This window comes from Leisingera sp. ANG-M1 (assembly GCF_000813745.1).
Lineage (GTDB): Bacteria > Pseudomonadota > Alphaproteobacteria > Rhodobacterales > Rhodobacteraceae > Leisingera.
In genome coordinates this window covers 307,891-365,561 of record NZ_JWLC01000025.1, presented here as the reverse complement: position 1 = coordinate 365,561, position 57,671 = coordinate 307,891, and the positions used below count along the sequence as shown (strand labels likewise).

Sequence of the window (57,671 nt, the reverse complement as noted above, 5' to 3'; positions counted from 1 at the left end):
CGGATGTTCTGCCAGAAGGCTTCAGCAAAGCCTGGGTTTTGAGCGGCAATTCCTGTATGCGGTGTTCTGCTTCATCCGGACCATCGTTTCAGTAGATCCCGTCCACGGGCTGCCCAAGCGCCATTGCACCTGTGTACTCCGTTTGCGCCTCTTTCTGCAGGGGATGATAGCGGGCCGCCTGAATGTCCCGGAACCGGCGTTCAAGTTCGGCTTTGCGATAAAATCCCGCGCCGCCGGCCAGTTCCATGGCCAATTCGGCAACACGGATTGCATTTTCCTCAACCAGGTGTCGGCCAACCATGACGTCATTGACGGTTTCCGCCGATGGCGCATTGCGCTCAGACGCCGCGATCATTGTTTCGTGCGCCATGCGCGTGGCTGCAAGCGCAGTGTCCAGCCGCCCGGCAAGCGATTGCAGCCGCGGCGATGCGGGTTTCTTTCGCGCCATGCCTATGGCGATCTCCCGCGCGCCCTCCGCGACGCCAAGATAGACGGAATAGATCAGCGGCGTGGCAATGGAAGACACCAGCTGAAGCGCCGGATGCCATTCGCCGGCCTTCCGCTTGAGGAGAATGCTCTCCTCCGCGACAAACAGACCTTCAATCATGATGTCCTGCGACCCGGTCGCCCGCATACCCATCGTGCGCCATGTGTCCAGCACTGTGACTTCGGGAGCCTGCATCGGGACGGCGAAATGCAGGAAGGTTGCCTCGCCGCCTTCTTCGCAAATCGCTCCGGTCATCAGCAGGTCCGCCGCCGGCGCGCCTGAACAAAACATTTTGCGTGCCGTTACCCGGTAGCCGCCGTCGACCCTTTCAGCCTTGCCGGAGCCGCCAATCCAATCGGACCCGCCTGAACTGGAGAGAATGAGCCGCCCCGCAGCGACCCGGCGCAATAGCGGTGCCACCTGTGGCCGGGCGGCGTCTTGATGGCGCCAGCGCCAAGCCGGGATGGCGACCTGATGCGTATGCATGGAAAGCGTAAGCGCAGTGGAGCCGCAAGACTGGGCAATGGTCCGCAGCACAGTGCTCAGGGAGCGCACGTCAGCGCCGCCTCCACCCAGCTCAACCGGAACTGCGGCGTCGATCAGGCCGTTTTCCTTTAAGTCGCCAAAGTTGATTTCGGCAAAGCGGTCATTTTCGTCATGATCGGCGGCTCTTTCGGCAAAGAGCTTTCCAAGCCTCGCAGCGACCGCCGCAAAATCTGCAGATTGCGGTTCGGGATCAACACTTTTGTCCATGGTTTCAGCCCTCCAAAAATTTGGAATGAGCTCATCCTGCCGCTCTTTTAGGGGTGTCGCTACCCTATAAGTTGCAACTTCGGGAGGGCCGCGGTCTGAAGCGTAGACTTTTTCTTCTTCTTTTACGAGCCAGCTGCCATGCACGGCAGGCGGGTTGAAACGCAATAAAACCGCCTGTCAGGGCTGCTGGAAGAACTAAATGGTTCTGGAATCTGAGCTGACACGCCGCCCAAGGCTTTGTGCCTCCGCATAGGGCAATGCTTTTGGTGCAGCGGTCTCAGGGGGATAATGGCGGAGAGACAGGGATTCGAACCCTGGGTGGGCTTGCACCCACAACGGTTTTCGAGACCGCCCCGTTCGACCACTCCGGCACCTCTCCGCGGGGGTCTGGTGGGGCAGCGTTTAAGGTTGATTCCGGACAGGTGCAAGTGAGAAATGCGGCTTTGGCAAAAAAAGCCGGTTTCCCGTTGTCAGCCAAAGGTTTTTGCCTAGATTTGCCTTATGCGTAACACTCTTCAATTGCCCGCCGTTCTGACCCGCGTTCTCTTGTTGCTCAGCCTGGCATTTTTTTCTGCCGTTCAGCCGGCAGGCGCCGCTGACCGCGACCGGGTGGAAGCTTTCCTTGAAGTGACCGGCTTTGACGTTGCCTTGGACAGCATTGCATTGTCTGCTTCCAGCGCGCCGCTGATGCTGGGGGTTGATACCGGTTCCTTTGGAAGCCAGTGGACCAAACTGTCAGAAGATGTATTCGATACCTCGCAGATGCGCGTGCTCGCGGTGGACATCCTGGAAAAGACCTTGGATGACGAGGCACTGGACCATGCCGCTGATTTCTACGCCAGCGATTTGGGGCAGCGCCTGGTTCGGGCCGAGAATGCGTCACACATGATTGAGGACGATGAGGTGAAGCAGATTGCCGGCAATCGCATCATCTCGGATCTGGTGAGGTCCGGCAGCAAACGCGTTGCCATTTACCAGCGTATGGGCACAGCTATTGACGCTGCGGGCACCGGCGTGAAGGCGCTGCAGCAGATTCAGTTCCGGTTCCTGATGGCAGCTGCCGCTGCGGGGGTTATAGAGCTTGAACTGGACGCAGACGGGCTGCGTGCCTTGCTGAAGGAGCAGGAGGGGCAATTGCGGCTAAGCCTGCAGGCCTCCAGCATGGCGGCCTCGGCCTATACCTATCAGGAGTTCACAGACGCCGAGGTGCAGGCCTATGTCGAAGCGCTGGAAGAGGCGCCAATGCAGAGGGTGTACGAGCTGCTGAATGCGGTACAGTACGAGATCACTGCCAACCGTTTCGAAGAGCTGGCGCACCGCATGGCCGAGCTTACCCCGGGGCAGGATATCTGAACCTGAGGTTCTTTCGGCAGGACCTATGGAAAACAGGTTGACACAACAGCGTTTCCGAACCATAAGCCCGCATCCCGGCCCGGAATCCGTGCGCCGGGGTTTATTTGTAATACGCCTCCGCAAGGGGCGCGCTGTTCGAGGCGGCATCTGCCGAAACACCCGCAAGGGGGCCGTAGGACGCGGTTAGAAAAGGAAAAACGCACATGTTTGCGGTCCTCAAGACTGGCGGCAAGCAGTACAAAGTTCAGGCGGGCGACGTGCTCCGCGTTGAAAAACTGGCTGCTGATGCTGGCGAAACCATCCAATTCGACGAAGTTCTGATGCTGGGCGGCGACGCACCGGTTGTTGGCGCTCCGCTGATCGAAGGCGCTGCTGTAAAAGCAGAGGTCATCGACCAGATCAAAGGCGACAAGGTCATCAACTTCGTCAAGCGCCGCCGGAAGCACTCCTCCAAGCGCACCGTCGGCCACCGTCAGAAGCTGACCCTGGTCCGGATCACCGAGATCCTGGCGTCTGGCGCAACCAAAGCCGCTCCGAAAGCAGCCGCCAAAGCAGCACCCGCCGCTGAAGCAGCCGGTTCGGACGACCTGACCCAGCTGACCGGCGTCGGCCCAGCAGCTGCCAAGAAACTGGCAGAAGCAGGCCTCACCAGCTTTGCTCAGATTGCAGCCTTGTCCGAAGACGACATTGCTGGTATCGAAGCAATCAAAGTGAAGCCCGAGTGGGTTGAGCAGGCCAAAGAGCTGGCCAAAGGCTAAGGAGAGAGAGAATGGCACATAAGAAAGCTGGCGGTTCCTCACGTAACGGCCGCGACTCCGCGGGCCGCCGCCTTGGCGTGAAACTCTATGGTGGCCAGGCTGCCATCGCAGGCAACATCATCGTGCGTCAGCGCGGCACCAAGTTCTGGGCCGGCGAAGGCGTTGGCATGGGCAAAGACCACACTCTGTTTGCCACTGCTGACGGTGCTGTAAGCTTCCGCAAAGGCCTGAAAGGCCGCACCTTTGTATCGGTTCTCCCAGTGGCGGAGGCCGCTGAGTAAGCCGACCCGAACGGTAAAGAAATCTTTAGGGGGATCGGCTATACAGCCGGTCCCCTTTTCTGTTTTCCGCATGCGAGTTTGTGATGATTTCCCCAGCAACGACAAAGGCCCCGTCTGCTGCTTTGCACCGGCATGGTGCTCACGCTGCACGAACGGGAAGTTTTGTGAAATTTGAAGGCGGTATGCCTTGCCCTTGTGGCGAAGCGTACACATCTGAACGGAACCGCCGCAACAACAAGGGCAAATGCCACCGGAAGACTATTGGCAGAGGAGGAGCACACCCATGAATCTGGAACAGATCGTGAATCAGCAGGTCATCGAAACCGAGCGCTTCATTCTGCGCCCGCTGCGAAAATCCGATGCGGGGCTGATCTCCCACTATGCCGGTGAGGAACGTGTGGCCCGCATGACCCGTTCAGTGCCGCACCCGCTGCCGCCCGGCGCGGTTGAGGCTTATGTTGCGCGCGCAATGTCGGAAGACCGCGACGAGGATGTCTGGGTGATCGACGGAACCGTGGATGGCGATGCCGAGCTGAAGGGCGTTATTGGCCTCAAGCGGATGGACCGCAACCAATCGGAAGTCTCCTATTGGACAGCGCCGCCGTTTTGGAATACTGGGCTTGCCTCTGCCGCTTTGAAGGCGCTGGTGGATGCAAATCCGCAAAACAATGATGCGATGTTTGCCGTCGTGTTCCAGGACAACCCGGCCTCGGCCCGGGTGCTGATCCATTGCGGCTTTGATTACCTGGGCGACGCTGAAAGCTACTCTGTGGCCCGCGACACAACCGTCCCAACCTGGACCTACAGCCGAAAACTGTGATTGGCGCGGCGCGCGCTTTACGGTAAGGCAAACGAAACATCCCGCAAGTGTCCCAAGCGCTTGCGGGACACTTGTACTGCGCGGACAGGGCAGGGTGCCTGCCGCATTAAGGAGCTGTCATGAAATTCCTCGATCTGGCAAAGGTCTACATCCGCTCGGGCGCCGGCGGGAACGGCTGCGTCAGCTTCCGCCGCGAGAAATACATCGAATACGGCGGGCCGGACGGGGGCGATGGCGGCAAGGGCGGCTCGGTCTGGGCCGAAGTGACCGAAGGTCTGAACACCCTGATCGATTTCCGCTACCAGCAGCATTTCTTTGCCAAGAACGGCCAGTCCGGCATGGGGCGCCAGCGCACCGGCAAGGACGGAGACGACATAATTCTGCGTGTTCCCGTGGGGACAGAGATCCTGGATGAGGACGAAGAGACCGTTCTGGCCGACCTCACTGAGCCCGGCGCCCGCGTGCTGCTGGCGAAGGGCGGTAACGGCGGCTTCGGCAACCTGCACTTCAAATCCGCCACCAACCAGGCACCGCGCCGCGCCAATCCAGGTCAGGAAGGTGTCGAGCGCACCATTTGGCTGCGGCTCAAGCTGATTGCTGATGCAGGCCTTCTGGGCTTGCCTAACGCGGGCAAGTCCACCTTCCTGTCAGCAACTTCGAATGCCCGGCCGAAGATTGCGGATTACCCGTTCACCACTCTTCACCCGAACCTGGGCGTGGTCGGTATCGACAATACCGAGTTCGTTGTTGCTGACATCCCTGGCCTGATTGAGGGCGCTCACGAAGGGCGCGGCATTGGCGACCGCTTCCTTGGCCACGTCGAGCGCTGCGCGGTGTTGCTGCATCTGGTGGATGGTACGTCGGAAACCGTGGTCGAGGATTACGAGACCATCATTGGCGAGCTCGAGGCCTATGGCGGCGAACTGGCCACCAAAACCCGGATCACCGCGCTGAATAAGGTTGATGCAATTGATCCTGAAGAGCTGGCAGAGAAGCGAGCTGCGCTTGAAGAGGCCGTTGGCGGGCCGGTGCTGCTGATGTCCGGCGTCAGCCGGGAAGGGGTGAACGAAGTCCTGCGGGCCCTGCGCAACGAGATTGACGACGACCGCCTGCGCATGAAGCCTGCTGAGGAGGAAGCACCTTGGCAGCCCTGAGTTCCGCCAAGAGGATCGTTGTCAAGATCGGCTCAGCTCTGCTGGTGGACCGGGAAACCGGGGAGTTGCGCGCAGGCTGGCTGCACTCGCTGGCTAATGACGTCGCCTGGCTGAAGTCGCACGGTACGGATGTTGTACTGGTCTCCTCGGGGTCTATCGCTTTGGGCCGCGGTGTTCTTGGCCTGCCTCATGCAGATTTGCCGCTGGAACAGTCCCAGGCTGCCGCTGCAGTCGGGCAAATCCGCCTGGCCCGTGCTTATGAAGAAGCGCTGGCGCCGCACCGGATCACCACCGCACAGGTGCTGGTGACGCTGGAGGACAGCGAGAACCGCCGCCGCTACCTGAACTCGCGGGCGACGCTGGAGACGCTGTTGAGCATGGGCGCCGTGCCGATCGTCAACGAGAATGACACCATCGCCACGGATGAAATCCGATATGGCGACAATGACCGGCTCGCCGCGCAGGTTGCAGTGACGGTTGGCGCTGATTGCCTGATCCTGCTGTCCGATGTCGACGGTTTCTACAGCGCCAACCCCGCGCTGGATCCCGATGCCAAGCGCTATGACCGGATTGACGAGATCACGCCGGAGATCGAGGCGATGGCAGGAGATGGCGTCTCCGGCCTGTCCAAAGGCGGCATGATCACCAAACTGCTGGCCGCCAAGATGGCGACCGCAGCTGGCTGCGCCATGGCGATCACTGAAGGTTCTCCGTTGAACCCTTTGAAATCTCTTGAGGAAGGTGCAACCTGCACTTGGTTCACCGGGCAAGGCGATCCGCAGGGTGCCCGCAAGCGCTGGATCAGCGCGATGAAGACCCGCGGCGTGATCACAATCGACGACGGAGCCGCACGCGCGCTCAAGTCCGGCAAAAGCCTGCTGCCCGCAGGCGTCCGTCATGTGGAGGGTGACTTTGGCCGCGGCGATCCGCTGGCCATCCTAGGCCCAGACGGCCACAAGCTGGGCCAGGGGCTGTCACGCTATACCGCTGACGAGGCCCGTGCCATCCAAGGGCGCCAATCGCAAGAGATCGAGGCGACGCTGGGTTATCCCGGCCGCGCCGCGCTGATCCACCGCGATGACATGGCGCTTTGAGCGAATTAGAAGATAGATTATTCCAGCCGGGCATTATCAGGAACCGGCGAGGGTGCGAGACATATGAGCAATACTGAGAATATTCCCGCCGTGATGGCGGAGCTTGGCAAGCGTGCAAAGCAAGCTGCGCAGATTCTGGCCACAGCCAGTGCAGAACGCAAACACGCTGCGCTGATCGGCGCGGCCGAAGCGGTCTGGAACCGCCGGGCACAGATCATTGCAGAGAACGCCAAGGACCTGGAGTTCGGCCGGGGCAAGGGCCTGTCGGATGCAATGATGGACCGGCTGATGCTGGATGAGACCCGTATCCAGGGCATCGTCGACGGCCTGCGGGCGGTGGCTGAGCAGCGCGACCCGGTTGGCGAAGTGATGGAAGAGTGGGAACAGCCCACCGGCCTCAAGATCCAGCGCGTCCGCACCCCGCTGGGTGTGATCGGCGTGATCTATGAAAGCAGGCCGAATGTCACCGCGGATGCCGGTGCACTCTGCCTGAAATCGGGCAACGCGGTGATCCTGCGCGGCGGCTCCGAAAGCTTTCACTCTTCGCAAGCGATCCACGCTTGCCTCGCAGAGGGCCTGAGATCCGCAGGCCTGCCGGAAGACGCCGTGCAACTGGTGCCGACCCGTGACCGGGCGGCAGTGCAGGAACTGCTGACCATGACCGATTATGTCGACGTCATTGTGCCCCGCGGCGGCAAGGGCCTGGTCGGCCTGGTGCAGCGTGAGGCGCGGGTGCCGGTCTTTGCCCATCTCGAGGGCATCGTGCACATCTACCTCGACAAATCCGCCGACCCGCTAAAGGCGCTCGACGTGGTGCTGAACGCGAAAACCCGCCGCACTGGCATCTGCGGCGCCGCAGAATGCCTGCTGATCCATAGCGATATTGCGGACACACTGGGCAAAGCGGTTCTGCAGGCCCTGTCAGGCGCAGGAGTGGAGATCCGCGCGGAGGCGGGTTTGCCCGGCCCGGACGGCATGGCAGCCGCCAGCGAAGAGGACTGGGGCAAGGAATACCTGGACTCGATTATTGCCGCCAAGAAGGTGGCAAGCATTGATGAGGCGATCCAGCATATCCGCACCCATCACTCGCAGCATACCGATTGCATCATCACCGAGGATGAAGCAGCAGTTCAGAAATTCTTTGCTGAACTGGATAGTGCAATCCTGATGCACAATGCCTCCACCCAGTTTGCCGATGGCGGCGAGTTCGGCATGGGTGCGGAAATCGGGATTGCCACCGGCAAGATGCATGCGCGCGGGCCGGTTGGCGCAACCCAGCTCACCAGTTTCAAATACCTGGTGCGCGGCGACGGAACCACCCGCGCCTGAGCCCTTGGAACGCAAAACGCCGGGCAAGACGCCCGGCGTTTCTTTGCGCAGTTGCAGAAGATCAGAACTGCAGTGTGATCTTTTCCAGGTTTTGCTCCAACCACACCGTGCGGTTGGCTTCTTTGGCCGCCTCAGGCAGCAGAGCGAACTGGACAAGGGCCGGGGTTATTTCAGCGTTTGAGTTGCCGCCGCTGACCCGGGCCCACAGCTCATCATCGACGTTCAGCTTGCTGCCTTCACCCATGACAGTCCATTTGCCATCAGCACAGAAGATCTTGACCGTGCCGCCATAGGGCAGGGCCGACTCCAGGCAGAGCGCCGACAGCAGCGCCAGACGGGCTTCGCTTCGGGTGCAGCCTTCCAGCGGCGACCATTGGTACTTGATCCGGCCGGACTTGGAAATGTCTTCCAGCACCGAGACCACCTCGGCACGGCCCATCTGCTGGTCGCCGGCAGCGCCAAAGGCGATGCGGAAGAAGCGGATGCGGGCATTGGCATTGGCGACACTGTCGGAGATCAGTTCCAGCTCGGGCCCGGACATGCTTCCGGCCATGCCCAGCAGTTCCAGCCCATTGTTAATGGCGCCGACAGGGCTGATCAGATCGTGACAGATCCGCGACCCTACCAATGCGGCCAGATTGGCGTTATCTACACCCATAACTTCTACGTCCTCCGAACTGGGCCACCCGCCAATGAATGACCTCAATGCTATTTTCACCCCCGGCATGTTCGTCCGGCACCCGGATCACCCCGAGTGGGGCGTCGGCCAGGTGCAGTCGAACGCGGGCGGCAAGATCACCGTGAATTTCCCAGACCAGGGAAAGCTTGTGATCGATGGAGCGCGCGTCTCCCTTATCCCCGTCTTTGAGCCATAACGGTTTATGAAGGGTTAACGAACTCTCTCAAACTTGTCTGAAATCTTGCGCTTTCTTTGCCTTTTGGGCTAGTTGCGCGCAAGCCTGAACCATGCAGGGTAGCCGAATGCAAGACCGCGCCCCGGAATTTTCCGTGAAAATAGCAGAAACAGAGGCAGAGCTGCGCGCGGCACAGGCGCTGCGCTATGAAGTGTTTGTGCGCGAGTTGGGCGGCGGCGGCGAGATGGTGGATCACGAGGCGGGTTTGGAATGCGACCGGTTTGATCCATTCTTCGACCATATGCTGGTGACGGACGAAACTGCGGGGCAGGTTGCCGGCGTCTACCGGTTGCTGCGGGATGACCAGGCTGCAAGAGCCGGGCAGTTCTATTCCGAGGATGAGTACGACCTGAGCGTGCTGAAGGCCTCGGGACGGAAGCTGCTGGAACTGGGGCGGTCCTGCCTGCATGCGGACTATCGCGGCGGCATCGCGATGTTCCACCTTTGGTCCGGTCTAGCAGAATATGTCGAGACACATGGCATCGAAGTACTATTCGGGGTCGCTAGCTTTCACGGCACCAACCTGCAGGCGCTGGCCAATCCGCTGTCGATGTTGCATCACAGCCATTTGGCCCCACCCGAACTCCGTGTGATGTCAAAGTCCTTTGAAAATATGGACTTGATCCGCAAAGATGATTTGGATCGAAAACGTGCCATGGTCGATACCCCGGCCTTGATCAAGGCCTATCTGCGGCTTGGCGGTTTTGTCGGTGAAGGCGCTTATATCGACCATGGTTTCAACACCACGGATGTCTGCCTGATCCTGGACACGGCGCGGATGAACGAGCGCCAGCGCAGGATTTACACCGGAAGCCGCGGCCGCGCATGAGTGTCAGCTGGCATAGCGAAGAGGCGCCGGACCCGATCCGGATCACCGCTGTGGGCTGGGGGCTGGTGCTGCTGCGCGGGCTGCCGCTGGCACTGCTGGTTTTTGGCGGGCTGCTGGTTCTGCTGGCCATCCGGCTGATCGAGCGGCCGCTTTTTGGTGTTCAGCGGCCGGTCACGCCATTCATCACCCAGTTTGTCTGCCGTATTGCATTCCGGATACTTGGCATCAAATACCGGACCCGCGGAGCACTGATGCAGCAGCCGGGGCCGGTGGTGGCCAATCACTGCTCCTGGCTGGACATTTTTGCACTGAATGCGCGCAAGCGGATCTATTTCGTTTCCAAGGCCGAAGTTGCCAAATGGCCTGGTATCGGCTGGCTCGCGCGGGCGACTGGCACAGTGTTCATCGAGCGCAACCCCAAGAAGGCAAAGGAGCAGGCGGAGCTGTTTGAGCAGCGCTTGAAGGCAGGCCACAAGCTGCTTTTCTTCCCGGAGGGAACCTCGACTGACGGACGCCGGGTTTTGCGTTTTAAAACAACACTTTTCGCGGCGTTATTTAATGATCACCTGCGGGACGGCCTGCATGTTCAGCCGGTCTCGGTTGCTTATCACGCGCCAAAGGGGGCGCCGGTTCGGTTTTACGGCTGGTGGGGCGATATGGACTTTGGCCCGCATCTGCTCAGCGTTCTGGCAGCCCGCCGGCAGGGCTCTGTTGAACTGATCTATCATCCGCCGCTGAAAGTGTCCGGGTTTCCGGACCGCAAGAGACTGGCGGCCCGGGCCGAAGAGATCGTGCGTGCGGGCCACCAAAACGCACTGGAGGGTTGAAAACCAGGGCAGGGCAGCAATTTCCGCCAATCCGCTCTTGCCAGCCTTAGGGAAGTGATTTATAGGCGCGCCTACGAACCCGCAGGCGGGGTTTGGCCTGATCAGGGGAGACATCCCTGACGGACCCCCGGTTGGAGCATCTGCTCTGAACCCCCGCCGAGGATAGAAACCGGAAAGGAAAGAATAGCATGGCTCTTCCCGAGTTCACCATGCGTCAGCTGCTGGAAGCTGGCGTACACTTCGGCCACCAGACTCAGCGCTGGAACCCGCGCATGTCGCCGTTCATCTACGGCTCGCGCAACGGCATCCATATCATGGACCTCACCCAGACTGTTCCGATGCTGGACCAGGCGCTGCAGGTTGTCCGTGACACCGTTGCCAAAGGCGGCCGCGTTCTGTTCGTCGGCACCAAGCGCCAGGCAGCCGGCCCGATTGCTGAAGCAGCTGAGAAGTCCGCTCAGTACTACATGAACCACCGCTGGCTGGGCGGCACCCTGACCAACTGGAAAACCGTTTCCCAGTCGATCAACCGCCTGAAGGAAATCGACGAAAAGATGTCCGGCGGCGCCGAAGGCCTGACCAAGAAAGAGCGTCTGGGCATGGAACGCGACCAGGAGAAGCTGCAGGCCTCCCTGGGCGGCATCCGCGAAATGGGTGGCGTGCCGGATCTGCTGTTCGTCATCGACGTGAAAAAAGAAGCGCTGGCGATCGCCGAAGCCAAGAAACTGGGCATCCCGGTTGTGGCTGTTGTCGACACCAACTGCTCCCCCGATGGCGTTGACTTCATCATCCCGGGCAACGACGACGCATCGCGCGCCATCTCGCTGTACTGCGACCTGGTGGCCCGTGCGGCTCTGGACGGCATGTCGGCTCAGCTGGGCGCCGCTGGCGTTGACCTGGGCGCGCTGGAAGAAGCACCGGCAGAAGAAGCCGTTGCTGAAGAAGCAGCCGCAGACGCCTGAACCGTCCTGTCACGGAATTGACATGCGGGGCAGGGTACCACCTGCCCCAAATCTGTTTTTGAATTGAGGAGAGCCTAAGATGGCAATCACTGCAGCAATGGTGAAAGAACTGCGCGAATCCACCGGCGCAGGCATGATGGACGCGAAGAAAGCCCTGGTCGAAAACGACGGCAACATGGAAGCCGCTGTTGACTGGCTGCGCACCAAAGGCCTGGCGAAGGCTGCCAAGAAATCCGGCCGCACCGCCGCAGAAGGCCTGGTTGCTGTTGTCGTTGACGGCGGTAACGGCGTTGCTGTTGAAGTGAACTCCGAAACCGACTTCGTTGCGAAGAACGGTGAATTCCAGGAAATGGTTGGCGGCATCGCCAAAGCAGCTCTGGGCGCCGCAGACATCGACGCGCTGAACGCAGCGGACCTGGGCGGCAAATCCGTTGCCGACACCCTGACCGACAAGATCGCCACCATCGGCGAGAACATGTCGCTGCGCCGCATGGAGAAGCTGGAAGGCGACGCGGTTGTGTCCTACGTCCACAACGCGGCCACCCAAGGCATGGGCAAAATCGGCGTTCTGGTTGCCATGAACGGTGGCGATGAAGCTTTCGGCAAGCAGGTGGCAATGCACATCGCAGCTGTGAACCCGGCGGCTCTGTCCGAGGCCGACCTGGATGCAGCCGTGGTCGAGAAGGAAAAGCAGGTCCAGATGGACATCGCCCGTGAATCCGGCAAGCCGGAGCAGGTGATTGAGAAGATGATCGTGGGCCGCATGAAAAAATTCGTGGCGGAATCGACCCTGCTGAACCAGCAGTTCGTTGTGAACCCGGATCTCACCGTGGAAGCCGCAGCAAAAGAAGCCGGCGCCACCATCACCGGCTTTGTCCGCGTGGAAGTCGGCGAAGGCATCGAAGTCGAGAAAGAAGACTTTGCTGCTGAAGTGGCGAAGGCTGCTCAGGGCTGATAGGCGATCCGCCTTTAGACAAGAAGCCGGCGGGTCCTGCCCCGCCGGTTTTTTTGTGCGCTCTTGCCCCCAGTTTTGTCAGCCAAGCTCAGATCTTCTTGACGGTGTGAAGATCAGAAGCGAAGGCGGATGAGGAACCACTTCGCCTGGTTTTGTTGTCGGGGTCTGGTGGTTTGTGAGGGGCCCCACTGATGGGGATGGATGGGACCCCTCTGTTTCTGGAACAGGCGCGGAAGAATACGCGCCCATTCCTGAACAGGTAGGAGAGCCTTGAAATCGCAAGGATCGATACCCAAAGTTCCTTGGCTAAGCCACCACTCACGGAACATGTGCAAGATGCAGCGAATTACTGCCTTAAGGTAGTATAGAAAACCATACCTTTTTGACGCTAATTGACGTCTAGTGCATCCGGGATTTTGCGAACCGCTAAAATGAAAAAGTGCGCATTTCGCGCACTATGAAAAAGAGTATTTATTTCAGATGTTTAACTAAATTCTTGAAGGCACAATCTGACACTTAGCCGAGTGTCAGGCATCAAGGATGTACATCTGATTGTGCAGCGCGGCCTTCAAAACCGCTTGGGCGGTTGTCTCGACCGAAAGAGATTCCCGGGCCAGTCGCAAGTGCTTTTCAATCGTTGCGGGAGTAAGCCCCATCAGCAACGCAATATCTTGGGTCGTCTTGCCGTCACCAACCCACTGCAGCACTTCCCGCTGCCGTTTGGTCAGGCTGCGGTTCGGTGCCGTGTAGGGCAGGGTGAGGATCTTGAGATGGGCGACATTGTTCATCAGCACAATATCGCTGCCTTTCTCCTCCCAAAGCGCGTCAACTTCATCCTGAGACACCCCGGGCTTGGCCGCCAGCGATATTGCTCCCTTATAGCGGTTGGAAGCCGAATAAAAGCTGACCGTATAGCCGGCGTTCATGTCCAGCTTCTGATTGAACTCATGCACTTTCTTGGCCTGCGGTGTCAGCGTGCCTCGCGCAGCCATTTCCTGGACGATGCGCCAGCTGCCGGCGCCTTCGTTGTCCAGTGCCCAGCGGAGCATCGGCGCGTGGAAATACAGCCCTTTGTGCAAGAAACCGTTCAGATACTCGCTCTCGTGGTTGGAAAGAATAACGAAATCATCCGGATCGCCCAGCGAGGTTTCCGTCTTGTAGCGGGTATAGCCGTAGATCAGCCGGTCGAACCCGAATTCGGCCATTTGCTGAACATGGCCGTGCCACAGCTGCTCCAGGCTTTCGGCGCCGCAGAGGAAATTCAGGTACTTCTTGACTTTCATTCCGCGCCAGCCTCTTTCAAATGGTTTGCCAGCGCATCCAGTGCCAGCACATAGCCATGGGCGCCAAAGCCGCATATCTGACCCAGTGCAGCTTTGGAGATATACGAAACATGCCGGAACGGCTCACGGGCATGTATGTTCGAGAGATGCACTTCTACAGCGGGGAGCTCGACAGAAATCAGCGCGTCCATCAGGGCGATGGACGTATGTGTATAGGCGCCTGCGTTCAGGACAATACCCTGATGCTGTCCCTTGGCGGCATGGATAGCATCGATCAAGGCGCCTTCATGATTTGACTGCAGACAGTCAACCGAGAGGCCGAGCGACTTGGCATGATCAGCGCAAGCTTGTTCAACCATAGCCAGCGTGACCGAGCCATAGACTTCCGGCTGGCGGGTCCCAAGCAGGTTTAGATTAGGTCCATTCAAAACCAGAATACTCGGCATTGGCTGTATTTCCTCGCAGTTCTTCACGTTGAACTATTACGGCAAACAAGCGGCGAAAGCGAATACACAAAGCCGCGGGAATCCCAAAAATTATGTTTGAGGTAAATAATGTAACAGGGATCCGAGTCATTCCGCGGCACCTTGGCCGCTGCAAAAAAGTTCCGTAATCCATGTGAAAACCTGGCATTAAATCGGGCGGCGAATACAGTGATCCGTCGGCATGTTTTTCCAGGAATCGCAACAATCACGGTCTCAAATTGCAGGAACAGAGCCAGTAGCTCAGCGGCACGGACTGGGGAAAACCACTCGAGGATATGAGATATTTCCTACAACACGTTGTTCAGGAGAAGAAAAGTCCGGAAAACTTGTTGCTGAAGCGGTGTTTCGGCGAGGAGCTGTTTTGTCCGGCCGCCGGACCAGATAGGATCCGCTGCAAACAATGAAAGCGCGGAAGACATGAATGAACCAGCCAAAGCACTTCTTGATCTGCTGGACCTTGAGGTATTGGACAGCAATCTTTTCCGCGGTACAGGGAGCGGCGGTGAAACGCCGACGCGGATTTACGGCGGGCAGGTGATTGCACAGGCGCTTGCCGCCACATATTCAACTGTAAACAACCGCTTGTGCCATTCTCTTCATGCATATTTCATCCGTCCCGGCGATCCAGCTCGGCCAGTAATCTATGAGGTGGACCCCGCTCGTGACGGCCGCAGTTTTACCACCCGCCGCGTGGTTGCGATGCAAAATGGAAAACAGATTTTGAACCTGGCGGCGTCCTTTCACGCACAGGAAACTGGGTGGGACCACCAACACAGAATGCCGGATGTTCCGCCGGCTGCTGATCTGGAACCGCGGCAGGAGATTTTATTACGCAACGCATTGCGCGTAACTCCAGACAAACGCGGAGAATTCATCCGGCCGCGCCCGTTCGAAATCCGCGAAGTCGAGCCGCGGGATCCTTTGACGCCGGAAAAGACGAGCGACGTCAACAGCATGTGGGTGCGTATGGAAGCAGCCAAAGGCGCAAGCCCTCAGCTGCAGCACATTCTAATGGCATATGTTTCGGATTTTGGACTGCTTGGATCTTCGCTGCGGCCGCATGGGCTAACATTCCACAATCCCGACGCCATGACCGCCAGCCTTGATCACGCATTATGGTTCCATGCTCCGGTTCAGTTTGAGAACTGGCATCTGTATGCGATGGATGCGCCGTTTACGGGCAACGGCAGGGGCTTCAACCGTGGATCCATTTTCACCGAGGATGGCCAATTGGTCGCCAGCGTAGCCCAGGAGGGATTGCTTCGCCCTCTAAGTGGCTGAAAAGACAGGTCAAGAGCGCCAGCGTGCATTCCTTGGCATGCTCCAGGGTTTTCGGCTAATTTAACATAATTCTGATTATAAGAAGTATGCGGCGAACCATCACTCGCCCTGCCGCATAGTGTCAATCAAAGGTTCTCGCAAAGAAAATGGCCTCCTCTGAATACCAGAGGAAGCCAGTTATCACCGATCAGGCTCCTTCATTGACTGCCCGAATGTATTCTTACCTGGGCCTTCTCAGTGTTCAGAACGGGCGCACCCGTTCCTGATTTTGTCAGAAGCCGCCGCGGCGGCTTCCGGTCTCTTTTGTTTCTTCAACTGCAGCCCGAGGTGCCGCCGCAGGTGTTGCACTTCATGCAGGTGCCGTTGCGCACCAGCGTGTAGTTGCCGCATTCGCCGCAGGCTTCGCCTTCATAGCCTTGCATTTTTGCCTTGGTGCGCGCGTCCATGCCGCTGGCAGGCTGCACAGATGCCTCCGTCGTCTCCGGAACCAGCGATTGCAGCGCGGCTACCGGATCGGTGCCGGTGCCCAAAGCCCCCGCTTCGGTCTGGCCGCCCTGAAGCACCACCAGTTCCTGCGGCAGCCGCTTACGCAGATAGCCGGTCGAGGAAATCTGCTTGAGAACCTCCAGCGACCGCGTGGCGGCGCTTTCACTCAGCTCGGAAACGTTGGAAACGCCTTCTTCTTCACCGCGGCCCAGATCGTCGAAGGTAGCGCCTTCGGGCTTCACATGCGCCAGATCTGTGCGGTCCAGATAGCTGACGGCAAGCTCACGGAACACATAGTCCAGGATCGAGGTTGCGTTCTTGATCGAGTCGTTGCCCTGGACCATGCCTGCGGGCTCAAACTTGGTGAAAGTGAAAGCGTCGACAAATTCCTCCAGCGGCACACCGTATTGCAGACCGACCGAGACCGCGATGGCGAAGTTGTTCATCATTGCCCGGAAGCCAGCGCCTTCCTTGTGCATGTCGATGAAAATCTCGCCCAGGGTGCCATCGGAATATTCGCCTGTGCGCAGATAGACCTTGTGGCCGCCGACAACGGCCTTCTGAGTATAGCCTTTGCGGCGCTGCGGCATCTTCTCTCGGTGGCTGCGGACCAGTTCCTTGACCACAACTTTTTCAACGATTTTTTCGGCCAGTACAGCCGCCTTTTCCTGGGTCGAGCCGTTTTCAAGCACCTCAGCGGCTTCGTCGTCATCCTCGACCAGGGCTGCGGCCAGAGGCTGGCTCAGCTTGGAGCCGTCGCGGTACAGCGCGTTGGCCTTCACACCCAGGCTCCAGCTCAGCTCATAGGCCTTCTGGCAATCCTCGATGGTCGCATCGTTGGGCATATTGATGGTCTTGGAGATCGCGCCCGAGATAAAGCTCTGCGCGGCGGCCATCATGGTGATGTGGCTGTCAACACTCAGGAAACGCTTGCCTTTTTTGCCGCATGGGTTGGCGCAGTCAAAGATCGCATAGTGCTCTTCCTGCAGATGCGGCGCACCTTCAAGGGTCATGGTGCCGCAGACATGGTCGTTGGCGGCCTCGATGTCGGCCTTGGTGAATCCCAGGTGGCGCAGCAGGTCAAAAGTCGGATCGTTCAACTTGGGCGCCGGGATGCCCAGAACGCCGGTGCAGAAATCCTCGCCCAGGGTCCACTGGTTGAACACAAAGCGGATGTCAAAGGCAGCTTCCAGCGCCGCGTCTACTTTGGCCAGCTCATTGGGGCCAAATCCGTGGCCTGCCAGCGAAGTGTGATTGATCCCCGGGGCGTTGCCGATGGAACCGTGGCCGACCGCGTAAGACACGATCTCTTCGATTTGCGCCGAGCTGTAGCCCAGCCCTTCCAGCGCCGAAGGCACCGAGCGGTTGATGATCTTGAAGTATCCGCCGCCGGCCAGCTTCTTGAACTTCACCAGGGCAAAGTCCGGCTCGATGCCGGTGGTGTCGCAGTCCATCACCAGGCCGATGGTGCCGGTGGGTGCAATCACAGTGGTCTGGGCATTGCGATAGCCGTGTTTTTGACCCAGCTCCAGCGCCTCGTCCCAGGCGCTGGCGGCCAGATCGGTCAGCAGTGCGTCCGGGCAGCTGGCAATATCCAGCGGCACTGGCTTGACCGACAGGTTTTCGTAGCCGTCAGCGTTGCCCTTTGCAGCATTGCGGTGATTGCGGATCACACGCAGCATGTGATCTGCGTTTTTTTCATAACCGGGGAACGGACCCAGCTCCGAAGCGATTTCGGCTGAGGTGGCATAAGCCACACCAGTCATCAGCGCGGTCAGCGCCCCGCAAAGCGCCCTGCCCTCGTCCGAGTCATAGCCGTAACCCATGTTCATCAGCAGCCCGCCGATGTTGGCGTAGCCCAAGCCCAAGGTGCGGAAGTCATAGGACCGCTGCGCGATTTCCTTCGAGGGGAACTGCGCCATCATCACTGAGATTTCCAGCGTCAGTGTCCACAGGCGGCAGGAATGCATGAAGTCATCCGCCTGGAACAGACCGCCTTTCAGGAAGCTCAGCAGGTTCAGGGACGCCAGGTTGCAGGCAGTGTCGTCCAGGAACATGTATTCTGAACAAGGATTTGAGCCGCGGATCTCACCGTCTTCCGGGCAAGTGTGCCACTCGTTCACAGTGTCGTGGAACTGGATACCCGGATCGGCACAGGCCCAGGCGGCGTGGCCGACCTTCTCCCATAGATCACGGGCTTTCACGACTTTGGCGATTTTGCCATCGGTGCGGTTGATCAGTTCCCAGTCCGCGTCCTTCTCGACTGCATGCAGGAAGGCGTTGGTAACCCGGATCGAGTTGTTGGAATTCTGGCCGGAAACTGAGCTGTAAGCCTCGGAGTCCCAATCGGTGTCATAGGTCGGGAATTCGATCGAGGTGTGGCCCTGCTTGGCGTAATCCAGCACCCGCTTGATGTAAGTTTCCGGGATCGCCACTTTCTTGGCTTCGCGGACGGCCTTCTTAAGGCTGTCGTTGACCGCCGGGTCATAGGCATCCGCCTCAGCGCCGTCCCAGCTGCGGATCGCTTCGAAAATGCCGTTCAGCATCTTCTCGTGCATCTTGGAGCCGGCCACGATCGAGGCGACCTTCTGCTCCTCAATCACCTTCCACTGGATGAAGTCTTCGATGTCCGGGTGATCAGCATCAACGATCACCATCTTGGCCGCACGCCGGGTGGTGCCGCCGGATTTGATTGCGCCAGCTGCACGGTCACCGATCTTCAGAAAGCCCATCAGGCCGGAAGACTTACCGCCGCCCGATAGCGGCTCGCCCTCGGCGCGCAGGTGCGAGAAGTTGGTGCCGGTGCCGGAGCCGTATTTGAACAGCCTCGCCTCACGCACCCACAGGTCCATAATGCCGCCGTCTTTGACCAGATCGTCAGAGACCGACTGGATAAAGCAGGCATGCGGCTGGGGATGCTCGTAAGCGCTGTCGGATTTTGTCAGCTTGCCGGTCTTGTAGTCGACATAGTGATGGCCCTGTGCCGGCCCGTCGATGCCATAGGCCCAATGCAGACCGGTGTTGAACCACTGGGGCGAGTTCGGCGCGGACCGCTGGGTGGCCAGCATATAGCGCATTTCGTCGTAGTAAGCGCGTGCGTCTTCCTCAGAGGAGAAATAGCCGCCCTTCCAGCCCCAGTACGCCCAAGCGCCTGCCAGACGGTCGAACACCTGCTTGGAGGAGGTCTCGCCGCCAAGCACGGCGCCATCTGCAGGGACCGAGCGCCACAGGAACTCCGGCACGCCTTTTTCGCGGACTTTCTTCAGGCGCGACGGCACGCCGGCCTTGCGGAAGTACTTCTGGGCGATGACGTCGCTGGCCACCTGGCTCCAGGAGGCCGGAATTTCGATGTTATCGAGCCGGAAAACAATGGTCCCGTCAGGATTGCGGATCTCCGAGGTGGCAGAGACGAATGCCAGTTCGGCATATGCATCCTGGCCGGGTTTGGTGTACTTCCGTTCGATCTTCATGCTCTGCCCCTTCTCAAGCACTCATCGTTTGTTTTGGCGGTGCCCCCGCACCTAGCAGCGCCGGTTGCAAAACACGCAAACACCCTGCGCAGGCCTGGTCAGGCATGCATGGTTGAGGCCCTCGCCGGCCATTCTTCTCAGGGCTGTCTGCTGTATTCAGCGTTGTTGCTGCGGCGCTTCTGTCTACCAGATCTAGTGCCGTCACAACCAGTGTCCACAATTTGGCGTATTCGCACACAAAGGGTCAACGCTAAATTTACCTCTTGGCAACGATCTTTGCTGTTGACGCTTGCAGCGGATTACAGGGTCAGGCACGGCGCATTGATTCATCCACAGGCCTGCTCATTCACTGCGATTGATTGCCCCGCGTCAGCCTCTTGAGAATTCTTGTGTTCAGGGAACGACTTGCTGCTTTGCGGAAAAAGACCGGCAGCATCTCTCCCCCGTTTCTCAACAGCTGACCCTAGGGCCTAGGGTAGTGATCTTAGAGTGGTGCAATTTTACGATGGAACAGCCGCGGTGTTACGGTGCCGGGCCGTCTGCCTGACACCCTCCTTAACCTTCTGATGCGGGTCAGCAGCAATTGGTTAAAGGTATCTTAACAACCAGTTAAGCCAACGTCATCACCTATGATTGAAAACCTCCTCTGGAGCACGCCAAATGAGCGAGGCGAATCTTCTCACGCACGGCGTGATCAGATTCAGCATTCTATTTTATGATGAGAAGTGGTCGGGGCGGCGAGATTCGAACTCACGACCCCCTGTACCCAAAACAGGTGCGCTACCAGACTGCGCCACGCCCCGGACCGTGCGCCTTCCTATATCCGGGAAACTGATTTGAAAAGCCCTAACAGGGCCAAACTGCTGCTGTGCGCGAAAAAATTTCGTGCCGCATCTGGGTGCCTGCAGAAATCCCGTACCGGCGCGCCAGCCCGCCATTGATTTCAAGCACGGCAAAGACGTGATCGCCGCCCGGAATGGGGGTCAAATCACCGGGGACTGCGTTCTCATGAACCGTGGTCACCAGGCCGTTTTCATCCAGAAAGATGATATCCAGCGGAATCAGCGTGTTCTTCATCCAGAAGGCAGCGGTTTGCGGATGCTCGTATACAAACAGCATCCCTGCCCCGCGCGGCAGGCTTTCGCGGAACATCAGCCCTTGGGCCCGTTCCTGCTCGTCGTCGGCGATTTCAACGCTGAAGCCGATCTGACCCCAGGAGCCCCGCAAGTCGACGCGGCCCGGAGCACAGTCAGCGGCCCAGGAGGCGCTGGCAACAAATGGCAGTACGGCGCCCAATCCCGTGGAGAAAAGGCGCCCTAGCATGTGCTCAGTCCAGTGCGCCTGGCAGCAGGGCAGCTTCCCAAGCCAGCACCTCTACCGCCATGCGGCCGCGTTTGCCGTCGATCACCCGCATCGCCAGCGCTTCGCCCGGCTGCAGATCAGCAAGCCCCGACTGGCGCAGCACCTCGACATGCAGGAACACATCGTCACCGCGGCCGAAGACATTGGCAAAACCAAAGCCCTTGCCCTTGTCGAACCATTTGACCCGTGCAGGCTCCAGCGGCTCGTTCTGCAGGCTGTCCATATCAAGCTCGGCGAAATCGCTCAGCACCGGGGTGTCGTCGCGCTCCGGCGGCTGAACTGAGAGGACCTCAACGGCTTGGACACCGCGGCCGGTCTGATGAGTGACAACCTCAATCCGGGCACCGTCCGCAACCGAACTTTGGCCGAAATTGCGCAGCACATTCACGTGGAGAAGAATGTCCGGGCCGCCCTCGTCAGATACGACAAAGCCGTATCCCTTGGCCGGATCGAACCACTTCACCAGCCCCTGTACCTGCTGCAAGCTGCTGAGATCTTCTGCCACTTACTTATTCCACCGCGTTTTTTTTATTTTGATGATGCCCTGATGCGCGATTCTGACCTTGGAATTCAAGCTAAAAAGTCCTGAAATTGTCACGAAACTGCTATTGACCCTAGGTAAACTTTAACCTTTTGCATCAAGGGTTGAGGCGCAGGATTTCCCATGCTGCATCTGCATTCTCGCGGCGCCAGCGGAACCGGTCATGCAACCGGAATGCGCCATCGGCCCAGAACTCGATTTCCACTGGAGTCAGCCGGTAGCCGCCCCAGAATGGTGGCCGGTCCGGGTTAGTTCCTTTGGTGGCAGTGATTTTCGCCACTTCGGCCATCAGCGTGCCGCGGCTGTCCAATGGCTGCGACTGCTTTGAAGCCCAGGCTCCCAGGCGGCTCTTGAGCGAACGCGATTTGTAGTATTCATCGGCCTGGGGCCCGTCTTCGCGGCTGATCGTGCCGCGCACGCGAATTTGCCGGCGCAGCGATTTCCAGTGCATCACAAAGGCGGCCTTGCCGGCCTGATCAAGTTCTCGGGCCTTTGCACTCTCGTAATTGGTGTAGAACACAAAGGCGCCGTCCTCGATCTCCTTGAGCAAAACCATGCGGCTGTTGGGCAGCCCGGTCTCGTCCACAGTGGCCAGGGCGATGGCATTGGGATCATTGGGTTCGGCCTGTTCGGCCTCTGCCAGCCAGGCGCGGGCGATGGCAAAGGGATCGTCGCCTGCAAAAATACCTGAACGGTCGGACATTCGGTCACCTCGTAGCGGAATTGCGTGCAACCTATGCAGCTTCCTGGCCATCGGCAAGGGCGTGCACCCTTGAAGCGACCCGCGCAGCATATTAAACACCGCTAAATTATCAGATCACAGGCGGAGAACCTGCATGTCTAGTCAACTGATGGCCGGTAAGCGCGGCCTCATCATGGGCCTGGCCAACGACAAATCCATTGCTTGGGGGATCGCCAAGGCCTGCGCCGATGCCGGTGCCGAGCTCGCGTTTTCCTTCCAGGGCGAGGCGCTGAAGAAGCGTGTTGCGCCGCTGGCCGAGCAGCTGGGCAGCGATATCGTGCTGCCATGCGATGTCTCGGACGAGGCCTCGATTGATGCCTTGTTTGCCGAGCTGGAAAGCAAATGGGGCAAGCTGGATTTTGTCGTTCACGCCATCGGCTTTTCCGACAAGAACGAACTGCGCGGCCGCTATGTCGACACCAGCCGTGCCAACTTCCAGATGACCATGGACATCTCGGTCTTCTCTTTCACTGCGGTGGCGAACCGTGCCGAGAAGATGATGTCCGAAGGCGGCTCGCTGCTGACCCTTACCTACTACGGCGCCGAGCAGGTGATGCCTCACTACAATGTGATGGGCGTGGCCAAGGCGGCGCTGGAAGCGTCGGTCAAATACCTGGCCGAGGATCTGGGCAAGGACGGCATCCGGGTCAATGCGATCTCGGCCGGCCCGATCAAGACCCTGGCCGCCTCCGGTATCGGCGATTTCCGCTACATCATGAAGTGGAACGAGTACAACTCGCCGCTGCGCCGCAATGTCACCACCGACGATGTCGGCAAGTCCGCACTTTACTTGCTGTCCGATCTCAGCTCCGGCGTGACCGGCGAGAACCTGCATGTGGATGCCGGCTATCACGTGGTAGGTATGAAGGCGGTGGATGCGCCTGACATCTCTAAGTAACTGAACGAATTGAGGCCCCGGGGTTCCCCTGGGCCTCTGCCAGCCGACGCGATCTCGCGGGGAGCAAAACATATGACCGACCGTCTGCCGCACGAAAAAGGCTTTCACATCAGCTGGGACCAGATCCACCGCGACTCGCGGGCGCTGGCCTGGCGCCTGGACGGGCAAGGCCCCGATGACGGCGCCTGGCGTGCCGTTGTTGCGATCACCCGCGGCGGCATGGCGCCGGCCATGATCGTCAGCCGCGAGCTGGACATCCGCACTGTCGACACCATCTCGGTGAAATCCTACCACCACCAGGCACAGGGCGAAGCGGAAGTGCTGAAATCCCCTGACGCAGGCCTGATGGGCGATGGTGAAGGCGTCTTGGTCATTGATGACCTGGTCGACAGCGGCAAGACCCTTGAACTGGTCCGCAAACTGTACCCCAAGGCGCATTTCGCAACTGTCTATGCCAAGCCGCAGGGCCGCCCGATGGTGGATACCTTCATCACCGAGGTGAGCCAGGATACCTGGATCTTCTTCCCCTGGGACATGGCGCTGCAATACGTCGAGCCCTACCGCGGCAAGGACTGATCCCTGCTGAAGGTTCAATGGAAAGAAAGGCGCGCTCTGCGGGGCGCGCCTTTTCTTTTGCCGGATGGCGGGCAATTCCGCTTGAGGCACGGCGCGCGGTCATGCCAAGGATAGTCCGGTAGTATTCCCGCAGCCGAATTTGATGCTGCACCGGCGTCTGGAGCTTTTGATGAACCGCACCCGTACTGAGGCCACCTTCGTTTCCCCCATCGTCGAATCGCGTCGCTGGGTGGCCGGGGTGAGGTTCCCTCCCGGGCGCCCGCTGCTGAATGTCAGCCAGGCTGCGCCGGCAGAAGCACCGCCCGAAGGACTGCGCCAGGCGCTTGCCGACGCCGCGCTGAATAACGTTGATGCACATCTCTATGGGCCGGTGCTGGGCAATGACGCGCTCCGCCAGGCGCTGGCCGGGCAGATCTCGGATCACTACGAAGCGGCTGTAGCTGCTGATCAGGTGGGTATTACTTCCGGCTGCAACCAGGCCTTTGCCGCAGCCATTGCCGCGCTTTGCGGTGAAGGCGACGAGGTGATCATCCCGGTGCCTTGGTACTTCAACCACAAGATGTGGCTGGACATGGCCGGCGTCAAAGCTGTGCCGCTGTCCGTTGGCGAGGGCATGCTGCCGGATCCGGCCAAGGCGCAAAATCTGATCACGGACCGGACCCGTGCCATCGTGCTGGTCACCCCCAACAACCCTTGCGGCGTGGAGTACCCGGACGGACTGGTGCGGGCTTTCTTTGACCTGGCCCGCAAATCAGGCCTGTCGCTGATCGTGGATGAGACCTACCGCGACTTCGACAGCCGAACAGGCGCGCCGCACGGGCTGTTTCAGACCGCAGACTGGGACCGGACGCTCATTCACCTTTACTCCTTCTCCAAGGCTTACCGGCTGACCGGCCACCGAGTTGGGGCTATCGCTGCCTCCCCAAAAATGATGTTCGAAATGGAGAAGTTTCTCGATACCGTTACAATCTGCCCGTCGCAGCTGGGCCAGGCAGGCGCGCTTTGGGGAATCGAAAACTTGCAAGACTGGCTGGCAGGGGAGCGTCAGGAAATCCTCAGCCGCCGAACGGCCATCGAAGAAGGGTTTCCGGCGCTTGAAGCCAAAGGCTGGCGGTTGCTCGGATGCGGCGCCTACTTCGCCTATGTCGAGCACCCTTTCGATCTTTCGTCGGAAGATGTCGCCAGAAAACTGGTTGCCGAAGCTTCAGTGCTGATGCTGCCGGGATCGATGTTCATGCCCGAAGGGGATCCGGATGGCGCCCGCCAGTTCCGGATTGCCTTTGCCAATGTGGACCGGGCAGGCATCCAGACGCTTTTCAGCCGCCTGGCCGACTTTACCCCCTGAACATCCAGCGGTTTGATCCGCAACCGTCTTGCCCCTCTGCGGGCAGCCGCGTATTCAGTCAGCGGCATTTCCCGCCGCCCGGCTTTTCCCGCGCGGCAAACAATAAAGAGGGCATCATGGCCGCAGGCATGCAGAAGCTATCCAAAACCTTTGTCTGGATCCTGATGGGGATGCTGATCGTCGGCCTGGCCGGCTTTGGCGCGGTGAATTTCACCAGTTCAGGATCTTCTGTAGCGCAAGTTGGCGATGAGGAAGTCAGCATTGGCGATTACGTCCGCGAGCTGCAGCGCGAACAGCGTGCCCTGCAGGCGCAGACCGGCCAGGCCATGCCGATGTCGCAGCTGACCGCCTTCGGTTTGGACCGCGTTGTGCTGGGCCGGCTGATCTCGATCGCCGCATTGGATCACGAAACAAAAGACCTTGGCCTGTCCATCGGTGACGAAAACCTGATTGAAGAACTGGCCGCCATTGATGCTTTCCAGGGCGTGAACGGTGAATTCGACCGCGAGGCCTACAGCTTTGCGCTTCGCAATGCCGGCCTGTCCGAAAAACAGTTCGAAGATGACCTGCGCCGTGAAGCCGCCCGCACCATCGTGCAAAGCGCGATTTTGTCCGGCACCGAAATGCCGCAGACGCTGACCGGTACCTTGACCGGCTTTATCGGCGCCCGCCGCAGCTTTTCTTATGTACAGGTCAATGCCTCTGACATCGCTCTGACCGCGCAGGTGCCTTCGGACGCTGACCTCCAGGCTTTCTATGAGGCCAACCAGGATCAGTTCATGCTGCCCGAAGCCAAGGTGATCACCTATGCCGCGCTGCGCCCGGCGATGCTGCTGGACGAGGTAGAGGTAGATGAAGCAATGCTGCGGGACCTGTTTGACGACCGCTCCAGCCAGTACCAGGTGCCTGAACGCCGCCTGGTCGAGCGCCTGGTCTTTGCTGATGAGGACTCCGCTGCAAGCGCCAAGGCGCAGCTGGAAACCGGCGGCGCCACTTTCGAAAGCCTGGTGGATGCCCGCGGCCTGACCCTGCAGGACATCGACCTCGGCGACGTGACCATGGGCGATCTGGGTGCAGCGGGAACCGATGTCTTTTCTGCGCAAGTCGGCGATGTGGCAGGTCCCCTGCCCTCTGATCTCGGCCCGGCCCTGTTCCGCATCAACGGCCGCCTTGAGGCGCAGACCACCACCTTTGAACAGGCCAAGGCGGAGCTGCGCGATGAGCTTTCTGCTGACCGCGCCCGCCGTCTGGTGGAAGCACAGGCCGAGGACATCGACGACCTTCTGGCAGGCGGCGCCACGCTTGAAGAACTGGCCACCGAAAACGGTCTGGAGCTCGCGCAGATCAACTGGACGAGCGAGACCAGCGACGGCATTGCCGCCTACGAAGGCTTCCGCACCGCCGCCGCTGCCGTTAACGCAGAGGATTTCCCGGCGGTGGATTTCCTCGACGATGGCAGCCTGTTTGCCCTGCGGCTGGACGAGATCCTGCCGGAACGCCCGGAACCCTTTGCAGAGGCCAAGGAACAAGTGCTCGCGGCCTGGCAGGCGGATCGCCTTGCCACGGCATTGCGGCAACAAGGTGAAGAGCTTCTTTCCCAAGCCAAGGCTGCAGACAGCTTTGCAGAAGGCGCCGCTGTCAAAACCGAAACCGGCCTGACCCGCACCGCCTATATCGACACCGTTCCGGCTGATTTGGTCACCCAGGTGTTCGGGATGGCCGAGGGCGAGTTCCGCCTGGTTCAGGACGCCGAGTCGGCTGTGGTTGTCCGGCTGGATGCCGTCCTGCCGCCGGAAGAAAGCGATGATATGAAACTGCTCACCCAGGCCCTGCAAGCGCAAATGGACCAAAACCTGGCCCAAGCTTTGTTCGAGGCCTATGTGCAGGATGTTCAAGCCCGCGCTGAACCCCGTGTCGATCAGCAGGCGCTGAACGCCGCGCAAGCCAACTTTCACTAATCAAGGCAAGCGATCATGGCTCTGACCCCAGATTTCGATACCTTTTCTAAGGCTTATGAAGCCGGTGAAAACCAGGTTGTCTACACCCGCCTTGCCGCCGATCTCGACACTCCGGTGTCGCTGATGCTCAAGCTGACCGGCGCTCAGAAGGACGCCTTCATGCTGGAATCCGTCACTGGCGGCGAGGTGCGCGGGCGCTATTCGATCATCGGCATGAAGCCGGATCTGGTCTGGCGCTGCCACGGCGAGCAGTCATCTCTGAACCGCTCGGCGCGGTTTGATGCAGATGACTTCACGCCGCAGGACGGCAACCCGATGGACAATCTGCGGGCTCTGATCGCCGAAAGCAAAATCGATCTGCCCGAGGACCTGCCGCAGGCCGCGGCGGGCCTGTTCGGCTACCTGGGCTATGACATGATCCGCCTGGTCGAGCACCTGCCGGATGTGAATCCGGACCCGCTGGGCCTGCCGGACGCGCTGATGCTGCGGCCGTCGGTGATCGCTGTGCTGGACGGTGTCAAAGGTGAAGTGACCGTGGTCTCTCCGGTCTGGTCCACCGACCGCCAGACCGCCAAGGCGGCTTACGCCCAGGCTGCTGAGCGGGTGATGGACGCGGTGCGCGATCTTGAGCGCGCCATGCCTGCCGAAAGCCGCGATCTGGGCGACGCGCATGAAGTGTCCCCGCCGGTGTCGAATTTCACCAAGGACGGCTATAAGGCCGCGGTGGAGAAGGCCAAGGAGTACATCCGCGCAGGTGACATTTTCCAGGTGGTTCCGGCGCAGCGCTGGACTCAGGAATTCCGCGAACCGCCTTTTGCACTTTACCGGAGCTTGCGGCGCACCAACCCCTCGCCCTTCATGTTCTATTTCAACTTCGGCGGCTTCCAGGTGGTGGGTGCAAGCCCGGAAATCCTGGTCCGTGTCTTCGGCCAGGAGGTCACCATCCGGCCCATTGCGGGCACCCGCCCCCGCGGCGCCACGCCCGAAGAGGACAAGGCGCTTGAGGCCGACCTGCTGGCCGACAAGAAAGAGCTGGCAGAACACCTGATGCTCTTGGACCTGGGCCGCAACGACACTGGCCGGGTGGCCAAGATCGGCACCGTGCGCCCGACTGAGAAGTTCATCATCGAGCGCTACAGCCATGTGATGCATATCGTTTCCAACGTCGTCGGCGAACTCGCCGAAGACAAGGACGCGCTTGATGCCTTCTTTGCCGGCATGCCCGCTGGCACCGTCTCCGGCGCCCCCAAGGTGCGTGCGATGGAGATCATCGACGAGCTGGAGCCGGAGAAGCGCGGCATCTACGGCGGCGGCGTCGGCTATTTCTCGGCGGGAGGCGATATGGATATGTGCATTGCCCTGCGCACTGCCATCGTCAAGGACCAAAACCTCTACATCCAGGCAGGCGGCGGAGTTGTCTATGACAGCGACCCGGAGGCGGAATACATGGAGACTGTCCATAAATCCAATGCGATCCGCCGCGCCGCTGCAGACGCAGCCCGTTTCACTGGAAACGGCAACCGCTAAGGATAAGACAGGCGCCTAACGGCTTCTTTCTGGTCAGAAATACTCCCGCCGGAGGCACGGCGCCCGCTCCGGGCGCCGTTTCACTTTGGCAGTTTCGCTTCCAGGCTGGCGGATACCGGAGCCAAGGCGACCCGCGAGGCGCGGTCCTGAAGCCCCCAGATCAGCAGTGCAGACACCGTGTCGGGGCGCAAGCGGCCCAGCATGATTACAGCGCCTTCCTGTCCAGCACGGAATGCTGCCTGATCCAGAAACCGCCGGATCGCCCGCGGGTTCTGACCTGCGCCGTCAAAATCCCGGAACACGACACCTGCCGGAACTCCATCCCGCAGAGCCAGCTTCTGAACCGTGTTGAGACCGCTGTTCTGGGTAATCAGGCCAAAGCCTGCAGATGCCGCCACCGCTGCCACCTGATCCGCCAGCGGCCGGTTGCCTTGCACACCGGTGTCCACACCTTCCATGATTGCAACCGCTTCCGGCAGGTTTCCGCGCCAAACTTCCAACGCGGTTTCCGCATCCTGCGGAGAGGCACCCCGCGGCAAATCCGCAAGCATCAGAACTTCGAACCCTGCCGAGCGCCGGGCAGCCATCTTGGCCTGCGCCTCCGGGTCTTCGGGATCTATTGCGAAACTCAGCGGATACGGAAACTCAGCCAGCGCCTCCGCCCCGACCGCGCCTGCATCGTCAATCAGGACGATCGACATCAGCGGCCTGTTGTCCGGGTTGGAAAAGGGTTCAGCGAAAGCCGCAAAGGGAGATTCCTGGGAAAGCCCGCCCGTCTCCTGCGCCTTGTTCCGCTCGGTAAGGGGAATAACCGGCGTGCCAATCTTGGGGGCGGCACTTTCCTGGTTCTCGGCACCGGACGCGGCCGCTTGTGCTGTTTCTTCTGCGTCATCGCCGGAGAGGCCCGCATCAGCACCATCTGCCGCAGCAGGCAGCGCCGGCGCTGCACTGATCACCGGCAGGGTGGTTGCCTGAGGCGCGCTGCCGATATCAGGTGCCAGAACCGCCGCTGCCTCAGCAGCAGGCTGTACCGCAGGTTCAGCAACGGCCTGCTGGGGCAGCGTTTTGCCATCTCCCGCGGCACTTTCCACCGCAACGGTTTCCTGCTTAGGGCTCTCTGGCGCGGGCGCCGGCTCCGTTGCTGCAACTACGGCGCTTTCGTCACCCGGAACTGCCGGCAGCGCTGGCTGCTGCGCCTGCGGCAAGCTGCTGCCTGCTGGCTGCTCCACTCCTGGGGGAGACGCGGCCTCGGGGCCGCCATTGTTCTGCGCTGCTGCAGCCAGGCCGACTTCAGGCTTGCCAGCGGGGGCTGTGTCAGCGCCGTCCAATGCGCTTAGATCGTCAGAAGCCTGCGACGCAGCCGGCGCGGCGGGCTGTACCTCCACCAGATCGGCGTCTTTCGCCTGGCCGCTGCCAGGTACTTCAGTTGCTTCACCGCCGTTCGGCATCTCAGGCGCGCCGCCGGGAGAATGTCCGGCCGGCTGCGGTTCAACCGGAGCCGTGCCTGTGTCCGCCGCTGACCCGGTTTCCGCGGCCTTCTGCGTCATTGGCACCGACAAAGACAGCATTGCCAGCCCGCCCGCAGCCAGCAACGCCCCGACACTCACGCCGCCCAGAAATCCACGCATGCCTGTTTTGCCTCTCAAATCCTAACTGTTGGACAGCACCGCCAGCTCCGCCTGAACGCCGTCTTAGACGGTCTTGCCCAAGCAATCGCCGCTCCTGCTCTTGACGCTGCCCCGTATCCCTGAACATGTATGTTGCAACCACTATACTGCGGCGCGCACCCCGCCCGCCACCCTTAAAAGAGCCCGCTACGATGCTGCTGCTGATCGACAACTACGATTCCTTCACCTACAACCTCGTCCATTATCTCGGCGAGCTTGGTGCGGAAATGGAAGTGCACCGCAACGACGCCATTAATGTGCAAGAAGCAATGGCCATGAAGCCTTCGGGCATCCTGCTGTCTCCCGGCCCCTGCACCCCTGACGACGCAGGTATCTGCCTGGCCCTGACGGAGGCCGCGGCAGAGACCGGGACCCCGCTGATGGGCGTCTGCCTCGGGCATCAATCCATCGGCCAGGCCTTTGGCGGCAAGGTGATCCGCTGCCACGAGATTGTGCATGGCAAAATGGGCAAGATGCATCACAAGGATACAGGTGTTTTCAAAGACTTGCCGACACCATTTGATGCAACGCGCTACCACTCTCTGGTGGTGGAGCGTGAAAGCCTCCCGGACTGCCTGGAGATCACAGCCGAACTTGAAGACGGCACCATCATGGGTCTGCAGCACAAGGAACTGCCGATTCACGGGGTGCAGTTCCATCCTGAATCCATTGCCTCGGAACATGGCCACGCGCTGCTGAAAAACTTCCTCGATGTCATGAAGGTGCCGGCATGAGTGACCGCCTGAAGCCGCTTATCGGCGCGGCCTCCGAACGCTCCCTGACCCGAGAAGAAGCCGAAACCGCCTTTACCCTGCTGTTTGAGGGCGAAGCCACGCCCAGCCAAATAGGCGGGCTGCTGATGGCAATGCGCACCCGGGGCGAAAGCGTTGACGAATACGCAGCCGCCGCCGCTGTGATGCGGGCCAAATGCAACCCTGTGAAGGCTCCGGCCGGCGCTATGGACATCGTCGGCACCGGCGGTGACGGCAAGAACACTCTGAACATCTCCACGGCAACAGCATTTGTCGCGGCCGGCGCAGGGGTAACGGTTGCCAAGCACGGCAACCGCAATCTCAGCTCCAAATCCGGCACCGCGGACATGCAGTCTCAGATGGGGATCAACGTGATGGTTGGCCCGGAAGTGGTTGAAAAGGCGATCAATGAGGCCGGCATCGGCTTTATGATGGCGCCCATGCACCACCCGGCGGTCGCCCATGTGATGCCGACCCGCCAGGAACTCGGCACCCGCACCATCTTCAATATCCTCGGGCCTCTCACAAACCCGGCCGGCGTCAAACGCCAGCTCACCGGCGCCTTCAGCCGTGAGATGATCCGCCCGATGGCGGAAACGCTCAAGGCGCTGGGTTCCGAACGGGCGTGGCTGGTGCATGGCTCGGACGGCACCGACGAGCTGACCATTACCGGAACCAGCTGGGTGTCTGCGCTGGAAGAAAACGGCGATGTGCGTGATTTGGAGATCCACCCTGAAGACGCAGGGCTCCCTGTCCATCCTTTTGAGATGATTGTCGGCGGAACGCCCGAAGAAAATGCAATGGCCTTCCGGGTGCTGCTGCAAGGCACGCCATCTGCCTACCGGGATGCGGTGCTGCTGAATTCTGCAGCTGCTCTGGTCGTTGCGGGCAAGGCTGCCGACCTGAAGGAAGGCGTTGCGCTTTCCGCCCAGTCCATCGACAGCGGCGCAGCCAAGGCCAAGGTTGAGGCGCTGGCGCGGATCACTTCCGCCGCATGACTGACCTTCCTTCCGGGCTGGGCGCTTGGTCCAGCCTGCCTTTCTTTACAGATACATGGCCCGGGATCGCGGCCGCGCTGCAGGAAGATCCCCGGGAAATCCTGCCGCCCACGCATCAGCGGTTTGCAGCGCTGGAGCTGACACAGCCCGAGGCGGCCCGCGTGGTCATTCTTGGCCAGGACCCCTATCCAACGCCTGGCCATGCGCATGGGCTCGCCTTCTCGGCTGAACCAGATGTCCGCCCCTTTCCACGGTCTTTGTTCAATATCTACAAAGAATTGCAGGCAGATCTTGATGTCACTCGGCCGACGGCGGACCTGCGCGGCTGGGCGCACCAGGGCGTGCTGCTCCTGAACACCGCGCTGTCCGTTCCCGCCGGAGAGGCCAACGGCCATAAACACTTGGGCTGGCACCGCCTGGTGCACCAGGTGCTGGAGCTTACGTCGGAACGCCCCACCGCATACATTCTCTGGGGAAATGCGGCACAGAAGCTTGAAAAACATATCAAACCGGGCGATCACCTGATCCTGAAAACAGCGCATCCCTCGCCCTTGTCGGCGCGGCGCGGTTTCTTTGGGTCCCGGCCCTTTTCAAAAGTGAACAATTGGCTCGCCGCCCGCGGTGAAACTGCCATAGACTGGAACGCATGAACGGAGGCACACTGGCATGACCCAAAACGTGCTCGACAAGATCAAGGCCTACAAGCTTGAGGAAGTGGCCGCAGACAAGGCCGCCAAACCGCTGGAGGCTGTCGAGGCAGAGGCACGCGAGGCCTCGCCGGTGCGCGGTTTTGCCGAGAGCCTGATGCAGGCCAATCGCGACGGTTACGGGCTGATTGCCGAGATCAAGAAAGCCAGTCCCTCCAAAGGCTTGATCCGCCCGGACTTCGAACCTGCGGAACTGGCCAAGGCTTATGAGGCCGGCGGCGCCACCTGCCTGTCGGTGCTCACAGACACCCCCAGCTTCCAAGGGGCAAAGGCGTTCCTCACTCAGGCACGCGAGGCGTGTTCCCTGCCCGCGCTGCGCAAGGACTTCATGTATGACACCTACCAGGTTGCCGAAGCCCGTGCCCTGGGCGCTGACTGCATCCTGATTATCCTTGCGTCGGTTACCGATACGCAGGCACAGGAGCTGGAAGCCAGTGCGTTCGAATGGGGCATGGACGTTCTGCTGGAGGTGCACGACGCCGAAGAACTGGAGCGCGCCTGCGCCCTGAAATCGCCGCTGATGGGCATCAACAACCGAAACCTCAAAACCTTCGAGACCACGCTGGACACCACCCGCGAGCTGTCCCGCATGGTGCCTGCCGACCGGACCATCGTTTGCGAAAGCGGTCTGTTCACGCCCGGGGATCTGAGCGACATGGCCCGCTATGGCGCCCGCACATTCCTGATCGGCGAAAGCCTGATGCGCCAGGACGACGTAGCCGCTGCAACCCGCACATTGCTGGCCAACCCGTTGATGCCAAGCGCGATGTAATTCAAGGAGTTAGGTCATGAGCCTCACCCATTTCGACACCAAGGGCGATGCCCATATGGTCGACGTCTCGGACAAAGCCGTGACCTCCCGCATCGCCACTGCCGAGGGCCATATCACCATGGCTCAGGAGACTTTCAGCATCATCTCGGAAGGCCGGGCGAAGAAGGGCGATGTCCTATCAGTTGCCCGCCTGGCCGGTATTATGGGCGCCAAGAAAACGCCCGAGCTGATCCCCCTCTGCCACCCGCTTCCGGTTACAAAGGTGGCAGTTGAGCTGACGCTGGACCCAGACCTGCCCGGCGTGCGGATCGAAGCAACTGTCAAGACCACCGGCCAGACCGGAGTTGAAATGGAGGCGCTGACGGCCGTCTCCACTGCTGCGCTGACCGTCTATGACATGGCCAAGGCCGTGGACAAGGAAATGCAGATCGGCGGCATTCGGGTAACGCTGAAAGATGGCGGTAAATCAGGCCGGTACGAGGCATAAATGATCTCAGTCAGCGAAGCCCGCAAACACCTTCTGGCACTGGTCAGGCAGCTGGATAGTGAAGAGGTTCCGCTGGCCGAGGCCGCTGGCCGTGTTCTCGCCCGCGATGTTCAGGCGCGCCGGGACCAGCCGCCGTTCTCTGCTTCGGCCATGGATGGCTATGCCGTGAATGCCGCCGAAGTTGAGCTGCACGCCATGTTCAAAGTGATCGGAGAAGCTGCCGCAGGCCACGGGTACAAAGGCCGGATCGGTGCAGGCCAAGCAGTTCGGATCTTCACCGGCGCTCCGGTGCCGGAGGGCGCAAGCTTTGTTGTCATTCAAGAGGATGTCACCCGCTCGGGCGACCTCATCACGATCACGGACGATCCTGGCAGCAACAGCAACATCCGCCCCCGCGGCGGCGACTTTCTCGACGGGCAGACGATTACGGCTCCCAAGTTCCTGACCGCGGCAGATGTGGCGCTGATGGCGGCAATGAATATCCCCGCCGTGCCTGTGACCCGCCGCCCGCAGATTGCCCTTATCTCCACGGGCGATGAGCTTGTAATGCCTGGCGGCACACCTGGCCCGGACCAGATCATCGCCTCAAACACCTTTGGTCTCAAGGCGATGCTGGAGGAACTTGGTGCTCGCGCCCGGATCCTGCCGATTGCGCGCGACACCGAAAGCTCCTTGAGCATGGCTTTCGAACTGGCCGAGGGAGCCGATCTCATCGTGACGATCGGCGGCGCGTCGGTGGGCGATCATGACCTTGTCGGCAAGGTTGCCGGGGATCTGGGCATGGAGCGGAGTTTCTACAAGGTTGCCATGCGCCCGGGCAAGCCGCTGATGGCCGGCCGGCTGAACGGCGCTGCTATGGCCGGGCTGCCGGGCAACCCCGTGTCCGCGATGGTTTGCGGCCGGATTTTCCTGGCTCCGATGATCCAAAGCATGCTGGGTCTTCCGGCCGGAGACCAAAGCCGTAAGACCGCCATTCTGAGCGAAGACCTGAGCTCAAACGGACCCCGGGAGCACTACATGCGCGCCCGGGTCGAAGACGGGTCGATCCGGGCCTTTCCAAACCAGGACAGCTCGCTTTTGACGGTGCTGAGTGACGCCAATGCGCTTTTGATCCGTCCTCCCAGCGATGGCGCCCGCAAGTCCGGTGAAGAAGTGCAATACATTCGTCTCTGACGGCCGTTACACTTTGCGAAAATGCCCGTCCTGGAGGCGTTCAAGTCTAAGAACCGGTTGCGTGGCAAACGGATTTGCAGCCATTCCATTTCGTGTTCTTTTGATCGATTTTTTCCGCCATGTTGACACAAAACGTGAACATGCGTAGAACAAAAGAAAACATAGACCTGAGGCGCGGAGGGAGCGGCGATGCTCACGAAAAAGCAACTTCAATTGCTGGGATTCATTCACAAACGCCTGCAGAGCGATGGCGTTCCGCCAAGTTTTGACGAAATGAAGGTTGAACTTGACCTGCGCTCCAAGTCAGGGATCCACCGTTTGATCACTGCGCTGGAGGAGCGGGGCTTTATCCGGCGGTTGCCGCACCGCGCGCGTGCCATCGAAATCATCAAGCTGCCTGAAAGCCTGGGAGGCCTGCCTGAGCCGCAGGGATTCTCACCAAAGGTGGTCGACGGCAATCAGGGCATGTCTCCCTCCACCGGCCCGGCGCCCGTTTCGGCGGACCCGATGCGCCAGGCTGCCGTGGAACTGCCGGTTATGGGCCGCATTGCTGCCGGTGTGCCAATCGAGGCGATCAGCCAGGTGTCTCATCAGGTCGCAGTGCCGGGAGGTATGATTGCACCCAACGGCCAGCATTTCGCGCTTGAGGTTAAAGGCGACTCAATGATTGAAGCCGGTATCAACGACGGAGACATTGTCGTGATCCGGGAAACAGGCGCCGCTGATAACGGCGATATTGTGGTGGCTCTTGTCGAAGGCCACGAAGCCACTTTGAAGCGGTATTTCCGCCAGGGCGGCATGATCGCGCTGGAAGCGGCGAATCCAGCCTATGAGACGCGCCACTTCCCGGAGGATCAGGTTCAGGTCCAGGGGCGCCTGGTTGGGTTGATCCGGACTTACTGAGACTTGGCGGCGCGCTGTAACAGCTCCTGAAGTGTCGCAGCTCCGGCAGTTTCAGGCTGCCAGCTGTTCCAGGGCCGCCGTCCCGACACACCGCGGGCGGTCAAGACCTCACCGGATTCACTGATAGCTATGCTTCCAGTCTGCCGCAGCAGCGCCGGCGTCAGAATGAAACATCCCGGCGGTGCAGAAGCTTCCACCGTGGTCACAAGAATCTCTTCTTTGCTGCAGGCATTCACTTCAGAGACCTTGCGCTGGCCCGGCGCGTGAACAAGACGGATTCCGGCGCCTTCCCACGCCGGCAGTCCAGAATATTTTGACTGCCAGCGGGACGCCGCTTCCGGCTGGGTTGCTACATCGCCATCGTTTTCCAGCCAAATCTCGGCGGTAAAGCCCTGCCCTTTGGCGCGCGACAGGGCCCGGCCCTCCGGCGCCAGCGCGCCGATCAGCCCGCCGGATTCCGCAATCAGGACCGCAGGCCGTTCGGCACCGGCCCACAGCCAAAGAGCCGCAGCAATCGGAAGGGCTCCGGCCACTCGCAAGCGCCCGCGCCAGATGACCAGAACCAGAAACCCGGCAGCAAGCAGCGGCAGCACCCATCCGCCGGGCGCGGCTACTTTGGTTACTGCTCCGTCAAAACCGGACACGGTTCGGGCCACCCACAGAATCCAGTCCAGCCCCCAGCGCATGACAGTCAGCCCGGCTTGCTCCAACCCGAAGGGGGTCAGGCACAAAGACAGCACCGCGGCCGGTATGACAACGGAGCCCATCACAGGAACTGCCAACAGATTAGCGGCAAGGCCGTAATGGGGCACCGAATTGAAATGAGCTGCCGCAAACGGAGCCGTCGCGGCGCCTGCCACTGCTGATGAGATCACCAGCGCCATCACAGGCCGGAACCAGCGGGGACCAAGGCCTGTCTCGGAGTTGCGCAGGGCGGCAAACACCGCAACCAGCGCCGCCGTGGCCGCAAAGCTCATTTGGAATCCTGGGCTGAGAAGGCTTTCCGGGCGGCGCAGCAGAACGATCAGCGCAGCTGCCGCCACCGCTCGCAAAGTGATTGCACGCCGGTTCAAAAGAACAGCCCCCAGCATCACCGAAACCATGATAAACGCGCGCTCGGTTGCAACATTGCCCCCCGACAACAGCAAGTAACCGGCGCCGGCTGTCAGCGCGGCAAGCGCGGCAAGCTTTTTGACGGGCCAGCGCAGCGCCAGCGGCGGCATTAGGCAAAACAACAACCGGACCGCCCCGAACACAAAGCCGGTGAGCAGCCCCATATGCAGTCCGGAAATGGCCAGCAGGTGGGCAAGATTGCTTTGCCTCAGGGCAATCAGCGTCTGTTCTTCCACGCCGCTGCGGTCCCCAGCAGTGATCGCAGCGGCGAACCCGCCGGTATCGCCGGAAATCTTCTGCTGCAGATATTGGGCCAAGGCGCGCCGGTACCGCTCAACAGGGACACCGCTTCCAGGCTCCTCCGCCAGCAAAACGGGTGCTCTGGTGTATCCCAATGCTCCTAGCCGCTTGAACCAGGCGTGACGGCTGAAGTCAAAGCCGCCTGGTTCTGCAGGACCTTGCGGCGGCAGCAAATGCGCTGTTGTCATGATCCTTGCGCCGGGCGGCGGTACCCGTTCCTGCCCTCTTATAGAGATCCGGACCCGCACGGGCGTTTTAGCTGGCGAAACCCGGTCAAGCCGGACCTGGTCCAAAGTCAGCCGCAGCGCGTCTGTTGGCGAACGGTCCACCGAGACCACCCGCCCTTCAACCGGGCCGTAATACCGGAAATCCAAAACAGGAGCGGCAGCCCAATGAGTCCGTGCACCGGCCAGGCAAAGCCCCGCGGCTACCAGGGCAGGTGCCCAGAGCAGAAATGCCAGCGGACGCTGCCGTGAAGCAAAAAATGCAAAGACCGCAGAGGCCGCAGCCAGAACCGCAAAAACTGCCGGCACGGGTTCGGACATCAAACTAAAATAGCAGCCAATTCCCGTTCCCAGAAAGACCGGCGCCCAGGGAAACAGATATCCCCGCTGCATCTGCAGTATGTCGTAGATGGCAGCTCTCAGCCGCATGCTTGCCCCCCGCCTTCTGGCCCGGTAGACAGGCGGAAACACTAAGCCTCAGATGGTTTCCAAAAGGTAAATCCCGCTCATGACCCAACCGGTTGTCACCCGCTTCGCGCCCTCTCCCACCGGCTTTCTGCACATCGGCGGCGCCCGCACTGCGCTGTTCAACTGGCTCTACGCCCGCGGCCGCGGCGGTAAGTTCCTGCTGCGGATCGAAGACACCGACCGGGAACGTTCCACCCCCGAGGCAACTGCAGCCATCCTGCAAGGCATGGAATGGCTCGGCCTGGATCACGACGGCGATGTGATCAGCCAGTTTGAAGGCGCAGAGCGGCATGCCGAAGTTGCGAAGCAATTGCTGGCCGAGGGCAAGGCCTACAAATGTTTTGCCTCCCAGGACGAAATCGCTGCCTTCCGCGAGCAGGCCAAGGCCGAAGGCAAATCCACGCTCTACCGTTCGCCCTGGCGCGATGCGGATGAGGCCAGCCACCCGGATGCCCCCTATGTGATCCGTATCAAGGCGCCGCAGAGCGGCGTTACCGTTATCAAGGATCAGGTCCAGGGCGATGTGACCATCAAGAACGAGCAGCTCGACGACATGATCCTGCTGCGCTCAGACGGCACCCCGGTCTACATGCTGGCGGTTGTGGTGGATGATCACGACATGGGGGTCACCCATGTGATCCGCGGCGACGACCATCTGAATAACGCCGCCCGCCAGATGATGATTTATGAGGCGATGGGCTGGGAAGTGCCGGTCTGGGCCCATATCCCGCTGATTCATGGCCCTGACGGTAAAAAACTCAGCAAACGCCACGGTGCTTTGGGCGCTCAGGAATACCAGGCGATGGGTTATCCGGCGGCTGGGATGCGCAACTACCTGGCCCGCCTCGGCTGGTCGCACGGGGATGACGAATTTTTTACGGACGCGCAGGCTCAGGAGTGGTTCAACTTTGACGGCATCGGCAAAAGCCCGGCCCGTTTCGACACCAAAAAGCTGGAAAACCTATGCGGCCAGCATATTGCTGTTAGCGACGACGCTGCGTTGCGGCATGAAATCACCGGCTATCTGGCTGCCGCCGGCGAGCCCGCTTTGACTGACGCGCAGTCACAGGGGCTGGAAGCTGCGATGTATTGCCTCAAGGACCGGGCGCGCACCTTCCCTGAACTGCTTGAAAAAGCGCATTTTATCCTTGCTTCACGGCCAATTGAGCGGGATGCGAAGGCAGAAAAGGCGCTTTCATCTGTATCCGATGGTATACTGAGTGAATTGACGCCGCAGCTGCAAAATGCTAGCTGGGTCCGTGACGATCTGGAGGCGCTTCTGAACGAGTTTGCGGAAGCCCATGGTACCAAGTTCGGCAAGCTGGCAGGTCCTTTGCGGGCCGTGCTCGCGGGCCGGGCAGTAACGCCTTCGGTGTTCGACATGATGCTGATTCTGGGCCGCGAGGAAACCCTGGCCCGGCTCGCAGACGCGACAGGCTGAAACCGGTTGTTAACTCCCGGGTAAGCCTGTTTTGATACGACAACTCCTGCGCGAATCCGCGCAGGTGCTGCCCGCATGAAGAGGCCCCGAGCGGCAGCTTTCGTGCCTGTAACAGGAAGGGACATCCATGACCGAGACACAGAAATCTGCCACGCTCAGCCTTAATGGCGAAACTTACGAGCTGCCCATTTTCTCGCCAACGGCCGGGCCCGATGTTCTCGACATCCGCAAGCTCTATGCGCAGGCAGGTGTGTTTACCTATGACCCGGGGTTCACCTCCACCGCCAGCTGCGACAGCACCATCACCTATATTGATGGCGGCAAGGGCGAACTGCTGCACCGCGGCTACCCGATCGACCAGCTGGCGTCGAAATCCCATTACCTCGAGGTTTGCTACCTGCTGCTGTACGGTGAACTGCCGACCGCGGCGCAGCTGGAAGACTTCGAGACCCGTGTGACTCGTCACACCATGGTGCATGAGCAGATGCACAACTTCTTCCGCGGCTTCCGCCGCGACGCGCACCCGATGGCGACCCTGGTGGGCGTGGTTGGCGCGATGTCGGCCTTCTACCACGACTCGCTGGACGTGACCGACCCGTGGCAGCGCGAAGTTGCGGCTGTCCGCCTGATCGCCAAGCTGCCGACCATCGCCGCGATGGCCTATAAATACTCGATCGGCCAGCCCTTCGTGTATCCGAAGAACGATCTCGATTACGCGGCGAACTTCCTGCACATGTGCTTCTCGGTTCCCTCCGAAGAATACCATGTGAACCCGATCCTGAGCCGCGCGATGGACCGGATTTTCATCCTGCACGCAGATCACGAGCAGAACGCCTCGACCTCGACTGTGCGTCTGGCCTCTTCTTCCAGCGCCAACCCGTTTGCCTGTATCGCTGCCGGCATCGCCTGCCTTTGGGGCCCTGCTCACGGCGGCGCCAACCAGGCATGCCTGGAAATGCTCAAGGAAATCGGTTCCGTGGACCGCATTCCGGAGTTCATTGCCCGCGCCAAAGACAAGAACGACCCGTTCCGCCTGATGGGCTTTGGCCACCGCGTGTACAAAAACACCGACCCGCGCGCCAAGGTTCTGAAGCAATCCGCGGATGAGGTGCTGGAGCTGCTGGGTGTTGAAGACAACCCGCTCCTGCAGGTCGCCAAGGAGCTTGAACAGACCGCGCTGAACGATCCCTACTTCATCGAGAAGAAGCTGTTCCCGAATGTCGACTTCTACTCGGGCATCATCCTCGAGGCGATGGGCTTCCCGACTTCGATGTTCACCCCGATCTTTGCACTGTCGCGCACCGTCGGCTGGATCTCGCAGTGGAAAGAGATGATCGCCGATCCCCAGAACAAGATCGGCCGTCCGCGCCAGCTGTACCTGGGCGAGACCATGCGCGACTACACCGATATCGAGAAGCGCTGATACAAGTCGCTCTCTTTCAAAACACCCCGCAACCGCGGGGTGTTTTTTATTTCGCCGCTGCTTGCGCAGTCAGCTTTGAGACACTGTTTCAGTCCAAGAAACAACCTGGCGAACCTAAAGGTTCTGTCTCCCGCACGTGTTTATTTTCAGTGTGATTGTATTGGAAATTTGACGTAAACTTAGAGGCGAATTAATCATATCCTGAATTGACTTCAAAATCCGGAAGGCCCGGAAGACGTGGCCTGCGGAAAACACGGAACTTGCAAATGAACGGTTTGATATTTCTGGGTATCGGCCTGACTATCGGTCTGGCAGCCCTTTTTCTGGATGACGATGACAGCAGCTCCACCAGCGGTGAACCGACCGATGGCGACGATATTCTCACCGGAACGGAAGGCGACGATGAGATCTTCGCCGGGGACGGCGAAGACCTGATCGAAGGCCGCGGCGGTAATGACCGGCTGTTCGGAGAGGAAGACAACGACTTCGTCTCAGGCGGCGCCGGGGACGACTTTCTGCGCGGCGGCGAAGGCGACGACTATGTGCTGGATCATGAAGGGTCCGACACGCTGGAGGGCAACCTTGGTGACGACACGATCGTCGCGACAAGCGCGTTGGATGGCGAAGAAATCGCCGCTTTTGCAAAGGGCGTGTTTAACGGCACGATTTCCGATCCCAGCAGTATCGAGGATTTGTACCGGCCGGATACCGACACTGACAGCGATGCCGACAGGATCCGGGGCGGAGAGGGAGATGACTTGGTTCTCGCCGGCGACGGAGATGTTGTGTCTCTTGGTGAAGGAGAGGACACATTGGGCGTCGGTGATTGGATCGTGGCCGGTGATGAGCCTGTTGTGCTCACCGATTACAGCAGGTTTGAGGATGCCATAGTCTATTCTCACGACGGCCAGGGAAACGCGCCGGAGCTGAGCCTGGAAGAAACCCTGGATGCATTCGGTGACCCGGAAGATGCCCTTCTTTATGCCGATGGGCATTTGGTTGCCCGGATCGAAGGCGCAGGCGGGCTGGTGTCGTTGAACGATATCAGAATCGTGGACCGCAGCAGCCTTTCAGACCCGGTGCTCAGCATTCTATAAGCAGCCGGAACAAGGCACCGGCCTCGGGTCCTTGTTCCGGTGTCTGCGGCCGTAGCTCAGCGCCCTTCGAACTTCGCGGGGCGCTTTTCCATGAATGCGGTAACGCCTTCCAGAAAATCCCGGGTCTTACCGCATTGGCCTTGCAAATGCGCCTCGACCGAGAGCTGCTCAGCCAGATCGCGGCCAAAACTTTCCCGCAACGCTGATTTGGTTGCGGCAAAGGCTTTGCTGGGGCCTTGGGCCAAATACGCTGCACGCGCACGCCAATGGCTGTCAAATTCGCTGTCCGGCACGGCTTCCCAGATCATGCCCCAGTCGCTGGCTTGCTGAGCACTGATGCGGTCTGCAAACAATGCCGCCCCCATGGCCTTGGCCAATCCTATCTGGCGCGGCAGGAACCATGTGCCTCCGGCGTCGGGCATCAATCCGATCTTGGTGAAGGCCTGCATGAAAAAGGCGCTTTCCGAGGCGATCACCACATCCGCCGCCAGCGCAAGATTGGCCCCGGCCCCGGCCGCAGCGCCATTGACGGCTGCCAGCACAGGGACGGGGCAGTCATAGATCGCCTGCAGCATTGGCAGATATTCGTCCCGCAGCGTGCGCTCAAGGTCCAGGCTTCCGGCACTGGAGGCATCGCTCAGATCCTGCCCCGAGCAAAAGGCATCCCCCGCACCAGTCAGAACCACCGCCCTGGCTTCAGCAGCTGCGAGCTGCATGGCATGGGTAATTTCCGCCCGCATGCGGCTGTTCAGCGCGTTCTTGCGTGCCTCGCGGTTCAGGGTGATGACTGCCAGCCCGTCCTGCAGCGAGGACAGGATTTCCTTATATTCCATGGGATTGCCTCGTGTATCTTACGCCATCGGCAAGACCCCTCCGGTCCGGCCCTTGGCAGGCATCGTGGCGCAAAGCCGTCTAAGCGGAAAGACCGACCCGGCGTCAATCCTCCAGGATTTTCCGAAGCCGCTCCTGTTCTTCGGCACTCAGTCCCTGCTCGGCCGCCTTGGGCGCGCGGGAACGGCCCCGGACATAGACGGCAGCAATCGCAAGGGCTGCCAGCAGCATCAGCGGCCCGGCGGCCCACAAAAGCCAGTTGGCGCCGCTGGCGGAGGGCCGCAGCAGAACATACTCGCCATAGCGGTCAACGATGAAATCCATTGCCTCCCGGTCGCTATCACCCGCCGACAGGCGCTCGCGCAGCAGCACCCGCAAATCACGGGCCAGCTCGGCGTTGGATTCGTCGATGCTTTCGTTGCGGCACACCAAACAGCGCAGATCCTTGGAAAGCTCGCGCGCCCGGCCTTCAAGAACCGGGTCCGCTAGTATTTCATCCGGCTCAACAGCGAACGCTGCGGGGGGCTGGAAAAGCGCCGCTGCCATCAGACCCGCCAGGCCCAGTATCATATACCGCCATTGTTTCATTCTGCTGGAACTCCCGGCGCAGGTGTCTTGCGTGCGCCTGCCGCGACACGGAACCGCCGGTCGCTAAGGCTCAGCAGCCCGCCAAGCGCCATCAGGATCGAACCGCCCCAGATCCAGTTGGCAAAGGGTTTGATATAGGTGCGCATTGTCCAGCCGCCGTCTGCCTGCCGGTCGCCCAGCACCACATAGAGGTCACGGGTCACCCGGTAGTCGATCGCCGCTTCGGTGGTCGGCATCCGGGCCACGGGGTAGTCGCGTTTTTCCGGGAACATCACCGCTTCGGGGCGGCCATTTCGTGTTACCTCAACCCGGCCCTTGGTGGTGAAGTAGTTCGGCCCCTGCTCTCGGTTCACGTCCTTCAGAACCAGGGTAAAGGCGCCCACCTGAAACGGCTCGCCAAGCTGCGCCACCCGGATGTCTTCCTGTTCCCAGGCAGTGAGGCCCGCAATGGCAAAAATGGTGATGCCGAGGCCTGCATGCGCCGTGGCCTTGCCCCAATCTGCGCGCGGCAGACGCAGCATCCGCTGCAGGCGCCCGGACTTGCCGCTGCGCAGCCAAAGGTCAGCCACAGCCCCAAAGGCAACCCAAGAGCCGAGGAACAGGCCAACCGGACCCAGCGCCGTCCTGCCTGTTTGCATCGACCAAGCCAGCACGCCCAGCGACACGGCCAGAAGGAAGACATACCGCAGCTGCCAGGCAGTCCGTGCGACTTTGCCGCGCTTCCACGGCAGCAAGGCGCCGACCGGCAGAATCAGCCCCAGCACGACCATAAACGGCGTGAAGGCCGAATTGAAAAACGGCGGCCCCACGCTCAGCTTGCGGTCAAAGAGCATCTCGGCGACGATCGGCCAGACGGTGCCGAAGAACACGACAAAGCAGCTGACCGCCAGCAGGATATTGTTCGCCACCAGCGCGCTCTCGCGGCTGATCATGCCGAACACGCCTTTGGCTTCCATCGCCTGCGCCCGGGCGGCAAACAAGGTCAGCGCGCCGCCGGTGAAGAAGGCCAGGATAAACAGAATGAACACGCCCCGCTCAGGGTCATTGGCGAAGGCATGCACGCTGGTGATGATGCCGGAGCGTACAATGAAAGTGCCGACCAGCGAGAAACCGAAAGCAAGGATCGCCAGCAGAATGGTCCAGCTTTTCAGCGCTTCGCGCTTTTCGACCACGATTGCCGAGTGCAGCAGCGCTGCGGCCAGCAGCCAGGGCATGAAGGAGGCATTTTCAACCGGATCCCAGAACCAGAAGCCACCCCAGCCCAACTCGTAGTAGGCCCACCAGGAACCCAGAGCGATGCCGATGGTCAGAAAGATCCAGGCCGCCAGCGTCCAGGGCCGCACCCAGCGGCCCCAGGCGGCGTCAACCCGGCCTTCGATCAGCGCGGCGACGGCAAAGGAGAACGCCATGCTCAGGCCGACATAGCCCAGATAGAGAAACGGCGGGTGGAAGGCGAGGCCCGGATCCTGCAGCAGCGGATTCAAATCCTGGCCGTCAAACGGCGGCACCGTAAGCCGCAGGAACGGGTTGGACGTGAAGAGAATGAAAGCAAAAAACGCCACGCCAATAGCAGCCTGCACTGCCAGCACCCGGGCCTTCAAGGTCGGCGGCAGCCCGCCGCCAAAGACCGAGGCCAGCGCTCCGAACAGGCTGACGATCAATACCCACAACAGCATCGAGCCCTCGTGGTTCCCCCAGGTGCCGGAGATCTTGTAGAGCATCGGCTTGGCGGAATGGCTGTTCAGCGTCACCAGCTTCAGCGAGAAATCCGAGGTGATGAAAGCCCACATCAGCGCCCCGAAGGAGAAGGCTGTGAACAGGAACTGCGCCTGGGCGGCAGGTTCGGCCACGGCCATCCAGCCGGGCCAGCGTTTCTGCGCGCCGATCAAGGGGATAACGGCCTGCACGATCGCAATCATGAAGGCGAGGATAAGGGCGAAGTGGCCGAGCTCTGTAATCATACGCCCCATATACGCCCCTGCGCGCGGGGCGCCAATGGCAATCCCCGCGCCAAGCCGCCGCAGACGGCAAATTGTGATCAGCCGCGCTGCGCTTTCCAGCGATCCAGCGCGGGATTGAACTCGGGTTCCGTTGCCTCAAGCTTGGATTGGGCATCGGTGCCTGCCGCCGCAGAGCCAGGTGCATCCGCCCGCAGCCGGTCCAATGCCGTGATGTTCTCCACTGCCTGAGGAACCCGGGCCATGCTGGCTGCCAGCCCTCTTTGAAACTCCTGTGCTTTCAGCTGGTGCCGGGCGCCAAAGTAGAATGAGACAATCACCCCCAGCAGCCACCACAGCGGTTCCGGCACAAGAGCCAAGCCTTGCATCCGGGCCGCAAACCAGACCGGATTAACCAAAGCCGAAATCATCAGGGCAAGCGTCCCAAGCGCCAGCAGCGGACGCGGAAGCCGGTTTACCCCGTCCATGATCCTGTCAAAACGGCTTCGGTTTGCCTGTTGAAACTCAGCGCCAAACTGGCTTAGCGCGCCGATCTGCACCTCATGCGACCGCGCTGCACCTGCTTCGGCGTTCTCGCGGAAGACCTCAGCCGTTTCGCGCAGCACATTGCGGCGGCTTCCGAAAATCAACGCCGCCAGTTCCGTGATCAGCCCCATGCTGCAGTCCTCTTCTGAAAGTCCTCTGTGCTCAGGTGAAAGGCCGGCGAGATGAACTCTTCCGCCCGCTTGATCCAGCCGCCTTTGCCGCCTGCCCGGCTGCGGGCGAATTTCCGGCTTGTAGGGCGGCGGTCCGCAAGGCGGAGGTAGTAGTTGCGCCGCGCAATCCCGTAGGCATCGCGAAGCGCATCCGCCTTCACACGCGCGGCTTGCCAGGCGGCACCGGACGTCTGCGGGCCTATTGCGCCGTCCACTGCCACGCCATAGCCCATCTCCCGAAGCAGCCGCTGCAGAACACGCACCGCATTGCCGCCTGCATTGACGTACATGTCAAATACCGTGTCCTGAAGGCAGTCCGGCAGGCTGCCGATTCCAGGCGCCTCAAAATAGTGGCGGATAAAAATCTCAACCGCCCTTGCTCGCGTCAGCGCCCGGACGTCGGCCACGCCAACCCTGCCGTCGCCGGTCAGATCCAGCCCCAGCCGCCGCAGGGTTACAATGGTCACCCCGTATTTGGTGGCACCGCCGGGATCATCCGGATCATTCACATAACCGCCTTCCCGCGCCACGATCTCCGCAGCGATTTTCTTCACAGTTTGCATCGCATCTCACCCGTTTCCAGCCCCGCGACCTTGCTGGAAAAAAGCTAAGATCCTGCGGCACCGCCGTACGCCGGTCGTGCAACACCGGCCTTACTGCGCCACCGCGCCGCGCACAGCGCGGCGCCGGGCCCAACGCAAAACGCCTCCCGGCAGGGAGGCGTTGTTGGGGCGGGAGCATCTTGTTCCGGCAGCGGCTTCAGGTTTCGGGTTCCTGATAAACCCCCTGCTCTTTCAATGCGTCCATGACTTCCTTAGGCATATAAGTTTCGTCATGTTTCGCGAGGATTTCAGAGGCTTCAAAGACTCCGTTCACGTAGCGCCCGGTGCCGACCATGCCCTGGTTTTCCTCAAACAGATCCGGCAGCACCCCGGTATAGGCCACCTGCACGGTTGCCCCGCCGTCGGTCACCGCAAAGCGCACGGTTTCGCCCTGGCCGCGCTGCAGCGAACCCTCGGCCACCAGCCCGCCGATGCGGAACACCTCGGATGGCTGCGGCGGCGCTTCGGCCACCTGGCTGGGCGAGCGGAAATAGTTGATCCCGTCCCGCATGGCATAGCCGATCAGGGCGGTGGCTACGACCAGTGCCACCGCGGCAACCGCGATGACCTGGATACGGCGCTGTTTCTTCAGGTTCTTCATGGTGTCCTCAATTCAGGCCATGTGCGGCAGCGCCCGTCCCGGATCAGGGGAACAGGGGCGCCATCATCAGCCCTTGGGTCTCTTCCTCACCTAACATCAGGTTGGCATTCTGCAAGGCCTGGCCGCTGCTGCCCTTTGTCAGGTTGTCCAGCGCGGCGATCACAATCGCGCGGCCTTCGATGCGGTCAGCAGCCACACCGATATGGCAGAAATTCGAGCCGCGTACATGATGGGTGCTGGGCGCCTCGCCAAACGGCAGCAGCTCGATGAAAGGCTCATCCGCATAGGCCTTGGCAAAGGTGTCATGAATCGCCTGCGCATCGCCTTTAACGTAGACCGTCGCCAGAATGCCCCGGTTGGCCGGCACCAGATGCGGTGTGAACTGCACCTTGACCGGGCGGCCGGCAAGCTTGCTGAATTCCTGATCGAATTCGCCCAGATGCCGGTGGGTGCCGCCGATGGCATAGGCGTTGTAGCCCTCGCTCAATTCCGCATGCAGCAGGTTTTCCTTGAGCGACCTGCCGGCGCCGGAGACCGCGCATTTCAGGTCCAGGATGATCTCATCCAAATCGATCACACCGGCTTCGATCAGCGGCCGCAGGGCAAACTGGCCAGTCGCCGCGTTGCAACCGGTGCCGGCCACCAGCCGCGCGGATTTGATCTCATCCCGGTAGAACTCGGTGAGGCCGTAAACCGCCTCTTCCTGCTGCTCCAGCGCGGTATGAGGGTTGCCGTACCATTTTTCGTATTCCGCCGGATCGCGCAGCCGGAAATCCGCCGACAGATCGACGATTTTCAGGGTTTTGGGCAGCGCCGCAATGACTTCCTGGCTGGTCTTATGCGGCAGCGCGCAGAAGCACAAGTCTATGCCGGAAAAGTCGATCTCATTGATCTTGCAAAGAACCGGCAGTTCCATATGGCGCAGATGCGGAAACACCTGGGCCATGGTCATGCCTGCCTTGCGCTCCGCCGACAGGGCTGCGATTTCAATGTTCGGGTGCTGGGCGATCAGCCGCACCAGTTCGGCGCCGGTGTAGCCGGAAGCGCCAAGGATAGCCACTTTGTGGGTCATGTCAGACCTCGTCTTTCAATATGATATGCCGGTTCCGCAGCCATCTGCGGAGTGAGATAAGGGGAATGGCAGCTTGGTACTTTGACTTGGAACAAAGTCCCGGAACAAAGGAGTATCAAGCCGCCTGAAAGGTGATTTCCCGTCGGAGGAACTGGGTTGCGCGATCGCTCACACGGCTTGGGTCGCCGGTTGTGAAATAGCCGCCCTCACCCGCGCCATACATGTCCGGATGGCGCTGCAGATAGTCTGCAAGACTGTCGGCCACCAGAGTTCCCTGGCTGAAGACCTTAACCTGCGGGCCCAGAGCGGTCTGGAAGATCTCCTCCATCAGCGGGTAATGCGTACACCCAAGAATAGCCGCCTCCGGGTGAGGCATCTTGCGCATCAGCGCATCCACATGGCTGCGCACCAGCGCTTCGGCCAGGATCAGGTCGCCGTCTTCAATGGCATCGACCACGCCGCCGCAGCTTTGTGCCTCCACATCGACGCCGATGGCCCGGAACGCCAGCTCCCGCTGGAACGCCCGGCTGGCGACGGTGGCAGGGGTGGCAAACAGTGCCACATGCTGCACCGCGACCTCGCGCGGCGGCGAATTGTCGCCCCATTGCCGCTCGGTCAGCGCTTCGATCAATGGCACAAAGACCCCCAGCACCCGCTTGCCCTTGGGCAGGCCGCCCTCCTGCATCCGCCGCAGCGCCGCTGCCGATGCCGTGTTGCAGGCCAGGATCACCAGATCGCAGCCCTTGTCCCACATGCTCTCAACAGCTGCTTTGGTTAGCTGATAGACATCCTCGGCATCGCGCACGCCATAAGGCGCGCGGGCATTGTCGCCGTAATACAGGAAGTTAACGTCCGGCAGCCGCTTTTGCGCTGCGTTGAGGACGGTCAGCCCGCCAAGTCCTGAATCAAAGATGCCAACAGCCATAAAGCTCTCTCACACGCGGTGTTTCTCCTCGAACTCAAACCCATAGCCGGTGGATTTGAGCGGTACCGGTGACAGGTCATACGTGGCTTTGCGCAGGAAATCCATCATTGCTTTGGAGTCTTTTGCAAGCGGGTCAAGAACATCGCGGGGGATAGGCGCGCCGATCACCACTTTGACAGGAGTGCCGACCCTCCTGCGGAACTCCTTGATCAGCAGCCCCATGCGCAGCGTGTTGTGCAAATGGCTGGCGATCTGGAACAGGCGGGAGGTATGGCCGTCGGAAAAAACAGGTACAACCACAGCCTCGGACTTGGCAATCATCCGTGCTGTGAAGCCGCGCCAGCCCGGATCCATCGGATAGTCGAAGGGTTTGGCTGCCGTAGACACAGTGCCGCCAGGGAAGATGCCGATTGCGCCGCCCTGCCCCAAATACCGCAGCGCTTCCTTGCGCGTTTCCAGGTTGATGCGCATCGCCTCTTTGGTTTCGTCAAAGGAGATCGGCAGGACAACATTGTTCAGGTCTTCTGCCTTGCGGAACACCTTATGCGCCAAGATCCGGAAATCGCTGCGGGTTTCCGCGAGAATGTGCCCCATCATCAGCCCGTCAAGAATGCCGTATGGATGGTTGGCGATCAAAATCACAGGTTTGTCTTTGGGAATATTGCCGAGCGAGCCTGCCATCACATCCAAGGTCAGCCCGTAGCGCTCGGCCATCACCGTCCAGAAACTGCGCCCGGCGGCCACGTCCCTCTCATACCCCGCCGCCCGGCGGATCAGCTGCAGCCGGCCGGTGGAGTTTTCCAGCAGCCGGATCACCGCACGGCCAGGGCGGCTGGCTGCGGAATGGGCATAAGAGATGTCGCGGGCAATATGACGGCCTGCCTGCATGTTCCGGGCGCTCCCTGCGGGTTCTTTGGCCAAATATGGCCGGGCACTCATTTTGCAACGCGCGCGTAACGCCGGTGTGACGGTTTAGCGCCGGCAGGGCTGGGGCTCTGCCCCAGACCCCGGGAGTATTTTGATCAGAAAGAAGCAGCAAGAGAGCTTTTGCGTCCACGCGCATCGGCGCCGCGCGTTAGCGCGGCGCCGGGCCCAACGGTGAAGGGGCATTCTTTGAATGGTCCTGAGCGGGCGGGAGCGCTTCGTTCGGCTGCCCTATTCCGCCGCTTGTTTCAAGGGCACCCCGCCCTGGCGCAGGGCGGCCAGCAGTTCTTCTCGGCGCTTGGCGGCCTTTTGCTCATTGGCCATTTTGACCGGACCAAACCCTCGGATCTGCAACGGCAGTTCCGCCAGGGCGATCAGCGGCTCCATCAGCTCCGGCTCTGCCTTTGGCAGCCATTCTTTCATGTCGCGCTCATACTGCTTGATCAGCGCCCGCTCCATCTTGCGCTCGGCAGTATAGCCGAAGATGTCGAGCGGCGTGCCGCGCAGAGACTTCAGCTTGGCCAGCAGCCGGAATCCACGCTCCATGCCGGTTCCGAACTTGCGCTTCTTGGGGCGGCCGTCAGGATCAGTGCCGCCCAGCATCGGCGGTGCCAGGTGATACGACAGCTTCAGATCGCCTTCGAACTCAGCTTCTGCCTTGGCGCGGGTGTCCAGCAGCAGGCGGGCCACTTCGTATTCGTCCTTATACGCCAAGAGCTTGTGGTAGCCTTTTGCCACGGCCTCCTTGAGGGCCGGGTCGCCTACACTGTCAACCAGCTTTCCATAGCGCTTGGCCAGCCCATTGCCCTGATAGGCAATCAGATGGTTGCGGCGGAAGTCGATCTTCTCCTGCAGGGACTTCGGCTTTTCGGCAACTTTCGGCTGGCTGAGCTTCCGGGCCTCTTCGGGATAGAGCACCGCCCAGCGGCCGATGTTGAAGGCGCGCTTGTTGCGCTCTACCGCGGCGCCGTTCAGCTCGATCGCCTGTTCAATGGCCTCATGGCTGACCGGGACAAGCCCCTTTTGCCATGCCGCGCCAAACACCATCATGTTTGAAAAAATCGAGTCGCCCATCGCGGCGCGTGCCAGTTCCGAGGCGTCAAACAGGTCCAGCCGGTCGCGCAGGCGGGCCTGCAGGGCCACCTCCAGACGGTCGGTTGGCACCTTGAACTCGGTATTCTTGGTAAATTCTCCGGTGATGATCTCATGGCTGTTCACCACGGCGCCGGTCTGGCCGGTGGTTGTCAGCCCCAGCGTTTTGGAGCCCGCGCTCACCACGAGGTCGCCGCCGATCAGCGCATGCGCCTCTCCGGTGGCCACACGGATTGCTGAGATGTCCTCAGGATCGTTGGCAATGCGGCAGTGGATATGCACGGCGCCGCCCTTTTGGGCGAGACCGGCCATTTCCATCAGCCCGGCGCCCTTGCCGTCGATCTGGGCCGCCTGCGCCAGTACCGCGCCGATGGTCACCACACCGGTGCCGCCGACGCCGGTGATCACCACATTATGGGTTCCGTTGATCTTAGGCAGTTCCGGCATTGGCAGATGCGGCAGGTCGATGTCCGCGGTTGCTTCCTTGCGGATCTTTGCGCCTTCCACTGTCACAAATGACGGGCAGAAGCCGTTGACGCAGGAGAAATCCTTGTTGCACGAGGACTGGTCAATCGCCCGCTTGCGGCCCAGTTCGGTTTCCTTAGGCACGATCGAGACGCAATTCGACTGCACGCCGCAATCGCCGCAGCCTTCGCAGACATCGGTGTTGATGAACACCCGCTGGTCCGGGTCCGGGAACAGCCCCTTTTTGCGGCGGCGGCGCTTCTCGGCCGCGCAGGTTTGGATGTAGATGATGGCTGAGACGCCCTCGACCTCCTCGAATTCGCGCTGGATCTTCATCATCTCGGCCCGTTCATGCATCCGCATGCCAGCCGGGAAACGCGCGGCATCGACGTCCTCTTTCTCGTCATAGACCACGGCCATGGTTTTGACGCCCATCGCCTTCAGCTCATGCGCGATCTGATGCGCGGTCAGCCCGCCCTCGGCTTGCTGCCCGCCGGTCATGGCAACGGCGTCATTGTAGAGGATCTTATAGGTGATGTTGGTGCCTTCAGCGAGCGCGGCCCGGATCGCCTGCACACCGGAGTGGTTGTAGGTGCCATCGCCCAGGTTCTGGAACACATGCTTGCGCGTCGAGAACGGCGCCTCGCCGACCCAGTTGACACCTTCACCGCCCATATGGGTGAAGCCCACCGTCTCGCGATCCATCCATTGCACCATGAAGTGGCAGCCGATGCCCGCATAGGCGCGGGAGCCGTCCGGCAGGCGGGTGGAGGAGTTATGCGGGCAGCCCGAGCAGAAGTAAGGCAGCCGGGTGGCGATCTCCTCGGCATTGTCGGCGCGGCGCGCTTCGGCCAGGCTTTCAAGGCCTGCGCGGATTGCCTCGGTATCGCGGCCCTCCTCGATCAGGATATCGCCAAGTTTCTCGGCGATCATGATCGGGTCGAGCGCATATTTGGTCGGGAACAATTCCTCGCGGTGCATGCCGCCGGCGCCGCCCTTGTACCAGCCGTAAACCCGGCGGCCGCGGCGGTCGTCAAAGATTGCTTCCTTGATCTGGATCTCGATCAGCTTGCGCTTTTCCTCGACCACTACGATCAAATCGAGCCCCTCGGCCCAGTCGTGGAACCCCTTCATGTCCATCGGGAAGGTCTGGCCCACCTTGTAGGTGGTGATGCCCAGGCGCTCGGCCATGGTTTCATCAATGTTCAGAAGCTTCAGCGCATGGACCAGGTCCAGCCAGTTCTTGCCTGCCGCAACAAAACCGATCTTGGCGCCGGGTTTACCCCACATGCGCTTGTCCATCTTGTTGGCGTGGCTGAAGGCCTCAGCCGCAAAGCGCTTGTAGTCGATGATACGGTTTTCCTGGCGGAAGCGGTCGTCATCAAGCCGGATGTTGAGTCCATCGGCCGGCATGTCAAACTCAGGCGTGACGATTTCCATCCGCTCAGGGCGGGCATCGACAACCGAGGTCACCTCGATGGTGTCCTTCATGGTCTTGAGACCCACCCACAGGCCGGAAAACCGGCTGAGCGCATAGCCGTAAATGCCGTAGTCCAGGATTTCCTGCACTCCAGCGGGACTGACCACCGGCAGGTAGCAATCCAGCAGCGACCATTCCGACTGGTGCAGCACAGTCGAGCTTTCGCCAGTATGGTCGTCACCCATTGCCAGCAGCACACCGCCGTATTTCGACGAGCCTGCCATGTTCGCATGCCTGATAGCATCACCCGAACGGTCAACGCCGGGCCCTTTGCCGTACCACAGGCCAAAGACACCGTCGTATTTGCCCTCTCCGCGCACTTCGGCTTGCTGCGCGCCCCACAGGGCAGTCACGGCGAGATCTTCGTTCAACCCGTACTGAAATGTGACATCAGCCTCTTTCAGCTGCTTTTCAGCGCGGGCCATCTGCAGGTCCACCGCGCCAAGCGGCGATCCGCGGTAGCCGGTCACCAGTCCGGCAGTGTTCAGCCCTGCTGCAATATCCCGCTGCTTCTGCATCAGCATCAGACGCACCAGCGCCTGGGTGCCGTTTAGCAGAACAGGTGATTTGCTCAGGTCGTATTTGTCGTTGAGTGAGATATTTTGCGTGCCCATCCGGTCCTCCTCAACCTAGGATTAGCTTGCCTTATCGCCCTCGATAATAGGTCATAAATGCTGACCTGTGTAGGTTTCTTTTTTCACATTTTTGCTCGCTTGCACCATGAAAACTGATACATAACTAAGATTTCATATAGTCTGCCCGAAACGCACAGAAAGTAACGCATATGGATTGGGATAAGCTCAGAATATTTCACGCGGTCGCGGATGCGGGCAGCCTGACCCATGCGGGAGACAAGCTGAATCTGTCCCAATCGGCGGTCAGCCGCCAGATCCGGGCCCTGGAAGAGAGCCTGAATGCGACGCTTTTCCACCGCCATGCGCGCGGACTGATTCTCACCGAACAGGGCGAGCTGCTGTTTGATGCAACTCAATCCATGTCCAGCCGCCTGGAAGCGGCCGCCGCGCGCATCCGCGACAGCGAGGAGGAAGTGTTCGGCGAACTGCGGGTGACGACCACGGTTGGTTTCGGCACCCTGTGGCTCGCACCGCGGCTGACTAAACTGTATGAACAATACCCCAACCTGAAGATCGACCTGATGCTGGAAGAGCGGGTTCTGGACCTGCCGATGCGCGAGGCCGATGTGGCGATCCGGATGAAGGAGCCCAGCCAGGCTGATCTGGTACGCAAGCGGCTGATGACGGTTCGGATGGGCCTTTATGCCTCTCCTGCCTATATTGAGCAGCGCGGCACATTGGAAACTGTGGCTGATATCTCGGAACACCGGCTGATCTGCCAGAACCAGCGGTCTGCCCAGGTGGGCTCCGCCGCGGTGCTGGGCAAGGCGCTGATGGCAAACAACCCGGGCTCGCTGCTGACCGTGAACAATTACTTCGGCGTGCTGCAAGGCGTTCTGCACGATCTTGGCGTTGGTATTCTGCCTGACTACGTGACCGAAGAGTTCCCCGAACTGGTCGAAGTTCTGTCGCATGAAGATCAGAACCAGGTTCCGGTCTACCTCGCCTACCCCGAGGAGCTGCGCCACTCGCAGCGGGTCGGCGCTTTCCGGGACTTCGTGCAGTCCGAAATCATGGCGCACCGCAAGCATATGAAAGAACTCGGCAAACTCTGAGCGCTAACATGTGCGATGGCTGGAATTCCGTGCCGCGGCGCAGAAACTCTTACGGCTTTTGATGCGCCAAACCTGTGCCCCTTTCCAAGCCATGCAATTTACGCATACCAGCTTTGATGTTCATTTGGTGTTAATCCCCTTGAAGGGGCAGGCATGGCGCCCTAAATGATCCTCATGAAGGCGGCGGCCTTGCCCCCCTTCATACCTCCCTGTTGGACTTCGGCCGAGCTTAGTGCTCGGCCTTTTTTTTGGGCCGCTAACCATCTGTCATCACTTGCTTTATTTCCTTGGCGACCCGTGCCTCCCAAAGCGGGAGACTTAGGTTCGAAGACAGGCTGGCAAGGGCGCCGGCCGCCTGCCCCTGGATAACAAGGTAAAACTTCCCTGGTCTTTGAAAAAATTCTTCTTGCGCTGGGCAACTTTCGCAATGCTTGTAATTTGGGCCCCGTTCCAGCACCCCGCCTCCATTTGCATCACTTTGAAAAGCCTGCATCTTCAACCTTCCGGACTTCCCGCTGTCTGCGGCGCAAGGCCGCCCCGCTGCAGAACTGATCGGGATTCCTTTAATTCCACTTCCCCCGCGCCCCTCGTTGCCCTAAAAGGCGCGCAATCGCAGCCATTGGGGACGTTTACGGATGCAGGAACCCGCCATCACGCCTGAACTGATTGCTAATCACGGGCTGAAGCCCGAGGAATACGATCTGATCCTCGAAATCATCGGGCGGGAGCCGACCTTTACCGAGCTGGGCATCTTCTCGGCGATGTGGAACGAGCACTGCTCTTATAAGTCTTCCAAGAAATGGCTGCGCACCCTGCCGACCGACGGCCCGCAGGTGATCTGCGGCCCCGGTGAAAACGCAGGCATCGTGGACATCGGCGACGGCGACGCCGTGGTGTTCAAGATGGAAAGCCACAACCACCCCTCCTACATCGAACCCTACCAGGGCGCGGCGACGGGTGTTGGCGGTATTCTGCGCGACGTATTCACCATGGGCGCGCGGCCTATCGCTTCGATGAACTCGCTGTCCTTCGGCGAGACCTCCCACCCCAAGACCAAACAGCTGGTCAACGGCGTGGTTGAAGGCATCGGCGGCTACGGCAACTGCTTCGGCGTGCCCTGCGCCGGCGGCGAAGTCCGCTTCCACCCGGCTTACAACGGCAACTGCCTGGTGAACGCATTCGCTGCGGGCCTGGCCAAGACCGACGGCATCTTTTACTCCGCCGCTTCCGGCGTCGGCATGCCGGTTGTGTACCTGGGCGCCAAGACCGGCCGTGACGGCGTTGGCGGTGCGACCATGGCGTCTGCGGAATTCGACGACACCATCGAGGAAAAGCGCCCCACCGTTCAGGTCGGCGACCCCTTCACCGAAAAGCGCCTGATGGAAGCCACGCTGGAGCTGATGCAGACCGGCGCGGTGATCTCGATCCAGGACATGGGTGCCGCCGGCCTCACCTGTTCGGCCGTGGAAATGGGCGACAAGGGCAAGCTGGGCGTGCGCCTGGACCTGGAAAACGTGCCGCAGCGCGAAGAGAACATGACAGCCTATGAGATGATGCTGTCGGAATCTCAGGAACGTATGCTGATGGTGCTGAAGCCGGAACTGGAAGCCGAAGCCCGCGCCGTGTTCGAGAAATGGGACCTGGACTTTGCCATCGTCGGCGAGACCATTGCCGAAGACCGCTTCCTGATCATGCACAACGGCGAAGTGAAAGCTGATCTGGTGCTGTCCAAGCTCTCCTCCACCGCGCCGGAATACGACCGTCCGTGGAATGAGCCGGTCATCCCTGAGGCGCTGACCGATGCTGACGTGCCGACCATCGACCCGATTGACGGCCTCAAGGCACTGCTCGCCTCGCCGAACTATGCCGGCAAGCAGTGGGTTTATGAGCAGTACGACACCACCGTGATGGGCGACACCCAGCGCCGTCCGGGCGCAGGCTCGGGCCTGATCCGGGTGCATGGCACCGACAAGAAACTGGCCTTCACCTCCGACGTGACCCCGCGCTACGTCAAGGCGAACCCGGTTGAAGGCGGCAAGCAGGCGGTGGCCGAAGCCTACCGCAACCTGACCTCCGTTGGCGCCAAGCCGTTGGCCACCACCGACAACCTGAACTTCGGCAACCCCGAAAAGCCCGAGATCATGGGCCAGTTCGTCGGCGCGATCAAAGGCATCGGCGAAGCGGTTGCTGCTCTGGATATGCCGATCGTCTCCGGCAACGTTTCGCTCTACAACGAGACCGACGGCCAGGCGATCCTGCCGACCCCGACTATCGGTGCCGTTGGCCTGGTGGCTGCGGACGAAGAGCCAATTATCGGCGAGGCCCGTGACGGCCACGTCGCCCTGCTGGTGGGTGAAACCATCGGCCACCTAGGCCAATCCGCCCTGCTGGCCGAAGTCTTCAACCGCGAAGACGGCGATGCCCCGGCGGTCGATCTGGCAGCTGAGAAGCGCAACGGCGAATTCATTCGCGCCAACCGCGACTTCATCAAGGCCTGCACCGACCTCGGCGATGGCGGCCTGGCACTGGCAGCCTTTGAAATGGCCGAAGAAGCCGGCGTTGGCGTGCAAATCGACGCTGGCGACACCCAGACCTTGTTCGGCGAAGACCAGGCCCGTTACCTGATCGCCTGCAACTTCGACCAGGCCGAAGCCCTGATGCTGGCGGCTGGCCAGGCCGGCGTGCCGCTGGTCTCCGTGGGCAAATTCGGCGGCGACAGCGTGAAGATCGGCGGCTCCGAAGCTCCGCTGGCC

50 protein-coding genes, 2 tRNA genes and 1 pseudogene (1 of these 53 running past the window's edge) are annotated in these 57,671 nt (G+C 60.6%); 30 read left to right on the top strand and 23 right to left on the bottom strand.

Annotated features, from left to right (window positions below; genetic code table 11):
- Positions 1-88: 88 nt before the first annotated feature.
- Positions 89-1,405: an acyl-CoA dehydrogenase family protein gene (locus tag RA19_RS21105; RefSeq protein ID WP_241479114.1), complete on the bottom strand. Its 1,317-nt coding sequence runs from the start codon at positions 1,403-1,405 to the stop codon at positions 89-91.
- A 124-nt stretch (positions 1,406-1,529) separates the two neighbouring features.
- Positions 1,530-1,619, bottom strand: a tRNA-Ser gene (locus RA19_RS21100).
- 122 nt (positions 1,620-1,741) lie between these two features.
- On the opposite strand from RA19_RS21100, the gene RA19_RS21095 reads away from it, so the two are divergent.
- From RA19_RS21095 to RA19_RS21065, 7 genes are all read left to right on the top strand, one after another.
- Positions 1,742-2,593 carry a DUF2059 domain-containing protein gene (locus RA19_RS21095; protein ID WP_039166533.1) on the top strand — a complete coding sequence of 284 codons (852 nt, stop codon included), beginning with the start codon at positions 1,742-1,744 and terminating at the stop codon, positions 2,591-2,593.
- Positions 2,594-2,796: 203 nt separating this feature from the next.
- The gene (gene rplU / locus RA19_RS21090) at positions 2,797-3,351 is read left to right on the top strand and encodes a 50S ribosomal protein L21 (protein ID WP_039166531.1); all 555 of its coding nucleotides are present in this window, start codon (positions 2,797-2,799) and stop codon (positions 3,349-3,351) included.
- A gap of 11 nt (positions 3,352-3,362) precedes the next feature.
- Entirely contained in the window at positions 3,363-3,632 is a 270-nt protein-coding gene (rpmA, locus tag RA19_RS21085) for a 50S ribosomal protein L27 (protein ID WP_019297807.1), read from the top strand.
- Between the two features lie 283 nt (positions 3,633-3,915).
- Complete coding sequence (locus tag RA19_RS21080; RefSeq protein ID WP_039166528.1) at positions 3,916-4,452, top strand: GNAT family N-acetyltransferase; 537 nt, start codon at positions 3,916-3,918, stop codon at positions 4,450-4,452.
- A gap of 119 nt (positions 4,453-4,571) precedes the next feature.
- The gene (obgE, locus tag RA19_RS21075; protein WP_039166524.1) at positions 4,572-5,606 is read left to right on the top strand and encodes a GTPase ObgE; all 1,035 of its coding nucleotides are present in this window, start codon (positions 4,572-4,574) and stop codon (positions 5,604-5,606) included.
- Positions 5,594-6,700, top strand: a complete 1,107-nt coding sequence (gene proB, locus RA19_RS21070; RefSeq protein WP_039166522.1) for a glutamate 5-kinase — start codon at positions 5,594-5,596, stop codon at positions 6,698-6,700. The genes obgE and proB overlap by 13 nt, the downstream gene beginning before the upstream one ends.
- Before the next feature lie 63 nt (positions 6,701-6,763).
- Complete coding sequence (locus tag RA19_RS21065) at positions 6,764-8,029, top strand: glutamate-5-semialdehyde dehydrogenase (RefSeq protein WP_039166520.1); 1,266 nt, start codon at positions 6,764-6,766, stop codon at positions 8,027-8,029.
- A 61-nt stretch (positions 8,030-8,090) separates the two neighbouring features.
- On the opposite strand, the gene RA19_RS21060 is transcribed toward RA19_RS21065, so the two are convergent.
- A complete protein-coding gene (locus tag RA19_RS21060; protein ID WP_039166518.1) occupies positions 8,091-8,687 on the bottom strand; it encodes a histidine phosphotransferase family protein in 597 nt (198 codons plus the stop codon).
- A 34-nt stretch (positions 8,688-8,721) separates the two neighbouring features.
- Here RA19_RS21060 and RA19_RS21055 point away from each other — a divergent pair, with 34 nt between their 5' ends.
- The 5 genes from RA19_RS21055 (at position 8,722) to tsf (ending at position 12,516) form a co-directional block, all read left to right on the top strand.
- Entirely contained in the window at positions 8,722-8,904 is a 183-nt protein-coding gene (locus RA19_RS21055; RefSeq protein WP_039166515.1) for a DUF3553 domain-containing protein, read from the top strand.
- A gap of 106 nt (positions 8,905-9,010) precedes the next feature.
- Positions 9,011-9,772, top strand: coding sequence for a GNAT family N-acetyltransferase (locus RA19_RS21050; protein WP_039166514.1), 762 nt, complete (start codon positions 9,011-9,013; stop codon positions 9,770-9,772).
- Positions 9,769-10,599 (top strand): lysophospholipid acyltransferase family protein, encoded by an 831-nt coding sequence (locus tag RA19_RS21045; RefSeq protein WP_039166513.1) that lies wholly within the window; start codon positions 9,769-9,771, stop codon positions 10,597-10,599. Before RA19_RS21050 ends, RA19_RS21045 begins: the two co-directional genes overlap by 4 nt.
- A gap of 188 nt (positions 10,600-10,787) precedes the next feature.
- On the top strand, positions 10,788-11,561 hold the full coding sequence (rpsB, locus tag RA19_RS21040) for a 30S ribosomal protein S2 (RefSeq protein ID WP_039166511.1): 774 nt from the start codon (positions 10,788-10,790) through the stop codon (positions 11,559-11,561).
- Between the two features lie 79 nt (positions 11,562-11,640).
- Positions 11,641-12,516 carry a translation elongation factor Ts gene (gene tsf / locus RA19_RS21035; RefSeq protein ID WP_039166510.1) on the top strand — a complete coding sequence of 292 codons (876 nt, stop codon included), beginning with the start codon at positions 11,641-11,643 and terminating at the stop codon, positions 12,514-12,516.
- A 527-nt stretch (positions 12,517-13,043) separates the two neighbouring features.
- Here the strand turns inward: tsf and RA19_RS21030 are convergent.
- A complete protein-coding gene (locus tag RA19_RS21030) occupies positions 13,044-13,799 on the bottom strand; it encodes a helix-turn-helix transcriptional regulator (protein ID WP_039166508.1) in 756 nt (251 codons plus the stop codon).
- The gene (aroQ, locus tag RA19_RS21025) at positions 13,796-14,245 is read right to left on the bottom strand and encodes a type II 3-dehydroquinate dehydratase (protein WP_039166506.1); all 450 of its coding nucleotides are present in this window, start codon (positions 14,243-14,245) and stop codon (positions 13,796-13,798) included. The genes RA19_RS21030 and aroQ overlap by 4 nt, the downstream gene beginning before the upstream one ends.
- 456 nt (positions 14,246-14,701) lie before the next feature.
- On the opposite strand from aroQ, the gene RA19_RS21020 reads away from it, so the two are divergent.
- Complete coding sequence (locus tag RA19_RS21020) at positions 14,702-15,565, top strand: acyl-CoA thioesterase (protein ID WP_039166504.1); 864 nt, start codon at positions 14,702-14,704, stop codon at positions 15,563-15,565.
- 311 nt (positions 15,566-15,876) lie between these two features.
- On the opposite strand, the gene RA19_RS21015 is transcribed toward RA19_RS21020, so the two are convergent.
- The 5 genes from RA19_RS21015 to pdxH all read right to left on the bottom strand — a co-directional run bounded on the left by RA19_RS21015 (position 15,877) and on the right by pdxH (position 22,127).
- Complete coding sequence (locus RA19_RS21015; RefSeq protein WP_039166502.1) at positions 15,877-19,521, bottom strand: vitamin B12-dependent ribonucleotide reductase; 3,645 nt, start codon at positions 19,519-19,521, stop codon at positions 15,877-15,879.
- 726 nt (positions 19,522-20,247) lie between these two features.
- A tRNA-Pro gene (locus tag RA19_RS21010) sits at positions 20,248-20,324 on the bottom strand.
- A gap of 43 nt (positions 20,325-20,367) precedes the next feature.
- On the bottom strand, positions 20,368-20,844 hold the full coding sequence (locus RA19_RS21005; protein ID WP_052261961.1) for a DUF192 domain-containing protein: 477 nt from the start codon (positions 20,842-20,844) through the stop codon (positions 20,368-20,370).
- Between the two features lie 4 nt (positions 20,845-20,848).
- Positions 20,849-21,388, bottom strand: a complete 540-nt coding sequence (locus RA19_RS21000) for a cold-shock protein (RefSeq protein WP_039166500.1) — start codon at positions 21,386-21,388, stop codon at positions 20,849-20,851.
- A 133-nt stretch (positions 21,389-21,521) separates the two neighbouring features.
- Positions 21,522-22,127, bottom strand: coding sequence for a pyridoxamine 5'-phosphate oxidase (gene pdxH / locus RA19_RS20995; protein ID WP_039166498.1), 606 nt, complete (start codon positions 22,125-22,127; stop codon positions 21,522-21,524).
- 133 nt (positions 22,128-22,260) lie between these two features.
- On the opposite strand from pdxH, the gene fabI reads away from it, so the two are divergent.
- The 5 genes from fabI to trpE all read left to right on the top strand — a co-directional run bounded on the left by fabI (position 22,261) and on the right by trpE (position 28,470).
- Positions 22,261-23,064, top strand: a complete 804-nt coding sequence (gene fabI, locus RA19_RS20990; protein ID WP_039166495.1) for an enoyl-ACP reductase FabI — start codon at positions 22,261-22,263, stop codon at positions 23,062-23,064.
- Positions 23,065-23,136: 72 nt separating this feature from the next.
- On the top strand, positions 23,137-23,640 hold the full coding sequence (gene gpt, locus RA19_RS20985; RefSeq protein ID WP_039166493.1) for a xanthine phosphoribosyltransferase: 504 nt from the start codon (positions 23,137-23,139) through the stop codon (positions 23,638-23,640).
- Positions 23,641-23,809: 169 nt separating this feature from the next.
- Complete coding sequence (locus RA19_RS20980) at positions 23,810-24,985, top strand: aminotransferase (RefSeq protein WP_039166642.1); 1,176 nt, start codon at positions 23,810-23,812, stop codon at positions 24,983-24,985.
- A gap of 116 nt (positions 24,986-25,101) precedes the next feature.
- Positions 25,102-26,943: a peptidyl-prolyl cis-trans isomerase gene (locus tag RA19_RS20975; RefSeq protein WP_039166491.1), complete on the top strand. Its 1,842-nt coding sequence runs from the start codon at positions 25,102-25,104 to the stop codon at positions 26,941-26,943.
- Positions 26,944-26,958: 15 nt separating this feature from the next.
- Positions 26,959-28,470, top strand: a complete 1,512-nt coding sequence (gene trpE / locus RA19_RS20970; protein WP_039166489.1) for an anthranilate synthase component I — start codon at positions 26,959-26,961, stop codon at positions 28,468-28,470.
- Positions 28,471-28,550: 80 nt separating this feature from the next.
- Here trpE and RA19_RS20965 read toward each other — a convergent pair whose 3' ends face one another.
- Positions 28,551-30,098: a divergent polysaccharide deacetylase family protein gene (locus RA19_RS20965; protein ID WP_039166487.1), complete on the bottom strand. Its 1,548-nt coding sequence runs from the start codon at positions 30,096-30,098 to the stop codon at positions 28,551-28,553.
- Between the two features lie 191 nt (positions 30,099-30,289).
- Between RA19_RS20965 and RA19_RS20960 the strand changes: the two genes are divergently transcribed.
- From RA19_RS20960 to lexA, 7 genes are all read left to right on the top strand, one after another.
- Complete coding sequence (locus RA19_RS20960; RefSeq protein WP_039166485.1) at positions 30,290-30,871, top strand: anthranilate synthase component II; 582 nt, start codon at positions 30,290-30,292, stop codon at positions 30,869-30,871.
- Positions 30,868-31,887, top strand: coding sequence for an anthranilate phosphoribosyltransferase (gene trpD / locus RA19_RS20955; RefSeq protein WP_039166484.1), 1,020 nt, complete (start codon positions 30,868-30,870; stop codon positions 31,885-31,887). The genes RA19_RS20960 and trpD overlap by 4 nt, the downstream gene beginning before the upstream one ends.
- Complete coding sequence (locus RA19_RS20950; RefSeq protein WP_039166483.1) at positions 31,884-32,537, top strand: uracil-DNA glycosylase; 654 nt, start codon at positions 31,884-31,886, stop codon at positions 32,535-32,537. Before trpD ends, RA19_RS20950 begins: the two co-directional genes overlap by 4 nt.
- Positions 32,538-32,553: 16 nt before the next feature.
- On the top strand, positions 32,554-33,366 hold the full coding sequence (gene trpC / locus RA19_RS20945) for an indole-3-glycerol phosphate synthase TrpC (protein ID WP_039166481.1): 813 nt from the start codon (positions 32,554-32,556) through the stop codon (positions 33,364-33,366).
- Between the two features lie 16 nt (positions 33,367-33,382).
- Positions 33,383-33,853: a cyclic pyranopterin monophosphate synthase MoaC gene (gene moaC, locus RA19_RS20940; RefSeq protein ID WP_039166478.1), complete on the top strand. Its 471-nt coding sequence runs from the start codon at positions 33,383-33,385 to the stop codon at positions 33,851-33,853.
- Positions 33,854-35,026, top strand: a complete 1,173-nt coding sequence (locus RA19_RS20935) for a molybdopterin molybdotransferase MoeA (RefSeq protein WP_039166475.1) — start codon at positions 33,854-33,856, stop codon at positions 35,024-35,026.
- 189 nt (positions 35,027-35,215) lie between these two features.
- On the top strand, positions 35,216-35,929 hold the full coding sequence (gene lexA / locus RA19_RS20930) for a transcriptional repressor LexA (RefSeq protein WP_039166473.1): 714 nt from the start codon (positions 35,216-35,218) through the stop codon (positions 35,927-35,929).
- Here the strand turns inward: lexA and RA19_RS20925 are convergent.
- Positions 35,923-37,359: a ComEC/Rec2 family competence protein gene (locus RA19_RS20925; RefSeq protein ID WP_342586092.1), complete on the bottom strand. Its 1,437-nt coding sequence runs from the start codon at positions 37,357-37,359 to the stop codon at positions 35,923-35,925. The two genes, lexA and RA19_RS20925, sit on opposite strands and share 7 nt — an antisense overlap.
- Before the next feature lie 66 nt (positions 37,360-37,425).
- Positions 37,426-37,887 (bottom strand): annotated as a pseudogene (locus RA19_RS27720) (DUF4131 domain-containing protein); the annotation flags it as partial.
- A 187-nt stretch (positions 37,888-38,074) separates the two neighbouring features.
- Between RA19_RS27720 and gltX the strand changes: the two are divergent.
- The 3 genes from gltX to RA19_RS20910 all read left to right on the top strand — a co-directional run bounded on the left by gltX (position 38,075) and on the right by RA19_RS20910 (position 41,995).
- Positions 38,075-39,475 carry a glutamate--tRNA ligase gene (gene gltX, locus RA19_RS20920; protein ID WP_039166470.1) on the top strand — a complete coding sequence of 467 codons (1,401 nt, stop codon included), beginning with the start codon at positions 38,075-38,077 and terminating at the stop codon, positions 39,473-39,475.
- A 127-nt stretch (positions 39,476-39,602) separates the two neighbouring features.
- Positions 39,603-40,898, top strand: coding sequence for a citrate synthase (locus tag RA19_RS20915; protein ID WP_039166468.1), 1,296 nt, complete (start codon positions 39,603-39,605; stop codon positions 40,896-40,898).
- A 266-nt stretch (positions 40,899-41,164) separates the two neighbouring features.
- Positions 41,165-41,995, top strand: a complete 831-nt coding sequence (locus tag RA19_RS20910; protein WP_039166466.1) for a calcium-binding protein — start codon at positions 41,165-41,167, stop codon at positions 41,993-41,995.
- Positions 41,996-42,051: 56 nt separating this feature from the next.
- Here the strand turns inward: RA19_RS20910 and RA19_RS20905 are convergent, their stop codons facing one another.
- The 10 genes from RA19_RS20905 to RA19_RS20860 form a co-directional block, all read right to left on the bottom strand.
- Entirely contained in the window at positions 42,052-42,828 is a 777-nt protein-coding gene (locus RA19_RS20905; protein WP_039166463.1) for an enoyl-CoA hydratase-related protein, read from the bottom strand.
- A 103-nt stretch (positions 42,829-42,931) separates the two neighbouring features.
- Positions 42,932-43,414: a cytochrome c-type biogenesis protein gene (locus RA19_RS20900; RefSeq protein ID WP_152615841.1), complete on the bottom strand. Its 483-nt coding sequence runs from the start codon at positions 43,412-43,414 to the stop codon at positions 42,932-42,934.
- Positions 43,411-45,375, bottom strand: a complete 1,965-nt coding sequence (locus tag RA19_RS20895) for a heme lyase CcmF/NrfE family subunit (protein WP_039166458.1) — start codon at positions 45,373-45,375, stop codon at positions 43,411-43,413. Before RA19_RS20895 ends, RA19_RS20900 begins: the two co-directional genes overlap by 4 nt.
- Before the next feature lie 77 nt (positions 45,376-45,452).
- Positions 45,453-46,028: a holin family protein gene (locus RA19_RS20890; protein WP_039166456.1), complete on the bottom strand. Its 576-nt coding sequence runs from the start codon at positions 46,026-46,028 to the stop codon at positions 45,453-45,455.
- Complete coding sequence (locus RA19_RS20885) at positions 46,019-46,630, bottom strand: holin-associated N-acetylmuramidase (protein ID WP_039166452.1); 612 nt, start codon at positions 46,628-46,630, stop codon at positions 46,019-46,021. Before RA19_RS20885 ends, RA19_RS20890 begins: the two co-directional genes overlap by 10 nt.
- A gap of 196 nt (positions 46,631-46,826) precedes the next feature.
- Positions 46,827-47,270 carry a cytochrome c maturation protein CcmE gene (ccmE, locus tag RA19_RS20880; protein WP_039166449.1) on the bottom strand — a complete coding sequence of 148 codons (444 nt, stop codon included), beginning with the start codon at positions 47,268-47,270 and terminating at the stop codon, positions 46,827-46,829.
- A gap of 43 nt (positions 47,271-47,313) precedes the next feature.
- The gene (gene argC / locus RA19_RS20875) at positions 47,314-48,342 is read right to left on the bottom strand and encodes an N-acetyl-gamma-glutamyl-phosphate reductase (RefSeq protein WP_039166446.1); all 1,029 of its coding nucleotides are present in this window, start codon (positions 48,340-48,342) and stop codon (positions 47,314-47,316) included.
- A gap of 115 nt (positions 48,343-48,457) precedes the next feature.
- Positions 48,458-49,267, bottom strand: a complete 810-nt coding sequence (locus tag RA19_RS20870; protein WP_039166442.1) for a glutamate racemase — start codon at positions 49,265-49,267, stop codon at positions 48,458-48,460.
- 9 nt (positions 49,268-49,276) lie between these two features.
- A complete protein-coding gene (locus RA19_RS20865) occupies positions 49,277-50,155 on the bottom strand; it encodes a lysophospholipid acyltransferase family protein (protein WP_039166440.1) in 879 nt (292 codons plus the stop codon).
- A 267-nt stretch (positions 50,156-50,422) separates the two neighbouring features.
- Positions 50,423-53,842, bottom strand: coding sequence for an indolepyruvate ferredoxin oxidoreductase family protein (locus tag RA19_RS20860; RefSeq protein ID WP_039166436.1), 3,420 nt, complete (start codon positions 53,840-53,842; stop codon positions 50,423-50,425).
- 170 nt (positions 53,843-54,012) lie between these two features.
- Between RA19_RS20860 and RA19_RS20855 the strand changes: the two genes are divergently transcribed.
- Positions 54,013-54,918, top strand: coding sequence for a LysR family transcriptional regulator (locus tag RA19_RS20855; RefSeq protein ID WP_039166433.1), 906 nt, complete (start codon positions 54,013-54,015; stop codon positions 54,916-54,918).
- A gap of 635 nt (positions 54,919-55,553) precedes the next feature.
- Positions 55,554-57,671, top strand: partial view of a phosphoribosylformylglycinamidine synthase subunit PurL gene (gene purL, locus RA19_RS20850; protein ID WP_039166429.1) — the 5' portion only. Its footprint extends 48 nt past the window's final position; 2,118 of the gene's 2,166 nt are visible here — the first part of the coding sequence; it begins with the start codon at positions 55,554-55,556; the stop codon falls past the right edge of the window.

Bases quoted from the DNA above. Each gene is read 5' to 3' on its own strand.
- RA19_RS21095 (WP_039166533.1), top strand. From the start codon at position 1,742: ATGCGTAACACTCTTCAATTGCCCGCCGTTCTGACCCGCGTTCTCTTG.
- rplU (WP_039166531.1), top strand. From the start codon at position 2,797: ATGTTTGCGGTCCTCAAGACTGGCGGCAAGCAGTACAAAGTTCAGGCG.
- rpmA (WP_019297807.1), top strand. From the start codon at position 3,363: ATGGCACATAAGAAAGCTGGCGGTTCCTCACGTAACGGCCGCGACTCC.
- RA19_RS21080 (WP_039166528.1), top strand. From the start codon at position 3,916: ATGAATCTGGAACAGATCGTGAATCAGCAGGTCATCGAAACCGAGCGC.
- obgE (WP_039166524.1), top strand. From the start codon at position 4,572: ATGAAATTCCTCGATCTGGCAAAGGTCTACATCCGCTCGGGCGCCGGC.
- RA19_RS21065 (WP_039166520.1), top strand. From the start codon at position 6,764: ATGAGCAATACTGAGAATATTCCCGCCGTGATGGCGGAGCTTGGCAAG.
- RA19_RS21060 (WP_039166518.1), bottom strand. From the start codon at position 8,687: ATGGGTGTAGATAACGCCAATCTGGCCGCATTGGTAGGGTCGCGGATC.
- RA19_RS21055 (WP_039166515.1), top strand. From the start codon at position 8,722: ATGAATGACCTCAATGCTATTTTCACCCCCGGCATGTTCGTCCGGCAC.
- RA19_RS21050 (WP_039166514.1), top strand. From the start codon at position 9,011: ATGCAAGACCGCGCCCCGGAATTTTCCGTGAAAATAGCAGAAACAGAG.
- RA19_RS21045 (WP_039166513.1), top strand. From the start codon at position 9,769: ATGAGTGTCAGCTGGCATAGCGAAGAGGCGCCGGACCCGATCCGGATC.
- rpsB (WP_039166511.1), top strand. From the start codon at position 10,788: ATGGCTCTTCCCGAGTTCACCATGCGTCAGCTGCTGGAAGCTGGCGTA.
- tsf (WP_039166510.1), top strand. From the start codon at position 11,641: ATGGCAATCACTGCAGCAATGGTGAAAGAACTGCGCGAATCCACCGGC.
- RA19_RS21030 (WP_039166508.1), bottom strand. From the start codon at position 13,799: ATGAAAGTCAAGAAGTACCTGAATTTCCTCTGCGGCGCCGAAAGCCTG.
- aroQ (WP_039166506.1), bottom strand. From the start codon at position 14,245: ATGCCGAGTATTCTGGTTTTGAATGGACCTAATCTAAACCTGCTTGGG.
- RA19_RS21020 (WP_039166504.1), top strand. From the start codon at position 14,702: ATGAATGAACCAGCCAAAGCACTTCTTGATCTGCTGGACCTTGAGGTA.
- RA19_RS21015 (WP_039166502.1), bottom strand. From the start codon at position 19,521: ATGAAGATCGAACGGAAGTACACCAAACCCGGCCAGGATGCATATGCC.
- RA19_RS21005 (WP_052261961.1), bottom strand. From the start codon at position 20,844: ATGCTAGGGCGCCTTTTCTCCACGGGATTGGGCGCCGTACTGCCATTT.
- pdxH (WP_039166498.1), bottom strand. From the start codon at position 22,127: ATGTCCGACCGTTCAGGTATTTTTGCAGGCGACGATCCCTTTGCCATC.
- fabI (WP_039166495.1), top strand. From the start codon at position 22,261: ATGTCTAGTCAACTGATGGCCGGTAAGCGCGGCCTCATCATGGGCCTG.
- gpt (WP_039166493.1), top strand. From the start codon at position 23,137: ATGACCGACCGTCTGCCGCACGAAAAAGGCTTTCACATCAGCTGGGAC.
- RA19_RS20980 (WP_039166642.1), top strand. From the start codon at position 23,810: ATGAACCGCACCCGTACTGAGGCCACCTTCGTTTCCCCCATCGTCGAA.
- RA19_RS20975 (WP_039166491.1), top strand. From the start codon at position 25,102: ATGGCCGCAGGCATGCAGAAGCTATCCAAAACCTTTGTCTGGATCCTG.
- trpE (WP_039166489.1), top strand. From the start codon at position 26,959: ATGGCTCTGACCCCAGATTTCGATACCTTTTCTAAGGCTTATGAAGCC.
- RA19_RS20965 (WP_039166487.1), bottom strand. From the start codon at position 30,098: ATGCGTGGATTTCTGGGCGGCGTGAGTGTCGGGGCGTTGCTGGCTGCG.
- RA19_RS20960 (WP_039166485.1), top strand. From the start codon at position 30,290: ATGCTGCTGCTGATCGACAACTACGATTCCTTCACCTACAACCTCGTC.
- trpD (WP_039166484.1), top strand. From the start codon at position 30,868: ATGAGTGACCGCCTGAAGCCGCTTATCGGCGCGGCCTCCGAACGCTCC.
- RA19_RS20950 (WP_039166483.1), top strand. From the start codon at position 31,884: ATGACTGACCTTCCTTCCGGGCTGGGCGCTTGGTCCAGCCTGCCTTTC.
- trpC (WP_039166481.1), top strand. From the start codon at position 32,554: ATGACCCAAAACGTGCTCGACAAGATCAAGGCCTACAAGCTTGAGGAA.
- moaC (WP_039166478.1), top strand. From the start codon at position 33,383: ATGAGCCTCACCCATTTCGACACCAAGGGCGATGCCCATATGGTCGAC.
- RA19_RS20935 (WP_039166475.1), top strand. From the start codon at position 33,854: ATGATCTCAGTCAGCGAAGCCCGCAAACACCTTCTGGCACTGGTCAGG.
- lexA (WP_039166473.1), top strand. From the start codon at position 35,216: ATGCTCACGAAAAAGCAACTTCAATTGCTGGGATTCATTCACAAACGC.
- gltX (WP_039166470.1), top strand. From the start codon at position 38,075: ATGACCCAACCGGTTGTCACCCGCTTCGCGCCCTCTCCCACCGGCTTT.
- RA19_RS20915 (WP_039166468.1), top strand. From the start codon at position 39,603: ATGACCGAGACACAGAAATCTGCCACGCTCAGCCTTAATGGCGAAACT.
- RA19_RS20910 (WP_039166466.1), top strand. From the start codon at position 41,165: ATGAACGGTTTGATATTTCTGGGTATCGGCCTGACTATCGGTCTGGCA.
- RA19_RS20905 (WP_039166463.1), bottom strand. From the start codon at position 42,828: ATGGAATATAAGGAAATCCTGTCCTCGCTGCAGGACGGGCTGGCAGTC.
- RA19_RS20900 (WP_152615841.1), bottom strand. From the start codon at position 43,414: ATGAAACAATGGCGGTATATGATACTGGGCCTGGCGGGTCTGATGGCA.
- RA19_RS20895 (WP_039166458.1), bottom strand. From the start codon at position 45,375: ATGATTACAGAGCTCGGCCACTTCGCCCTTATCCTCGCCTTCATGATT.
- RA19_RS20890 (WP_039166456.1), bottom strand. From the start codon at position 46,028: ATGGGGCTGATCACGGAACTGGCGGCGTTGATTTTCGGAAGCCGCCGC.
- RA19_RS20885 (WP_039166452.1), bottom strand. From the start codon at position 46,630: ATGCAAACTGTGAAGAAAATCGCTGCGGAGATCGTGGCGCGGGAAGGC.
- ccmE (WP_039166449.1), bottom strand. From the start codon at position 47,270: ATGAAGAACCTGAAGAAACAGCGCCGTATCCAGGTCATCGCGGTTGCC.
- argC (WP_039166446.1), bottom strand. From the start codon at position 48,342: ATGACCCACAAAGTGGCTATCCTTGGCGCTTCCGGCTACACCGGCGCC.
- RA19_RS20870 (WP_039166442.1), bottom strand. From the start codon at position 49,267: ATGGCTGTTGGCATCTTTGATTCAGGACTTGGCGGGCTGACCGTCCTC.
- RA19_RS20865 (WP_039166440.1), bottom strand. From the start codon at position 50,155: ATGCAGGCAGGCCGTCATATTGCCCGCGACATCTCTTATGCCCATTCC.
- RA19_RS20860 (WP_039166436.1), bottom strand. From the start codon at position 53,842: ATGGGCACGCAAAATATCTCACTCAACGACAAATACGACCTGAGCAAA.
- RA19_RS20855 (WP_039166433.1), top strand. From the start codon at position 54,013: ATGGATTGGGATAAGCTCAGAATATTTCACGCGGTCGCGGATGCGGGC.